Consider the following 56,210-nt stretch of genomic DNA (forward strand, 5'->3'; position numbering starts at 1 on the left):
CCCGCCGCCGGCCGCCCCGGGCCTGGCTCGGCGCGCTCCCGCTGCTCGTCTTCGCCGGGCTCTGCTTCGGACTGCCCGCCGGGGCCCTGTTGTACGGGGCGCTCACTCGCACCGACCCGGTCGCCGGGACCACCGAGATCACCGGCGAGCACCTGGCGCGCTCGCTCCAGGGGCCCTACCTCACCTCGCTCACCGGCAGCGTCCAGCTGTCCGCGCTGACCGCCGCGCTCGCCACCGTGCTCGGGGTGCTGATCGCCCAGGCCGTCGTCACCTCCCGGCGCGGCGCGCTGCGCGGCGCGGTGCTCACCGCCTCCGGGGTGCTCGCCAACTTCGGCGGGATCCCGCTCGCCTTCGCCTTCGTCGCGACCCTCGGCATCTCCGGGGTCGTCACGGAGATCGGGCACCTGGACGCCCTCGGCTGGAACCTCTACTCCTTCACCGGGCTCACCGTCATCTACCTCTACTTCCTCGTCCCGCTCATGGTGCTCGTCGTCGTCCCCGCACTGGACGGGCTGCGCCCGCAGTGGCGGGAGGCCGCGCTCAACACCGGGGCCTCCACCTGGCAGTTCTGGCGCCATGTCGGCCTGCCGGTCCTCGCGCCCTCGCTGCTCGGCGGCTTCGTCCTGCTCTTCGGCAGCGCCTTCGCCGCGCATGCCACGGCCGCCGCCCTGGTCGGCGGCTCCGTCCCGCTGGTCACCCTGAAGATCGCCGACGCGCTCTCGGGCAACGTGCTGGTCGGCCAGGAGAACGTCGCCCTGGCGCTGAGCCTCGACATGATCGTGATCGCCGGACTGGTGATGGCGGTCTACCTGCCCCTCCAGCGACGGAGTTCCCGATGGCTGCGCTGACCCCGGTATCCCCTGTTACCCCGGCTCCCGTCGCCGCCCCGGCGAAGACGGCCCGGCGCCGCCCGCGCTACTGGCGCGGGGCCGTGCTCACCGTCGCCGGGCTGTACTTCCTCACCCCGCTGGTCTCCTCGTTCGTCTTCACCGTCCAGGTGCCGAACCAGGGCGTCACCTTCGCCGCGTACAGCGGGATCCTGTCGGCCGACGGCTTCACCGAGAGCCTGTTCCTCTCGCTCTCCCTCGCCGCCGCCACGATCGCGCTGGCCCTGCTGCTCGTCGTGCCCGCCCTGGTCGCGGTCCGGCTCGGGCCGCCCCGGCTGCGCGCCGTCGTCGAGATCGTCTGCATGCTGCCGCTGGTGGTGCCGCCGATCGCGCTGGTCACCGGGATCGCCACGGTGCTGCGCTGGGGGCCCGACCACTTCTCCCGCACCCCGCTCTACCAGACCTTCCTCGCCGTGCAGAACGAGTCGTTCCCGGTGGTGCTGGTCCTCGCCTACACCGTGCTGGCGCTGCCCTTCGTGCACCGCTCGCTGGACGCCGGACTGCGCGCGGTCGACGTGCCCACGCTGGTGGAGGCGGCCCGGAACTGCGGGGCCGGGCGGCTGTACGTGATCCTCCGCGTCATCCTGCCCAATCTGCGGTCCTCGCTCGCCGGGGCCTCCTTCCTCACCCTGGCGCTGGTGCTCGGCGAGTACACCGTCGCCTCGCTGCTGGGCTTCCGGCCCTTCGCGGTGTGGATCGTCTCCGTCTCCGGCGCCGAGGCCCGGATGTCCGTCGCGGTGTCCCTGCTCAGCCTGCTGATCACCTGGGCCCTGCTGCTCGTCCTCTCCCGCGCCGGAACCGGCTCGTCCGCCGCCGTCCCCGCCGCCGCCCCCACCCCCGTACCCGGCAAGGAGTAGCACCCATGTCAGCCCTGCCAGCCCTGCCCGCCCCGTCCACCGCCGCCGCCCGACGCCCCGATCCGGCGCGGGCCGCCTCGGCCGCCGACGGGCGCGCCGTTACCGGAGCCCGGGTGGAGTTCCGCTCGCTGCGCCGGGCGTTCGGCCCGACCGTGGCCCTCGACGGACTCGACCTCACCGCCGAACCCGGCGAACTGCTCGCCCTCCTCGGCCCCTCCGGCTGCGGCAAGACCACCGCGCTGCGGGTGCTCGCCGGCTTCGAGCAGCCGGACTCCGGCGAGGTCCTGGTCGACGGCGAGGACATCCTCGGCATCCCCGCCAACCGGCGTGACGCCGGCATGGTCTTCCAGTCCTACAGCCTCTTCCCGCATCTGAACGCTCGCGACAACGTGGCCTTCGGCCTGCGCGTACGGAAGGTGTCCACCACCGAGCGGCACGCCACCGCCGCCGAACTCCTCGACCTGGTCGGGCTGCCCGACCACGGCGGACGCTTCCCGCACCAGATGTCCGGCGGACAGCAGCAGCGGGTCGCCCTGGCCCGCGCGCTCGCGCTGCGGCCCCGGGTGCTGCTGCTGGACGAACCGCTCTCGGCACTCGATGCCAAGGTGCGGCTTTCGCTCCGCGAGGAGATCCGCCGCCTTCAGCTGTCGCTCGGGATCACCACCATCTTCGTCACCCATGACCAGGAGGAGGCCCTCTCCATGGCCGACCGGGTCGCCGTCCTCAACGCGGGCCGCCTGGAACAGTGCGCGCCCCCGGCCGAGCTGTACGAGCGCCCCGCCACCGCGTTCGTCGCCGAGTTCGTCGGCACCATGAACCGGCTGCCGGGCCGGCTGACCGGGACCGGATCGGTCGAGGTCGCGGGCGCCACCCTGCCGGTCGACGGCGAGGCCCCGGCGGGCGGCGGGCCCGTCGACGTGCTGATCCGGCCCGAGGGCATCCGCGTCGAGGCCGACCCCGAGGGCACGGCCACCGTCGTCTCCGCGTCGTTCCTCGGCTCGGTCACCCGGGTCCTGCTCGACCTCCCGGACGGCGTCGCGCTCAAGGCCGACCTCTCCTCCCGCGACGCCGCCGACCTGCTGCCCGGCGTACGGGCCCGGGTCACGCCCGTACCGCGTCCGGTGCTCGTCGTCCCCGCCACCCCCGCCGTCCCCGTAACGGGTGAGCGGACCGGGAAGGCGGCGGCATGACGACGCCCGCCGCCGTCCTCTTCGACATGGACGGCACCCTCGTCGACACCGAGGTGCTGTGGTGGGAGACGGCCGACGAGGTCGCCGCCGGACTCGGCCACCGGCTGTCCGCCGCGGACGCGCCGGAGGTCGTCGGCCGGGCCGTCGCGGACACCGCCGCTCATCTGATCGGCGTCACGGGCACGGCGGCCGACGCGCTGGACGGCGTGGCCGCCGAGCTGACCGCGTCCTTCTTCCGCAAGGTCGACGCGGGCGCCCCGCTGCGCCCCGGGGCCGCCGCGCTGCTCACCGCCCTGGAGCGGTCCCGGGTGCCGTTCGCCCTGGTCAGCGCCTCGCCCCGGAGCGTGGTGGACGCGGTGGTGGCGGGGTCGCTGGCGGGGGCGCCCTTCGCCTTCACGCTGTCGGCCGACGACACCGTACGGACCAAGCCGCACCCGGACCCGTACATGGCGGCGGCGACCCGGTTCGGCGTCCCGGCCTCGGCCTGTGTCGCCGTCGAGGACTCCCCGGACGGCACCGCATCCGCTCACGCCGCCGGGTGCGCGGTGCTGGTGGTGCCCTCGCTGCTGCCGGTGGAGCCCGCGCGGGGTCGGACCTTCGCCCGTAGCCTGGAAGAGGTCGACCTCGGGGTGCTCAGTGACTGCCTGAGGCGTCCGGATCCTGAAATCCTGGGTCCGAAACCGGCGTGATTCGCGCCACCCTTGATCAGGGTTGCGCTCAGATGAGCGAAATCAACATGGCTGCACTTCTGGAAGACGTGGCACTCAGTGCCACCTTGCTGGCTTCGAGAAGTGGACTCACCTGGTGAGCAAGGCGCTCACCTGAGCGGTAATGGTCAAGTTTCGGCCATGCTGCCTTCAGGAGGTGAAGGCAAGAGTTCAGGTGCTTCGGCCGGGCGGCCCTTTCGATCTGCTGGCGGACGGGTGGTTGCGGCCGTATGACGACCACGTGGACGTACCCATACACCTTCGATCTGGGTATGTTCCTCGCCGTCAGGGCAGCCACCGCGTCCTCGAGGAGTCGAGACCCGTGTCGGAAAACAAAGATCCCCAGAAGTTCGTCTACGACTTCACCGAGGGCAACAAGGATCTGAAGGATCTTCTGGGCGGCAAGGGCGCCAACCTCGCCGAGATGACCAACCTCGGGTTGCCCGTCCCTCCGGGCTTCACGATCACCACCGAGGCCTGCAAGGTCTACCTGGAGAGCGGCGACGCGCCGACCGCGCTGCGCGACGAGGTGAGTGCGCACCTCACGGCGCTGGAAGAGCGCATGGGCAAGCGGCTCGGCCAGGCCGACGACCCGCTGCTGGTCTCCGTCCGCTCCGGCGCCAAGTTCTCCATGCCCGGCATGATGGACACGGTCCTGAACATCGGCCTCTCCGACGCCTCGGTGGCCGGTCTCGCCACCCAGTCCGGCGACGAGCGCTTCGCCTGGGACTCCTACCGCCGCCTCATCCAGATGTTCGGCAAGACAGTCCTCGGCGTCGACGGCGACCTCTTCGAGGAGGCCCTGGAGGCGGCCAAGCACGCCAAGAAGGTCAGCATCGACACCGACCTCGCCGCGGCCGACCTCAAGAAGCTCGTCAAGCAGTTCAAGAAGATCGTCGAAACCCAGGCCGGACGCGAGTTCCCGCAGGACGCGCGGGAGCAGATGGACCTGGCCATAAACGCGGTCTTCGACTCGTGGAACACCGACCGGGCCAAGCTCTACCGCCGCCAGGAGCGCATCCCCGGCGACCTCGGCACGGCCGTCAACGTCTGCTCGATGGTCTTCGGCAACCTGGGCCCCGACTCCGGTACGGGCGTCGCCTTCACCCGCGACCCGGCCAGCGGCCACCAGGGCGTCTACGGCGACTACCTCCAGAACGCGCAGGGCGAGGACGTCGTCGCCGGTATCCGCAACACGGTGCCGCTCGCCGACCTGGAGTCGATCGACAAGAAGTCGTACGACCAGCTCATGCAGATCATGGAGACCCTGGAGAACCACTACAAGGATCTCTGCGACATCGAGTTCACCATCGAGCGCGGTCAGCTCTGGATGCTCCAGACCCGGGTCGGCAAGCGCACCGCCGGCGCCGCCTTCCGCATCGCCACCCAGCTCGTCGACCAGGGCCTGATCGACGAGGCCGAGGCCCTCCAGCGGGTCAACGGCGCCCAGCTCGCCCAGCTGATGTTCCCGCGCTTCGACGACGAAGCGAAGACCGAGCTGCTCGGCCGGGGCATCGCCGCCTCGCCCGGCGCCGCCGTCGGCAAGGCCGTCTTCGACTCGTACACCGCGATCAAGTGGTCCCGCTCCGGCGAGAAGGTCATTCTGATCCGCCGCGAGACCAACCCCGACGACCTCGAAGGCATGATCGCCGCCGAGGGCATCCTGACCTCGCGCGGCGGCAAGACCTCGCACGCGGCGGTCGTGGCGCGCGGCATGGGCAAGACCTGTGTCTGCGGCGCCGAGGACCTGGAGGTCGACACCAAGCGCCGCCGGATGACGGTCGGCGGCACGGTGATCGAGGAGGGCGACCTCGTCTCCATCGACGGCTCCACCGGCAAGGTCTACCTCGGCGAGGTACCCGTCGTACCGTCGCCGGTCGTCGAGTACTTCGAGGGCCGGATGCACGCCGGGGCCGACGACGCCGACGAGCTGGTCGCCGCCGTGCACCGGATCATGGCGTACGCGGACCGGGTGCGCCGGCTGCGCGTGCGGGCCAACGCCGACAACGCCGAGGACGCGCTGCGCGCCCGCCGCTTCGGCGCCCAGGGCATCGGCCTGTGCCGCACCGAGCACATGTTCCTCGGCGAGCGCCGCGAGATGGTCGAGAAGCTGATCCTCGCGGACACCGACGACGAGCGCGAAAGCGCGCTGGCGGCTCTGCTCCCGCTCCAGAAGGCCGACTTCATCGAGCTGTTCGAGTCGATGGACGGACTGCCCGTCACCGTACGGCTGCTCGACCCGCCGCTGCACGAGTTCCTGCCCGACATCACCGAGCTGTCCGTGCGCGTCGCGCTCGCCGAGTCCCGCAAGGACGCCAACGAGAACGACCTGCGCCTCCTCCAGGCGGTGCACAAGCTGCACGAGCAGAACCCGATGCTGGGTCTGCGCGGTGTGCGCCTGGGCCTGGTCATCCCCGGCCTGTTCGCCATGCAGGTCCGCGCGATCGCCGAGGCCGCCGCCCAGCGCAAGAACGCCAAGGGCGACCCGCGCGCCGAGATCATGATTCCGCTCGTCGGCACGGTCCAGGAGCTGGAGATCGTCCGCGAGGAGGCCGACCGGGTCATCGCCGAGGTCCAGGCGGCCACCGGCACCGACCTGAAGCTGACCATCGGCACCATGATCGAGCTGCCGCGCGCCGCGCTGACGGCGGGCCAGATCGCCGAGGCCGCGCAGTTCTTCTCGTTCGGCACGAACGACCTGACCCAGACCGTGTGGGGCTTCTCCCGCGACGACGTGGAGGCCTCGTTCTTCACCGCGTACCTGGAGAAGGGCATCTTCGGGGTCTCCCCGTTCGAGACCATCGACAAGGACGGCGTCGGTGCGCTGGTCCGCAGCGCCGTCGAGGCCGGCCGGGCCACCCGCCCGGACCTCAAGCTCGGCGTCTGCGGCGAGCACGGCGGCGACCCCGAGTCGGTGCACTTCTTCCACGAGGTGGGCCTGGACTACGTGTCCTGCTCGCCCTTCCGCATCCCGGTCGCCCGCCTTGAGGCAGGCCGGGCCGCAGCCGAGTCCCGGGGCAGTGACAGCCGCTGACCCGGACTCACCGGTCCGGGGTGCACGAACACCCCGGATCTCCTGGGCAGGGCTGCACGAACAGCCCTGCCCACCGACCAAGGGCCGCGAAGGCCCCGCCGAGAAGCGGCGGCACCCTGTGCGGGGGTGCCGCCGCTTCGCCTTGTCCTGACGTGTGACGGCGCTGGGGCGGACCTGAAGGCCGCGCCTGCGCCGACCGGAAGTGACCGGCGGTAAAGGGCCGGGTGTGCCGGGAAGTGACCGGCGGTACGGGAGTGGCGTGCGCGGAAATGACCGGCGGTACGGGGAAGCCGTCAGGAGTGCGCACCGAATGCCGCGCGAGGAATGTGGCGCAGAGCACATTGCTTCGTTTAATGCGCAAAGAAATTCGGGTGACGACCGGGGGACCGGGGTGCGGTCCATGGATCCCCACCCATGAACCGCACCCGGCTTACCCCCGTCGGGTACGGAGCCGCACCGTCGCCCACCGCCGCCGAACACACAAAGCCCCCCACGGCCTTCACGTGCTCATCCGGTGGGCACCGGATGCGTACCCGACGTCGTACAGCCTCATCGGTGAAGCGGAACGGGGCGACACCTTTCACTTCTGGCCGAAACCCCGTGGTGACCTCCTGTGACGGTCCGCATACCCTTCGGTGGGGGCAATTGCGGATGCAACAGAATGCAACAGGTGGGGGAGTAGTGCTGCGTATCCATGTGTCCAGGCTGGACCTTTCACGGGTGCGGATGGCCACGAGGCCGGACGCGCTGTGGGAAACCATTCTCAGTTTTCACCGGCTCAGGGACCGGCGCGCTTCGACGGTGTTCGGGAAATGGCGTACGGAATCCCGGGCGCGGTTGAATGGTGAAGCACAGCTGCTGGCGGCGGTCGTTCCGCCCCGCGGCTATTTCCCGGATTTCCTGACGCCCTCTCAGGAAGGCGCCGAGCCTTTCGGGCTCGACGTCGGAATGGAGGCACTGCGCGACACCCCCGCCGACCGCGTCCACGCGGAGCTGGAACTGCTGGCCGCCGGGCGCGTACGGCAGCGGGCAGACCGGTCGGTCGGTCAGCGGGCCGCCGGTTCGGGCAGGGCGGGCGCGGGGCTGCCCGCCGCGCTCATGGAGGGCCGCGCCGAGCCGCTCGCCCGGCTCATCGGAGCCCTCCGCAGCTACCACCACGCGGCCGTCGAGCCCTACTGGCCGCACATCAGGGCCAGCATCGAGGCGGACCGCGCCGTGCGCGGCCGGGCCCTGCTGGACGGCGGCGCCGACGGGCTCCTGGGCACCCTGCCGCCGATGATCCGGTGGCGCTCGCCCGTGCTGGAGGCGGACTACCCGGTCGACCGCGATCTGCACCTGGACGGGCGCGGGCTGCTGCTCCAGCCGTCCTTCTTCTGCCGGGGCACCCCGGTCGTCTACCGCGACCCCTCGCTCCCGCCGGTGCTCGTCTACCCGGTCACCAACCCCGGCGCCCCGGTCTTCGCCGAGCCGGGCCCCTGGCTCGGCCGGCTCGTCGGCCACACCCGCTCGGCCGTCCTCTCCTCCATAGGCAGCGGCTGCACCACCAGCGAACTCGCCCGCCGCGCCGGGGTGTCGCTGGCCTCCGCGAGCCAGCACGCCTCCGTGCTGCGCGAGGCCGGCCTGGTCCTGACGCTGCGCCACGGCAGCTCGGTCCTGCACACGCTGACCCCGCTCGGCGGCTCCCTGCTGCGCGGCGGCGCCCCGCTCGCCCTGCCCTGAGCGGCGCTCCGAAGCCCGGTCGTGAAATCCGTCCGCCGATCGGCGATGAGTTCCGCACGGCCCCGCCGTCTAACCATCGAAAGCGCCGGACGGACCACCGCGGGCGCCACAGGACAGAGGAAGAGGAAACGACCATGGCTCAGATGATCTTCGTGAACCTGCCGGTGAAGGACCTGGAGACCACCGTGGGCTTCTTCGGCAAGCTCGGCTTCACGACCAACCCGCAGTTCACCGACGACAAAACCGCGTGTCTGGTCATCAGCGACACGATCTTCGCCATGCTGATGACGGAGCCGCGCTTCAAGGAGTTCACCAAGAAGGACGTCGTCGACGCCTCGCGGGCGACCGAGGTCATCCTCGCGCTCAGCGCCGACAACCGCGAGAAGGTCGACGAGATCGCCGACGCGGCGCTGGCCTCCGGCGGGTCCCCGGCCGGCGAGACGCAGGACCTGGGCTTCATGTACGGCCGCTCGTTCCAGGACCCCGACCACCACATCTGGGAGGTCATCTGGATGGACCCGGCCGCCGTCGAGGGTCAGGCCTGAGCCGCGGGGCGTGCGCCGGAGCCGTCGAGGAGCACCGGCGCACGCGGGGTGTCCGCGTCAGCTGCGGAACGGCCCCTTCACCTCGTACGTGATGCCGCCGGAGGAGCTTCCGCTGGTCCCGCGCTGCGAGGAGAAGTAGAGGCGGGTGCCGTCCGGCGAGAACGCGGGCCCGGTGATCTCCGAACCGGACTGGCCGGTGATCCGCAGGAACGGGGCCACCGTGTCGTCCGGCGTGATCAGGCAGATCTCCATGTTCCCGCCGTCCTCCGCGATGTACAGGTCCCCGGATCCGGACCGGGTGACGTTGTCCACGCCGGTCAGCGGGGCGGAGCCGCCCGTCACCAGCGAATCGTCGTAGGCGAGCGAGATCGACGAGGCGTTCGCGTCGTACGCCCACACCCGGTTGTCGCCCTTGGTGGTGAACCAGCAGGTGCCCGCAGCGTAGAAGCAGCCCTCACCGCCGTTGAACACCTTCGCCCCGGACACCTGGTGCCGGGTCTGGGTGGAGGAGGCGGCCGGGTCCGGAACGTTCGCCCAGCTCACCGGACCGGAGGTGGCCGTGCCCGCCACCAGCACCTGAAGCGTGCCGCTCGACAGATTCCCCCAGGTCGTGGGCCGGAAGCGGTAGAAGCGGCCGTCGCTCTCGTCCTCGGTGAGATAGACGTAGCCGTGGTCCGGATCGGCGGCGGCGGCCTCGTGCTTGAAGCGGCCCATCGCCGGCCGCCGCACCGCCGCGTTCACCCCCCACGGGTCGGTCTCGTACACATAGCCCCGGGTGACCTCCTCGCAGGACAGCCAGGTCTTCCAGGGGGTGGCGCCGCCCGCGCAGTTGTTGTTCGTGTCGCCCAGGATCCGGTACGCGGAAGTCACCGTCCCCGACGAGTTGAACTTCACCGCGCTCGCCCCGCCCCCGCTGCCCGGGGACACCTCGGCGTTGGAGACGTAGATCCAGCCCGAGCCGTCGGCGTACGTCGCGCCCCCGTCGGGCGCGCTGTGCCAGCGGTAGGAGGTGCCGGGCACGGTCTGCCCGGAGCGGGCGATCACGCGGCTGGTGAAGCCGCTCGGCAACTGGATGCCGTCGCCGTTGGCCGCCTGGAGGGCGCCGTACGGGCCGGGGGCCGGCTGGGCCGGGTCGGCGAAGGCGGCGCCCCGCCACAGCGTGCCGCCGAAGGCCGCCGCCGAGCTGCCGATCACCGCGGTGCGCAAGAAGGTCCGACGTTCCACGATCACTCCACGCATGAGTGTGGCCCGCCGCTCCGGACGGACCGGCGGGTCGCGCGTGAGGACTGTAGGAGTACGGAGTTGACGGAGCATCAAGGGCAGATGAACGGGCGGCGGATGGCATGCGCAGGCCATCCGCCGCTTTCGGGGGGTGTCAGTCCGCCCGTACGGTGAACACCGGCACCGCCGCCTCCTCGTCGTCCAGGCACGCGCCCGTCGCCAGGTCGAAACGCTGCTTCAGCAGCGGCGAGGCCACGAACGGCCGCCCGCCCGCGGAGCCGAGCAGCCCGCGCGAGAGGACGTACGCCCCGGTGAACGGGTCCCGGTTGCCGATCGCGTACACCCGGCCGGCCCGGTCCATGAAGACGGCCGCCTGGTCCCCGTCCGGCAGCAGTACCGCCACCCCGCGCCCGGGGGTCAGCAGCTCCCGTTCGCAGACCGTCAGCCAGTCCTTCCCGTGGGCGAGCCGGACGACTCCGGCGCCCCGCGCTGTCGTGATCGTCGCAGCAGCCATCAGGATGCGGTCCCTTCGAGGGTGCGGACGGCGAGCACGGGTCCGGCGAGCAGCTCCAGATCTGGCTTGATCTGATCCCTCTCCGGAACGAACCTCACCGAGGGATCGGGGGCGTCGGGCGCGTTGACGAAGGTGACGAAGCGGCGCAGCCGCTCCGGGTCCTCGATGGTCGCGGCCCATTCGTCGCGATAGCCCGCGACATGGTCGGCCATCAGCCGCTCCAGCTCCGCGCAGAGCCCCAGCGAGTCGTGGACGACCACGTCCCGGACGTGGTCCAGGCCGCCGTCGATCCGCTCCAGCCAGGCCGAGGTGCGCTCCAGACGGTCGGCGGTACGGATGTAGAACATCAGGAACCGGTCGATCAGCCGCACCAGTTCGGCGTCCGAGAGATCCTGCGCCAGCAGGTCCGCGTGGCGCGGAGTGGCCCCGCCGTTGCCGCCGACGTACAGATTCCAGCCCTGGGCGGTGGCGATGATCCCGAAGTCCTTGCCCCGGGCCTCCGCGCACTCGCGGGCACAGCCGGAGACCGCCGACTTCAGCTTGTGCGGGGAGCGCAGGCCCCGGTAGCGCAGCTCCAGATCGATCGCCATCCGCACCGAGTCCTGCACGCCGTAGCGGCACCAGGTCTGCCCCACACAGGACTTCACCGTGCGCAGCGACTTCCCGTACGCGTGCCCGGACTCGAAGCCCGCGTCCACCAGCCGGGTCCAGATCAGCGGCAGTTGGTCGACCCGGGCGCCGAAGAGGTCGATGCGCTGACCGCCGGTGATCTTCGTGTAGAGGCCGAAGTCGCGGGCCACCTCGCCGATGACGATGAGCTTCTCCGGGGTGATCTCGCCGCCCGGGATGCGCGGCACGATCGAGTACGACCCGTTGCGCTGGAGGTTGGCGAGGAAGTGGTCGTTGGTGTCCTGGAGCGCCGCCTGCTCGCCGTCCAGCACATAGCCGCTCGCGCCGACCGTGGGCGCCAGCGAGGCGATGACCGAGCCGACCGTCGGCTTGCAGACCTCGCAGCCGTCGCCGCCCCGCGCCTCCTCGCGGCCGTGCGAGTCGAGCAGGGCGGCGAAGGAGGTGACCTCCAGGGTGCGGACGATCTCGTACAGCTCGCTGCGGCTGTACGGGAAGCAGCCGCACAGCCCCGCCTCCTCCGGCGGCGGCATCAGCTGCCCGATCACCTTGAGGCAACTGCCACAGCCTGTACCGGCCTTGGTGCACTTCTTCACCTCGGGCAGGGTGGTGTGCTCGCAGATCGCGCCCTTGGTCACGTTGTGGCAGGAGCAGATCACCGCCTCGTCCGGCAGCGCGGCGGCGCCGAGCGCCACCGGTCCGCCCGCCCCGGCCGGCAGCACCAGCTGCTCGGGGGCGACCGGCGGCACCGTGCCCGTCATCGGCCGCAACATGCCGTACTGTTCCGCGTCCCCGACCAGCACCCCGCCCAGCAGCGTCCCGTCCGGGCCCATCACCAGCTTCTTGTAGACCCCCGACCGGGCGTCGGAGTAGACGACGTCGAGCGACCCCTCGGCGCTCCCGTGCGCGTCGCCGAACGAGGCCACGTCCACGCCGAGCAGCTTCAGCTTCGTCGACAGGTCCGCCCCGGTGAACGCGGACCGCCCGCCCGCGATCACCTCGGCCGCCGTCCGGGCCATCTCGTAGCCCGGCGCGACCAGCCCGTACACCCGGCTGTCGGCGGCCAGCGCGCACTCGCCGATCGCGAACACCGCCGGGTCGGAGGTCCGGCACGCCTCGTCCACCACGATCCCGCCGCGCTCCCCGACCGCCAGACCGCACTCCCGGGCCAGCTGATCGCGGGGCCGTACGCCCGCCGAGAAGACGACGAGATCGACGTCGAGCGAAGAGCCGTCGGAGAGGGCCATCCCGCTCACCGCGCCGTCCGCGCCCGCCAGGACCTCCTGCGTACCGACCCCCGTGTGCACGGCGAGCCCCATGTCCTCGATGGTGCGGAGCAGCGCCGCGCCGCCGCCCTCGTCCACCTGGACCGGCATCAGCCGGGGCGCGAACTCCACCACGTGGGTGGCGAGTCCGAGCCCCTTCAGCGCCCCGGCCGCCTCCAGGCCGAGCAGCCCGCCGCCCACCACCGCACCGGTCGCCGCGCCCTTCGCGTACTCCTCGATCGCGAGCAGGTCCTCGATCGTCCGGTACACGAAACAGCCCCGGGCCTCCTTCCCCGGCACCGGCGGCAGATACGGGTACGAGCCCGTCGCCAGCACCAGCGTGTCGTACGGGAACACCGCCCCGGACCGCGCGGTCACCGTCCGTCCCGCCCGGTCGACGCCCGTCGCCGGGTCGCCGACGTACAGCTCGATGCCGTGCCGGTCCATGAAGTCCGGCTCCACCAGCGAGAGCTCCTCGGGGCTGCGCCCGTCGAAGTACGAGGTGAGCCGCACCCGGTCGTAGGCGGGCCGGGGCTCCTCGCAGAGCACGACGACCCGGGCGCCGCCGGCCGCCGGGGTCAGCCCGCGGTCGGCGAGGGCCTCCAGGAACCGCTGTCCGACCATGCCGTGCCCGACGACCACGATCGTCGGAACGACGCTGTGCGCCGGGGCGTTCGGGGTGCTGTCCGAGGCGGCGGCGGTGGTGCGCGGCTCGAAGGTGGGCTCCGGCATCTCAGTGGCCTCCGTCGGTTGTCCTCATGCCCCGAGCCTGGGCGGGAGGTGTTACCCGGCCGCATCCCGGCTGTTTCCCGGGCGGAACCTTGCGCTCAGCGGCCGGGCAGGGGCCCTGTGAGGGACCGGGTGAGGAGGCATGGGCGACAGGCGTCTAGTGTCGGTTCGTGCCTGACATAACCCTGACGACCCTGATCCTTCTCTGCCTCGCCGCGGCCGCCGCGGGCTGGATCGACGCGGTGGTGGGCGGCGGCGGGCTGCTGCTCCTGCCCGCGCTGCTGCTCGGCCTGCCGCACGTCCCGGCCGCCCATGTCCTCGGCACCAACAAGGCCGTCGCGATCGTGGGCACCTCGGGCGCGGCCGTCACCTTCCTGCGCAAGGCGCCGGTACGGGTGGGGCTTGCGGTGCGGGTCGGGCTGATGGCCCTCGCCGGGTCGATGACCGGGGCGTTCTTCGCCGCCGGGATCAGCAGCGAGCTGCTCCGCCCGGTGATCATGGTCGTGCTGCTGGGGGTCGCGGCCTTCGTGATGCTGCGCCCGTCCTTCGGTACGGCGGCGGCGGGCGACGGCACGGACCGGCCGGTCACCCGGGCCCGGATCGTCACCGCGATCGTGCTGGTCGGCGGCGGCATCGGCTTCTACGACGGGCTGTTCGGGCCGGGCACCGGTACCTTCCTGGTCCTGGCCCTGACCGCCGTGCTCCACCTGGACCTGGTGACCGCCTCGGCCACCGCGAAGATCGTCAACGTGTGCACCAACGCGGGCGCGCTGGCGATGTTCGCGTACCAGGGCACGGTGCTGTGGCAGCTCGCGGCCGTGATGGCGGTCTTCAACCTGGCGGGCGGGATGATCGGGGCGAAGATGGCGCTGAGCCGGGGGAGCGGCTTCGTCCGGGCGGTGCTGCTGACGGTGGTGTTCTCGCTGGTCGCCAAGCTGGGCTTCGACCAGTGGAACGCGTGAGAACGGCAGGACTTCTCAGCGCACGTCCGTCAGGTGCGCGTACGCCACCACGTTGCCCTGGTAGCCGGTCTCCTTGGAGAAGCCGCCGCCGCAGGTGATCAGCCGGAGCGAGGCGTGCGGCGAGTCGCCGTAGACGCGCTGGTCGGGGAAGTCGTCGTTGTCGTAGACCTCGATGGCGTCGATCGAGAACACGGCCGTACGCCCGTCCTTGCGGACCACCTCGACGGCGGTGCCCTTGGTCAGGGCCCCCAGGGCGTAGAAGACGGACGGGCCGTCCGCGTTGTCCACATGCCCCGCGACGATCGCGGTGCCCCGCGCGCCGGGCGGGACGCCGTCCGCGTACCAGCCCGCGAGGTTGCGGTCCTCGTCCGGCGGTACGTCGAGGCTGCCGTCGGCGGCCAGCCCCAGCCGGGTCATCGGCGCGTCCACCTCGATGCTCGGGATGCGGATACGGACCGGCTCGGAGCGGTCCAGCGGCTCGGCGACCGGGGAGCCGGGCTGGAGCTGGGGCCCGGCGGCGAAGGCCTGGGCGCTGGAGGGCTGCGGCGGGATCAGCTGGCCGCCGGGGCCGTTCTGGATGAGCCAGATGCCGCACAGCACGGCGATGCCCACCAGCCAGCCCTTGGCCTTCTGCGCGCTCGGTGACACGGCGTCGTCCTCGGTCGGTGGTCCGGGGCGGGCGGGGCGCGCTCGGGGACGCGCCCCGCCCGGTCAGGGGGGAAGCGGTGGTTCAGCTTCCTTCGGCGCCCTCGGAGCGGCGGCGCAGCAGCCACAGCCCGCCGACGGCCGCGAGGCCGATCACGCCGACGCCGAGGGCGACCTGCGTGGAGTTCGGTTCGACGCTGCCGCCGACCCCGGTCCGCACATGGCCGGACGGGCGGTCGTGGATGGGCTTCTCGTGCTTGCCGCCGCCGATCACCTCGAGGTCACCGACCGCGTCCTTGCCGTTGTCGCAGGAGACGATGATCTCGTAGGTGCCGGGCCGGGTGTCGTGCGGCACGGTGAACTGGCCGACCACGACCTCCTTGTGGGTGCCGGGGCGCACCTCGAAGTCCCCGGCGTCCAGGGAGTTCGCGTCGCCGATGCCGGAGCCCTTCTTGCCGCAGGCGGTGGTGTTCACGGTGACGGTGGCGCCGGGGGCCGCGGTCGCCGGGGTGATCTCCAGACGGCCGAAGTCGCCCGCGTACGCGGACGGAGCGGCGGCGGTGAGACCGAACGCGATGACGGTGAACGCGGCACCGACGGTGCCGGTCACGAGGCGGGCGGGACTGCGCATGGGGATCCTCCGGGCAGACGGCGCGAGCGGGTGTGTCCTGACCCGAGCCAACGGGGACGGGGCCCACCACGCCTTCTGACGTCAGGTCAGCTTTCACCCGTACGGACCGGCGCGGCACCCTTGCCGGAATGGATCACCGCAGGTCGCGGCGGTGCGACTGGGCCGTTCGGTCCGTGCTGCCGCGCCGGGTGCCGATCGGGTGAGGCGCGTACGGTAAGTGTGACGCACGTCACATGAATGACCTCGCGGGCCCCGGGCACACGCAAGACACCCCCCACGGGACGGATCCCCGCCCCCCACGGCACCCGCCCCCACCGGTCCACTCCCCCTGGACCGGTGGGGGCGGTGTCGGATCCGCCTCCGGCCCCCGCTCACCCCTCGTCGGTGGCGGCGGCGCTCCAGACGATCTGCGGCGGACGCACCCGGGCGCACAGCGGCTGACCCTTCGCGTCGGTGAGCCCGAGCCGACCGGTGAGACGCCCGGAGCGCGCGGCGGCTTCGAGAACGTCCGGGTCGATGTCGCTGAACATCAGTTTGGCGCGCCGGAACATGGTGAAGACCCCGGCGTCGTCCACCGTGCCCCAGGACAGATAGACGAACCGCCCGCCCAGCCGGTTCTGGACGTACGGCCCCGACACCTCGATCCCGTCCGCCGTCGCGGTGGCCGTGCAGTCGAGCACCCACGAGGCGGCGGAGGCGTCCCCGGGGTGCAGACCGAGCAGCTCGCCCGGCCGGTCCTTGCGCTGGACGCCGACGTGGATGTTCTCGTACCCGGGGAAGTCGCTGTCCGGGCCGCAGCTGCGACCGGGAAGGGCTGAGGCCTCGATATGGATCTGCATGCCCCCATGGTCCGGCACGGCCGAACCGCCGGCCCCCGCCTTTCCGGGCGGGCGGTCTCAGACGGCGTCCTCCGGAGCGCTGTCGTACACCGCGCGCAGGTCCTTCATCAGCTCCTCGTCGACCGTGAAGTCGACGCCGTCGATCCGCCGCACCGGCGCGATGCCCTGCGAGTTGCAGACGAAGGCGGACCGGTAGCGGGCCACCCCGTCCGGGCCCTCCAGCGTCACCGGGCGGCGCACCGACGGCCGTCCGGCCCGGGTCAGCTCCCGCTCCAGCAGCGCCATCGTGATGCCGGTGAGCGCCGGGGCGCCGGGCCACACCACCGAGGCCCCGTCCCAGAAGCCGATGTTGGTGACCGCCCCCTCGGTCACCACCCCGCCCGGCGCGGTCAGCAGCGCCTCGTCGAACCCCGCCCGCCCGGCCAGCACCCCGTAGTACGTCTGCCCGAACTCGCCCGGCCGCTTGAGGTGCGGAGCCGTGCGCGCGTACGGCACCGACATCAGGCTCCGCGCCCCGGACGGCATCGCGGCGGGCTCGCGGACCGCCACCATCAGGGTCGTGCGCGTCGCGCCGGGCGGCAGGTAGCCGTGCACCCGCACCGAGGCGTCCCGCCGCCCCGCACCGTCCAGGGCGTGCCGGATCAGCTCCCGCACCCGGTCGCCGTCCAGCGGCAGTTCGAACAGTTCCCGGTTCGCGGCGTCCAGCCGGGCGAGGTGCAGCGCGAGCCCGCGCGCCTTCCCGTCCCGCACCTGGAGGGCGGTGAAGTGGCCGAAGCCGTACAGCGCGGGGATCCGCAGGGTCTCCTCGGTGGCCGGGCGGCCGTCGAACTCGATGTGGGGCGTGGGCGGGGGCGTCGTCATGCGGCCACCGTAGGCGTGCTGGTCCGGGCCCGGGCCGCCGGGGCTTGACCTCAACCACGGTTGAGGCTGAAAGCTCGACGCCATGGACACCACAGCCGCATCCACGCCTTCCGCTCCGACCGCCCCCCTCAAGGTGGCCGTCATCCTCGGCAGCAACCGCGACGGCCGCTTCGGTCCCGTCATCGCCGACTGGTTCCTGACCCGCGCGGCCCGCCACCCCGGCGTCGAGACCGAACTGATCGACGTCGTCGAGGCCGACCTCCCCACCGCCATCACCTTCACCCCCGGGCCCGAGGAGACGGCACGGATCGGCGCGGTCTCCGCCCGGCTCGCGGCGGCCGACGCCTTCGTCGTGCTCACGCCCGAGTACAACCACTCGTTCCCCGCACCGCTGAAGTCCCTCATCGACTGGCACCGCGACGAATGGCAGGCCAAGCCCGTCGCCTTCGTCAGCTACGGCGGTATCTCCGGCGGACTGCGGGCCGTCGAACACCTCCGGCAGGTCTTCGCCGAACTGCACACCGTCACCGTCCGCGACACCGTGTCCTTCCACAACGCCGGCGTCCTCTTCGACGACGAGGGGCGCCATCTGGACCCGGAGCCCGCCGACGCGGCGGCCAAGACGCTGCTGGACCAGCTGGTGTGGTGGGGCGCCGCGCTGCGCGACGCCCGGAATCTCCGTCCGTACGGCGCCTGACGCCCCGTGGGCCGACAATCGCATCGAAGGCCCACGGGCAGGGAGCCCGCCGTAATCCGAGGAGATCGACGATGACAGCGCCGCCGGCATGGCTGACCGTACTGACCACGACCGACAGCGAGGACAAGGCCCAGGCCCTGGCCCGGTCGGCGGTGGAGGCCAGGCTGGCGGCCTGCGCGCAGATCTCCGCCCCCGTCACCTCCGTCTACCGGTGGCAGAACGCCATCGAGACGACCGAGGAGTGGCAGGTGCTCTTCAAGACGACGTCGGAGCGCTACGGCGAGCTGGAAGAGCACATCCAGCAGGAGCACGACTACGACACGCCGGAGATCATCGCCCTGCCGGTGGTCCGGGGCAGCGCCCGCTACCTCGGCTGGGTGACGGCGGAGACGGCGCCCCCGGCAGCCCTGTGACGGCGACCATGTCCACGACCGTTCCCGGCGGACCCGTCGCCGCCGAGCTGCCCTTCTTCGTGTACGGGACGCTGCTGCCGGGCGAACCCAACCACGACCTGTTCCTCCGGGGCCGTACGGCGGGGGAGCGGCCGGCCGTGCTGCCCCGGGCCCTGCTCTACGACGGCCCCGGCTACCCGTACGCGATCGAGGGCCACGGCCGCGTCCACGGCACGCTCCTCGTCGCCGCGCCCGGGGTGTACGGGGAGCTGCTCGGGCTGCTGGACCACCTGGAGGAGTTCCTCGGCCCGGGCCACCCGCGCAACCTGTACGAACGGGTCGTCCGCGAGGTCGAGCTGCCGGGCCCCGGCGACGGGGCGGGCGAGTCCGTGCGGGCCTGGGTCTACCTCGCCGCGGCCGCGGTCACCCGCTCGCTGCGGACCGGCGGCGTCCTCATCCCCGAGGGGCGATGGGGCACCGGCCGTACGCCGGACACGCCCTAGACCCGACCTCAGGGTTCACCCGCCCGGAGCAAGCGGTCGACGCCGCGCTCCGGGCGGGCCCGTCAGCGTGCCCCGGCGGCCAGCGCCTCCGTCACGCCCGGCTCCCGCGGCCCCAGGAAGCGCGGGTCGGGCCGGAACAGGGCGTCCAGGGCCGCCTTGCCCGAGGCCGCCAGCTCCCGGGCGCCGCCGTAGTACCAGACCGAATCCCGTGGTTCGTCGACCCCGACGCCGTACGCGTCGATCCCGGCGGACCGGCACAGCGTGACCGCCCGGTGAATGTGGAAGCCCTGGCTCACCAGCACCGCCCGGTCGACGCCGAAGATCTTCTTGGCCCGGACGCAGGAGTCCCAGGAGTCGAATCCGGCGTAGTCGCTCACGATCCGTTCGTCGGGCACCCCGCGCCCGGTGAGATACGTGCGCATCGCGTCCGGCTCGTCGTACTCCACCCGGCTGTTGTCCCCGGTGACCAGGACGACCTTCACCTTCCCGGTGCGGTACAGCTCGGCCGCCGCGTCCAGCCGGTGCGCGAGGTACGGGGTCGGCCGGCCGTTCCACAGCCCGGCGCCGAACACCACGGCGACCTCCCGCGCCGGGGCGTCGGCCGTCGTGCCCACCCGGTCGCCGGCCTCCAGACGCATCCAGGTCGCGGGCACCAGGGCCAGCACACAGGCGGCCATCAGCCCCTGCACCAGCCGCCGTTGGACCCGCCGGGTGCGCGGCAGCCGCAGGACGGGCCGGGCCGGCCACCGGACCTCCTTCAGCCGCCGCCCGAGTCGCTCGACCAGCCCCAGCCGCCCGACCAGCCCGAGTCGCTCGAACAGCCGGAGCCGCCCGACCAGCCCGAGCCGCCCGAGCGCCTTGCGTCTCTCGCCGGTCTCCCCGGCTTCCCCGGTCCTCCCGGCTTTCCCGGCCTTCCCGCGCACCAGAACCCCCACCCGTCAACCCCCACCAGTCCGTCGTCCGGCGCACCCGTGTCCGTGTGCGCCCTGCGCCCCCACCTCATCTGACGCCCGGAATGCCGCAAAGGTTCGCCCGCCGCCCCGGTTGTGGCATCCGACACCGGCGTACGCACACCGCGCCCGGCCCCGCCGTGAGGCGGCGGAAAACCCCCGTGACCCTCGCGCAACGGCCCGGCAACCTCCGCCCGGCACCATCGGTCCATGACGGAGCAGGCCCCGGAACAGCCTCATCAGTCGCCCCCGCTGCCCGACAGCACCGCGCAACTCCTCACCCGTATCACCGACCGGCTCGGCGCCCAGCTCAGCCTCGTCTCCCGGAACGGAACCCGCAGGCCCATGCACCGCACCCGGCAGCACGACCGCCCCGCCCCGGACCCCGGCGGCGCGCCCGCCCCGTCCCTGGTCGCCGTGGCGCACGGCAGCCGCGCCCCGGAGGCCCTGGGCACCGTGCTGGCCCTCCTGGACCGGGTGCGCGAGCTGCGCCCCGGCCTCGACGTCCGGCTCGGCCACATCGAGTTGAACCGGCCGCTGCTCCCGGACACCCTGGACGGCCTGCGCGGGGCCGACGCCGTCCTCGTACCGCTGCTCCTGGGACGCGGCCAGCACGTCAAGCGCGACCTGCCCGCCAGGGCGGCCGCCGCCCCCGCCGTACGGACCCGGATCGCCGCGCCCCTCGGCCCGCACCCCCTGCTCGTCGAAGCGCTGTACGGGCGGCTCGTCGAAGCCGGCTGGGACTCCGCCGACCAGGGCGGGCGGGGCGCCGCCGTGGTCCTCGCCGCCGCCGGATCCCGCGACCCCGACTCCGCCCAGGACACCCGGCGCACCGCCCGACTGCTGGCGATGCGCCTCGGCGCGCCCGTCGTCCCCGCGTACGCCTCCGCCACCACGCCCACCGTCCCCGCCGCCCTGCGCGCGCTGGCCGCCCGAGGACGCCACCGGGCCTTCGTCGCCTCGTACTTCACCGCCCCCGGCCGCTTCGCGAGCGCCTGCGCCCAGGCCGCCCCGCACCGGGCCGCCGCCCCGCTCGGCGCCCACCCGGCGATGGCCCGCCTCCTGCTGCACCGCTACGACCAGGCGGTGCGGACCCCGGGAGACGTCCGGGCCGACGCGGTGAGCCTGCTCGCTTCCGCCTGACGTCCCGGGCCCGCTCGCGTCCGGTTGTCCGTCCCGGTCGCTAATGTCGGAACCATGGACGGCACACAGGGCGCACCCGGGGCAGAACCGGCACACGGCACACAAGGCACACAGAGCGCACAGAGGGCCGCGGGGTCGAGCCCCTACGGCTCCGCCGACACCGAGCGCTTCGACACCGAGGAGGACAAGCGGCCCGGCCGCACCGCCTTCCAGCGCGACCGCGCCCGGGTCCTGCACTCCGCGGCCCTGCGCCGGCTCGCCGGAAAGACCCAGGTGGTCACGCCCGGCACCCGCTCGCTCGTCTGGGACGCCAGCCCCCGCACCCGCCTCACCCACTCCCTGGAGTGCGCCCAGGTCGGCCGCGAGCTCGGCGCGGTCCTCGGCTGCGACCCGGACCTGGTGGAGACGGCCTGCCTCGCCCACGACATGGGCCACCCGCCGTTCGGCCACAACGGCGAACAGGCGCTCAACGACTTCGCATCCGACTGCGGCGGCTTCGAGGGCAACGCCCAGTCGCTGCGCCTGCTGACCCGCCTGGAGCCCAAGCGCTTCGTCCGCGACCCGCGCACCGGCGACCTGGTCAGCGTCGGCCTCAACCTCACCCGGGCCGCCCTGGACGCCGCCACCAAGTACCCCTGGCCGCGCGGCGCGCACCCCACCGACCCGCACTCGGTCAAGTTCGGGGTGTACGCCGACGACCTCCCGGTCTTCGCCTGGGCCCGCAAGGGCGCCCCCGAGGACCGCACCTGCTTCGAGGCACAGGTGATGGACTGGTCCGACGACGTGGCGTACAGCGTGCACGACTTCGAGGACGGGCTGCACGCCGGGCACATCGACCCCAACTGCCTCTACGCCGAGCCGGAGCGCGAGGAGATCTGGGCCGTCGCCATCGGCCGGTACGTCCCGGCCGGCACCGACCCGCAGGAGCTGTCCGAGGCCCTGGACCGGCTGATCGACCAGGACTGGTGGCCGCACGGCTACGACGGCTCCGCCGTGGCCCAGGCCCGGCTGAAGGACGCCACCAGCCAGCTCATCGGCCGCTTCTGCACCGAGGCCGAGACCGCGACGCGCGCGGTGTACGGCCCCGGCCGCCTCGGCCGGTACGGCGCCGAGCTGGTCGTCCCGCGCGCCGTGCGCCACGAGTGCGCGGTGCTCAAGGCGGTCGCCGACCGGTACGTCATGCAGCGCGCCGAGCAGGAGACCCTCCGCGCCGACCAGCGCATCGTGATCGCCGAGCTGGCCGCCGCCCTCACCTCCCGCGCCCCCGAAGGCCTGGAACCGCACTTCCGCGCCCTGTTCGACCAGGCGCCCGACGACCACGCCCGCAAGCGCGTCCTCGTCGACCAGATCGCCGCCCTCACCGACGCCTCCGCACGATCCCTGCACGCCGCGCTCACCGCCCGTCGCGGCTGACCGGCAGACTGGAAGGGGCCGGACATCTGACCACTGGGTGTGACCTGTCCGGGGCACACCCTCTTTCGCCATCACGCTGCGTGCGGGACGCTCGCAGCTGGGGGCGCCGCGCAGCACAGCACTGAGGAGGCATCAAGTGGTCGACGCACACCAGACGTTCGTCATCGTCGGAGCAGGACTCGCAGGGGCGAAGGCGGCCGAAACACTGCGCGCCGAAGGGTTCACCGGCCGGGTGATCCTCATCGGCGACGAGCGCGACCACCCCTACGAACGACCGCCGCTCTCCAAGGGCTACCTGGACGGCAAGGCCGAACGCGACAGCGTCTTCACCCACGAACGCCCCTGGTACGCGGGCGCCGACATCGAACTGCACCTCGGCCAGCCGGTCACCGCGCTCGACCGGTACGCCAGGACCGTGCAGCTCGGCGACAACACCGTCATCCACTACGACAAGCTGCTGCTGGCCACCGGCTCCGAACCCCGCCGCCTGGACATCCCCGGCACCGACCTGGCCGGCGTCCACCACCTGCGCCGCCTCGCCCACGCCGACCGGCTGCGCAACGTGCTCGCCGCCCTCGGCCGCGACAACGGCCACCTGGTCATCGCCGGAGCCGGCTGGATCGGCCTGGAGGTCGCCGCCGCCGCCCGGGGCTACGGTGCCGAGGTCACCGTCGTCGAGGCCGAGCCCACCCCGCTGCACCAGGTCATCGGCCCCGAGCTGGGCCAGATCTTCACCGAACTGCACAGCGCGCACGGCGTCCGCTTCCACTTCGGCGCCCGGCTCACCGAGATCACTGGCCAGGACGGCATGGTCTTCGCCGTCCGCACCGACGACGGCGAGGAGCACCTCGCCCACGACGTCCTCGCCGCGATCGGCGCCGCCCCGCGCTCCGCCCTCGCCGAGGCCGCCGGACTGGAGATGGCCGAGCGGGCGCACGGCGGCGGCATCGCCGTGGACGCCTCGCTGCGCACCTCCGACCCGCACATCTACGCCGCCGGGGACGTCGCCGCCGCCGTCCACCCGCTGCTGGGCGCCCGGCTGCGCGTCGAGCACTGGGCCAACGCCCTGAACGGCGGACCCGCCGCCGCCCGCGCCATGCTCGGCCAGGAGGTGACGTACGACCGCGTCCCGTACTTCTTCTCCGACCAGTACGACCTGGGCCTCGAATACTCCGGCTGGGCCCCGCCCGGCTCCTACGACGAGGTGATCATCCGGGGCGACGCCGGGAAGCGGGAGTTCATCGCGTTCTGGCTGAAGGACCGCCGCGTCCTGGCCGGGATGAACGTCAACGTGTGGGATGTCACCGAGACGGTCCAGGAACTGATCCGGGCCCGTCAGCAGCACGACCCGGAGGCCCTCGCCGACCCGTCGGTCCCGCTCGACTCCCTGCTCTGAGGCGTACGGCCGGGGCGCGGGCGGCCGAGGCCCGCGCCCCGGTCCGCAGCCCGCCGCGGGTCCGACTGTCCGAGCCCACCCGTAGACTTCATGCGTGGCTGGCAGGATCAATGACGACGACGTGAAGGCGGTACGGGACGCGGTCCCGATCGACTCCGTCGTGTCCGAATACCTCCAGCTGCGCAACGCGGGCGGCGGAAACCTCAAAGGCCTCTGCCCCTTCCACGACGAGAAGTCCCCCTCCTTCCAGGTCAGCCCCGGCAAGGGCCTGTTCCACTGCTTCGGCTGCCAGGAGGGCGGCGACACGATCGCCTTCGTGATGAAGATCGATCACCTCTCCTTCTCGGAGACGGTCGAGCGCCTCGCCGCCAAGGCGGGCATCACCCTGCGGTACGAGGAGGGCGGCTACAACCCCTCCCACCAGCGCGGCGAACGCATCCGGCTGATCGAGGCCCACCAGGCGGCCGCCGAGTTCTACGTCCGCGCGCTGGAGAGCCCCGAGGCCGAGATCGGCCGGAAGTTCCTCGCCGAGCGCGGCTTCGACCAGGACGCCGCCGCCCACTTCCGCGTCGGCTACAGCCCGGCCGGCTGGGACCACCTCACCCGCTATCTGCGCGGCAAGGGCTTCAGCGACAAGGAGCTGATCACCTCCGGGCTCTCCCAGGACGGCCGCCGCGGTCCCATCGACCGCTTCCGCGGCCGGCTGATGTGGCCGATCAGCGACACCGCCGGGGAGATCGTCGGCTTCGGCGCCCGCAAGCTCCGCGACGACGACAACGGCCCGAAGTACCTGAACACCCCCGAGACCCCGATCTACAAGAAGTCCCAGGTGCTGTACGGCATCGACCTGGCCAAGAAGGACATCGCCAAGGCCAGCCGCGCCGTCGTCGTCGAGGGCTACACCGACGTCATGGCCTGCCACCTCGCCGGGGTCACCACCGCCATCGCCACCTGCGGCACCGCCTTCGGCAACGACCACATCAAGATCCTGCGCCGCCTCCTCATGGACAACGGCAGCGCCCGCGTGATCTTCACCTTCGACGGCGACTCGGCCGGCCAGAAGGCCGCCCTGCGCGCCTTCGAGGACGACCAGAAGTTCGCCGCCGAGACCTATATCGCCATCGCGCCGGACGGCATGGACCCCTGCGACCTGCGGCTCGCCAAGGGCGACGACGCCGTCCGCGACCTGGTCGAGCCGCGCACCCCGCTCTTCGAGTTCGCGCTGCGCCAGCTCGTCGGCCGGTACGACCTGGAGACCCCGGCCGGGCGCGCCGCGGCGCTCGACGAGGCCGCCGCCGTCGTCGCCAAGATCAAGACGAGCAGCGTGCAGCGCGAGGTCGCCGTCCAGCTCGCCGGGTTCGTCGGCATCCTGGACCAGGAGTTCGTCGTCCGCCGCGTCGCCCAGCTCGCCCGCTGGGCCCGCGACAAGGGCGGCGACGGGGAGCGCGGCGGACCCCAGGGCGCCCGCGGCGGACCCCGGGCCACCCGCGGCGGCGCCCCGCAGCAGGCCGCCCCCGCCCCCGGCTTCTCCGGCCCCGCGCTCAACCTCCGCAGCCCCGCCCACCGCACCGAGCGCGAGCTGCTCAAGCTCGCCCTTCAGAAGCCCGCCCTGGTCTCGCCGGCCTTCGACGCCTACGGCGTGGACGAGTTCACCGCCCCGCCCTACGCCGCCGTGCGCCGGTGCATCGAGGAGGCGGGCGGCGCAGAGAAGGGCCTCGCCGACAACCGCGAATATCTCGTCGCCGTCATGGACGCGGCCCCCGACAACACCGTCCGCAGTCTCGTCACCGAGCTCGCCGTCGAGGTCTTCATCGGCAAGACCATCGACGAGACCTACGCGGGCATGCAGCTCGTCCACGTCCGGCTGCGCGCCGTGGACCGCCGCATCAACGACGTACAGGGCAGCCTCGCCCGCCTCGGCAGCAACGTCGCCCCCCAGGACCTGGCCGCCGCGCAGAACGAGGTCTGGGTGCTCCAGCAGTACGCCCAGTCCCTCCGCGCCCACGGCGCCGCCGCGCTCTGAGACGGCCATGGGCCCGGCCTGGCCGGTAACCACCCGGTGACGGACCGGAATCAGAAAGTCCTCGCACGCCCCTCGTGACAGTCGTGTGTCGTACCCCACACTGGGGAATGTCTGAGTCATCGGAGCACGCCGGTTCGCGGGGAACACCCGGGGCCGGGCAGACCTCCACCCCGTCATCCGGCAGCGATCACCTGGAGGTCGCCCCCGTGCAGACCCGGACCGTGACGACCACGACCGAGCCCATCGCGGCCATCCCGGCGCAGAACAGGGCCCTGCACCACCCGGAGACCACAGCCGGCCCGCCCGGACACGCACCCGAGGCAGTCATGGTGGAAGCGACGCATCTCCCCGACCCCCCGGAGCCGCGGAACCGGGGGGTCGGGGACCCCACCTCCGACCTGTTCCGGCAGTATCTGCGCGAGATCGGCCGCGTACCGCTGCTCACCGCCGCCGAGGAGGTCGAGCTCGCCCGCCGCGTCGAGGCCGGCCTCTTCGCCGAGGAACGCCTCGCGGGCACCCCCGACCTCGACTCCCGCCTCGCCGGGGACCTGGACCGCCTGGTGGTGATGGGCCGCACGGCCAAACGCCGCCTCATCGAGGCCAACCTCCGCCTCGTCGTCTCCGTCGCCAAGCGCTATGTGGGCCGCGGGCTGACCATGCTCGACCTGGTCCAGGAGGGGAACCTCGGACTGATCCGGGCCGTGGAGAAGTTCGACTACGCCCGGGGCTACAAGTTCTCCACCTACGCCACCTGGTGGATCCGCCAGGCCATGTCCCGCGCGCTGGCCGACCAGGCCCGCACCATCCGCGTCCCGGTCCATGTCGTGGAACTGATCAACCGCGTCGTGCGGGTCCAGCGCCGGCTCCTCCAGGAACGCGGCATCGAGCCGACCGCCGAGGACATCGCCGTCGAGCTGGACCTGACCCCCGAGCGGGTCACCGAAGTCCTCCGCCTGGCCCAGGAGCCGGTCTCCCTGCACGCCCCCGTGGGCGAGGAGGACGACGTCTCCTTCGGCGATCTCATCGAGGACGGCGACGCCACCTCACCCGTCGAGTCCGCCGCCTTCCTGCTGCTGCGCGAACACCTGGAGGCGGTGCTCTCCACCCTCGGCGAACGCGAACGCAAGGTCGTACAGCTGCGGTACGGCCTGGAGGACGGGCGGCCCCGCACCCTGGAGGAGATCGGCCGGATCTTCGGCGTGACACGCGAACGCATCCGCCAGATCGAGTCCAAGACCCTCAGCAGGCTGCGGGACCACGCCTTCGCCGACCAGCTCCGCGGCTACCTCGACTGATCCACCCGGCCGGAACGCTCAGTCCACCTCGGCCAGCGCCTCCGCGAACTGGGCGGCGTACAACCGGGCATAAGCGCCCCCGGCCGCCAACAGCTCCTCGTGCGTGCCCTGTTCGACGATCGAGCCGCTCTCCATCACCAGGATCACGTCCGCGTCCCGGATCGTGGAGAGCCGGTGCGCGATCACGAACGACGTACGCCCGTGGGCGAGGCGCGCCATCGCCTTCTGGATCAGCACCTCGGTCCGGGTGTCCACCGAACTCGTCGCCTCGTCGAGGACCAGGATCACCGGGTCGGACAGGAACGCCCGCGCGATGGTGATCAGCTGCTTCTCGCCCGCGCTGACCCCGGAGCCCTCGTCGTCGATCACCGAGTCGTACCCGTCGGGCAGCGTCCGGATGAACCGGTCGGCATGCGCCGCCCGGGCCGCCTCCTCGATCTCCTCCCGGGTGACCTCGCGCGAAGCGCCGTACGCGATGTTCTCGGCTATAGAGCCGCCGAACAGCCAGGTGTCCTGGAGCACCATGCCGATGGAGGACCGCAGATCGTCCCGGGACATCTTCGCCACATCGACCCCGTCGAGCGCGATCCGCCCGCCGGTCACCTCGTAGAACCGCATCAGCAGGTTGACCAGCGTCGTCTTGCCCGCCCCGGTCGGACCGACGATCGCGACGGTCTGCCCCGGCTCCACGCTCAGCGACAGATCCTCGATCAGCGGCTTCTCCGGCTCGTAGCGGAAGGACACCTTCTCCAGCGAGACCCGGCCGGCCGGCCGCTCCGGGCGCTCACCGTGCTCCGGGTCCGCGTCCTGCTCCTCGGCGTCCAGCAGCTCGAAGACCCGCTCCGCCGACGCGATGCCGGACTGGACGAGGTTGGCCATCGAGGCGACTTGCGTCAGTGGCATCGAGAACTGCCGCGAGTACTGGATGAACGCCTGGACGTCACCGATCGACAGCGCGCCCGAGGCGACCCGGAGCCCGCCGACCACCGCGACCAGCACGTAGTTGAGGTTGGAGATGAAGAACATCAGCGGCTGCATGAGCCCGCTGGCGAACTGGGCCTTGAAGCCCGCCTCGTACAGCGCCTCGTTCTGCTCCGCGAAGTCCCGCGCGGACTCCCGCTGCCGGCCGAAGACCTTCACCAGGTTGTGCCCGGTGTACATCTCCTCGATATGGGCGTTGAGCGTGCCCGTCACCCGCCACTGCCGCACGAACTGCGGCTGCGACCGCTTGCCGACCTGCGTCGCCACGACCACCGACAGCGGGACCGTCACCAGCGCGACCAGCGCCAGCAGCGGCGAGATCCAGAACATCACGATCAGCACGCCGACGATGGTCAGCAGCGAGTTGATGAGCTGGCCCATCGTCTGCTGGAGCGTCTGCGAGATGTTGTCGATGTCGTTCGTCGCCCGGCTCAGCACCTCACCGCGCTTGGCTCGGTCGAAGTACGACAACGGCAGCCGTGCCAGCTTCGTCTGGAGGTCCTCACGCAACTGGAACACGATCCGGTTGATCACCCGGATCGACAGCCGCGTCGCCACCAGCATCAGCAGCCCGGCCCCGACATAGACCGCCAGGGCCAGCAGCAGGACGTTCCCCACCGCCCCGAAGTCGATGCCCTCGCCCGGGGTGAAGCCCACCGCCGAGAGCATGTCGGCCATGGAGCCGCGGCCCTCCTCGCGCAGCCCCTCGATCGCCTGCGCCTTCGTCGTGCCCTCGGGCATGCCGCGCCCGATCACACCGGCGAAGATCAGGTCGGTCGCCTTGCCGAGGATCTTCGGCCCGGCCACCGAGAGACCGACGCTCACCGCCACCGCGGCCAGCATCAGCCACAGCGAGGACTTCTCCCGGCCGAACCGCTTCAGCAGCCGCTTGCTCGACCCCTTGAAATCCATCGACCGGTCGGTGGGCGCGCCCCCGGCCATCATCCGTCCGCCCGGACCGGCCATTAGGCGGCCTCCGCTTCCGTCAGCTGGGAGAGCACGATCTCCCGGTACGTTTCATTGCCGTCCATCAGCTCGTGATGGGTTCCGGACCCCACGAGCCGGCCCTCGTCCAGCACCAGGATCCGGTCCGCGTCACGGATGGTGGACACCCGCTGCGCCACGATCACCACGGTCGCCCCGGCCGTCTCCCGCCCCAGCGCCGCCCGCAGCGCCGCGTCGGTCGCGTAGTCCAGCGCCGAGAACGAGTCGTCGAACAGATAGATCTCCGGGCGCTGCACCAGCGTCCGCGCGATCGCCAGCCGCTGCCGCTGACCGCCCGACACATTGGTGCCGCCCTGCGCGATCGGCGCGTCCAGCCCGTGCTCCAGCGCCTCCACGAACTCCTTCGCCTGCGCCACCTCCAGCGCGTGCCACAGCTCCTCGTCCGTGGCGTCCGGATTCCCGTACCGCAGGTTCGTCGCGACCGTCCCCGAGAAGAGGTACGGCTTCTGCGGCACCAGGGACACCGTCTTGGACAGCAGCACCGGATCCAGCGTCCGCACATCCTCGCCGTCGACCAGCACCACGCCGTCCGTCACATCGAACAGCCGGGGTACGAGCCCGAGCAGCGTGGACTTCCCGCTGCCCGTGGACCCGATGACCGCGGTGGTCTCCCCGGGCCGCGCCACCAGATCGACCGCCCGCAGCACCGGCTCCTCCGCACCCGGGTAGCGGAACTCCGCGCCGCGCACCTCCAGATGCCCGTGCCGCCGCAGCTCGGTGACCGGCGAGAGGGGCGGCACGACGCTCGACTCGGTCCCGAGGACCTCCTCGATGCGCTCGGCGCACACCTCGGCGCGCGGCACCATCATGAACATGAAGGTGGCCATCATCACGGCCATCACGATCTGCATCAGATAGGCGAGGAACGCGGTCAGCGCACCGATCTGCATCCCGCCGCTGTCGATCCGGTGCGCGCCGAACCACACCACCGCGACCGACGACAGGTTGACCACCGTCATCACGGTCGGGAACATCAGCGCCATCAGCCGCCCGGTCGCCACCGACACATCGGTCAGCTCGGTGTTCGCACCCCGGAACCGCTTCTCCTCGTACCCGTCCCGGACGAAGGCGCGGATGACCCGGTTGCCGGTGATCTGCTCGCGCAGCACCCGGTTCACGCTGTCCAGCCGCTCCTGCATGGTGCGGAACAGCGGCCCCATCTTCCGCACGATGAGGCCGACCGAGACCCCGAGCACCGGCACGACCGCCAGCAGCACGGCGGAGAGCGGCACATCCAGGCCGAGCGCCATGATGATGCCGCCGACGCACATGATCGGGGCCGACACCATCAGCGTGAACGCCAGCAGCACCACCATCTGGACCTGCTGGACGTCGTTGGTGGTCCGGGTGATCAGCGAGGGAGCCCCGAAGCGGCCCAGCTCACGGGCGGAGAAGGACTGCACCCGGTCGAAGACGGCGGCCCGCACATCACGCCCGAGAGCGGAGGCGGTGCGCGCCCCGTAATAGACGGCCCCCACATTGCAGAGGACCTGCAGAACGCTGACGGCGATCATGAGACCGCCGAACTCCAGGATGTAGCCGGTGTCGCCGGTGACGACACCGTTGTCGATGATGTCGGCGTTCAGGCTGGGCAGATACAGGGTGGCGCAGGTCTGGAGCAGCTGGAGACAGACCAGCAGCACGATGGGTTTCTTGTACGGGCCCAGATGGGCCCGCAGGAGTTTTATGAGCACGCGGGTCTCTCGGAATCGGCGGAAGGCAGAGGCCGACCCAGTTTCGCGTACGCCGTACTCCGAGAGCGAACCTTTTTCGCCAAGCCCGGGTCAAACCTGGAGCGCGCGGGAAAACCTGCGCGCTCCAGGGGGCGCGGCGGCGCGCTCGGGTGTCACGGACGCACGCCGACGCCCGCGCTCACTCCGGGTGGACGCCCCGGAAGGCCCCGGGGTGGATCTGGTCCCGGGTCGCCGCGTACTGCTGACGCACCGCACCGCCGACCGCCAGCTCGTCGCCGGGCTCCAGCACCTGGGCCGCCGCGCCCTGCCAGGCCGGGGGAGTGCGCGGGTCGAGGGAGCCCTGCGAGACCCCGAGCGCCCAGGCCGCCTGCCGGGCCGCGCCGATCGCCGCGTACTGGGCGGGCTGCGGCACCACGACCTGGGTGCCGAACACCGCCGGAGCCAGCGCCTGCACGGCGGGCAGCTCGGCTGCGGCGCCGAGCAGAAAGACGCGCCGCACCTCGACACCCCGCCCGCGCAGTACGTCGAGGGCGTCGGCCAGCGAGCACAGCATCCCCTCGAACGAGGCCCGCGCCAGATGCTCGGGCTTCATCGACTCACGCCGCAGCCCGCTCAGGGTGCCGGCGGTGTGCGGAAGCTGCGGGGTGCGCTCGCCTTCCAGGTAGGGGAGCAGCACGAGCCCCGAAGCGCCGGGCGTCGACTTCAAGGCGAGCGCGGACAACTCCTCAAGACCGTCCACGCCCAGCATCTCGGCGGTCCCCCGCAGCGCACGCACGGCGTTGGAGAGGTGGACGACCGGCAGATGCATCCCGGTGGCATCGGCGAACGAGGTGATCATGCCGCTCTGGTCGGCGAGCGCCTCGTGGTGCACCGCCATCACGGACCCGGAGGCCCCCAGCGACACCACCGCGTCGCCCACCGCGACCCCGAGCCCGAAGGCCGCAGCCATGGTCTCGCCGGTGCCCGCGGAGATCAGCAGCCCTTCCGGGGTCATCCCGGCGGAGTCGGAGGGCCCGAGCACCTCGGGCAGCGCGGCGGAGCGCCCGAGGGCGATCTCCACCAGGTCGGGCCGGTAGGAGGCGGACCCGGCCGACCAGTAGCCGGTGCCCGAGGCCGCGCCCCGGTCCGTGGTCCGCCGGGCGGGCCGGCCCAGCAACTGCCACACGAGCCAGTCGTGCGGCTGGAGCACGGCGGCCACCCGCTGGGCGTTCTCCGGTTCGGTCCGCGCCAGCCAGCGCAGCTTCGCCACCGGCTGCGCGGCGCTCGGCACGGCCCCGACGGCTTCCGCCCAGGCCTGCCGCCCGCCCAGCGCGTCGACGAGATCGGCCGCGGCGACCTGCGCCCGCCGGTCGTTGCCGAGCAGCGCGGGACGCACGAGATTGCCCTGCTGGTCCAGCGGCACGAGCCCGTGCTGCTGCGCGGAGACCCCGATGGCCTGCACGCCTTCGAGCAGCCCGCCGGAGGCCGCCTCGCCGAGCGAGAGCAGCCAGGCCTGCGGATCGACCTCGGTGGCCTTGGCCTCGACCGGGTGGGCGGCGTACCCCTCCCGGAGCACGGCGCCCGACTCCGTGTCGCAGACGACGATGTGAGTGAAGGCGGAAGAACTGTCCAACCCCGCGACTATGCCCATACGGAGATTCTGCCGCACCCCGCGACTTTCCCGTAACCGCCGCCGTGGGCCGCGGGACCCCGGGCTCTAGGTATTGGTGGTCCCCCAGTCGTCCTCGACGCCGCCGTTGTGGCTGCTGCGCTCGCGCAGCGACCGGACCCGCTCGGCGACGGACGCCGGCACCTTGTCCCCGACCTTGTCGCTGACCGAGTGGTACGCCTTGCCCGCGATGTCCCGCCCGCTGTGCGCGGCACTCTCGGCGGCGTTGCGCACGGCGGGGTTCTCCGCGAACTGCCGGGCCGACTTCTTCAACTGCTCGTAACGCTCGCGCCCGGCTCGCGTGCCGAGCACGTAACCGAGGGCCACTCCGGCGATGAACGTGAGCCGGTACCGCATGGCTGCCACCCTTCCTACGCTTGGTGCGACGTGTGCAGCCCGCCTACCCGCGAGCACCCGAGATCACCCCGGGCGATACCGATTGGCGGAGCACCCCCCTGCTTGCGCTAATGTATGTGTCGCAGCGAACGCGCGCCGCCCGGCAGCCGCCAGGCAGGTACGATTTCGAAGCAACGCAGCAATCCCCTGTAGCTCAATTGGCAGAGCAGCCGGCTGTTAACCGGCAGGTTACTGGTTCGAGTCCAGTCGGGGGAGCGCGATCCCCTGTAGCTCAATTGGCAGAGCATTCGGCTGTTAACCGGAGGGTTACTGGTTCGAGTCCAGTCGGGGGAGCGGAACGGAAGAGGACCCCTCGGGGTCCTCTTTCGCGTGTGGGCCAGGTGCGCACCGCGTGCCTTCCCGGGCCGCCCGAGGGGCTCCGGAGCCACTCTTTCGGGTCGCGTCGATCTCTCCTGCAACCGGGCAGCACGCAGCGCCGTCCTCAAGATCAGGCGAAGTCGACCATCCGAAGCGAGAGATCGTATGACCGGCTATGCTGCGGCAGACGGTGCGCACACTTGTACGCGCCACGCCGAAACGGGGCGGTAGCTCAGCCGGTTAGAGCAGCGGACTCATAATCCGTCGGCCGTGGGTTCGAGTCCCACCCGCCCCACTCTTCGGATCTCGTAGAGAACCGTTTCTACCTGCGGGAACGTAAAGCGGGGGCCACCACTCCAGAGTGGTGGCCCCCGTTCATTCGTTCGGACCAGGACGCCCGTCGCGTCGTCCCGGCCGAGGGCGGCCGCCTTGATCCGTCCGAGCGGACGGTCGTTGTGCCGAGCGCCCCGACTGGTCCCCCGGGGCGGTGGCCAGTTCCCTCACCCGACTCCTCCGTCACTCCGTCACCGGTCGGCGCGCTGCTCGGCCAGGAACGGGACCATCACCGCGGCCATCTCCTCCGGTACTTCCTCCGCCAGGTCGTGGCCGGCGTCGAAGACGTGTCCGGTGACATCGTGGGCCATGGAGCGCATCTGGGACTCGTTGCGCTCGCCGATGAACGCCGAGCCGCCGAGCGCCAGCACGGGGATTTCGAGGGGGTGCTGCGCGGCGCGACGGTTCTGCTCGGCGTCGACGAGCATCGCCCGGTAGATCGACAGCATCGCGCGGATGCCGCCGGGCATGGTGTAGCAGCGGACGTACTCCTCGACCGCGTCGGTGGTGGCGGTGTCGGGGTGGGTGCGCTCGCTCTTGATCATGTACGTGATCAGCTCGCGTTCATGTCCGGAGATCAGCATCTCGGGCACGTCGGGCTGGAAGTAGAAGCCGAGGTGCCACAGGTGCATCCCGCTGTCGACGTTCTCGGGGGTGAGGGCGGTGTGGTCCTCGAAACCGAATCCGGGGAAGAGCGCCTCGGCGAAGACGAGGGCGCGGACCCGGTCACGGTGACGGGCCGCGACCTGATAGCCGATCACCGCTCCCCAGTCCTCGCCCGCCACGGCGTACGTCTCATGGCCGAGGCGGGCCATCAGCTCGGCGATGTCGTCGCTCATCGTCGCGGAGTCGTAGCCGTCCGCGGGCCGGGCCGAGTCGCCCAGGCCACGCAGGTCCGGCACGACGACTGTGTGGTGGGGCGTCAGCTTCGGGACGAGGTGACGCCAGTGGTAGCCGGTCTTGGGCACCCCGTGCAGGAGCACCACCGCCGGGCCGGACCCGGCGGTGCGGTAGTGCAGGCTCGTTCCGTTGACGGACGCCCGCCCCGTACGCAGGGGCGCTCCCTCGTGGTCGAACATCATGTCTGTTCCAGCCTTCCTGGTGCGCTTCGCGTCACCCTGTCGTCCAGCTTTACTGGATCAGTTGATCCACTTTTTGGGCAGAAAGAAGCAGGCGTTCCGGATGGGGCGGGGCGGGTCAGTCGAGAGTGGACAACGCGACGTCCACGAGGGGTTCGAGCGCCCGGACGTCCGGCGTGATCTTCGAAGACACGAGCAGGCCATTGAGGAAGGTGACGAGGAACGCGGCGAGCGTGCGCGGGTCGTGCCGTGTCCCGATCTCACCCCGCTCCGCGCCGGCTCGCAGGGCTTCGATGAGCGCATCCTGGGTGGCGTCCTGTACGTCACGCACGATACGGCGCACGGGTGGCGCATCCGGCAGACGCTCGCAGGCGGCGTTCACGATCAGGCAGCCCCTGCCGTCATGCTCGACCGCGATACGGACCCTCTCCATCAGCAGCCCGCGAATCGCCGAGCGGGCGCCGTCCCCCTCCTTCAGGTCGCGCAGGGCGGCCGCCGCGAGAGTGGTCCGGTAGTGCTCCAGCGCGACCCGGTACAGACCTTCCTTGTCGCCGAACGCCGCGTACAGCGACCCCTGCCCGATACCCAGGTGCCGTGTCAGATCCCGCAGGGAAGTCCCTTCGTAGCCGTGGCTCCAGAACAGCTCCATGGCGCGGCTCGCCGCCGCCTCGGTGTCGAACTCCCGGGTTCTTCCCATATCAGCACCCTACCCCGATCTGGATCGACCGATCAAGAAAATGGATGCTGCGGGTCAGGCAGGCCCGAGAGGGCCTACGCGTCCAGGTTGCGCGCGGTCCAACCTGGCGAGTCGGGCCTGATCACGCCCTTCCCGACGAAGGGGCGAAGCGTCTCCTCAAGAGCGGACAGTGCTGCCGCACCCACCTGTTCCTCCCACTGCTCGCGCAGCTTGTTGAAGATGACTTGGCCCTCCTGCAGCATCGCGAGTCCGTGCTCGGTGACGTGAAGCCGGGTTCGCCGACGGTCGACCGGGTCGGGTTCGCGCTTCAGGAAGTCGCGTTCCTCCAGTACGGCGATCGTCTTCGCGGCCGCTTGCCTGGTCACCGACATCCTGCGGGCGAGTTCGGAAACGCTGTCCGCACCGGACAGGATCGAATGGAGGGCGAAGTCGTGCACCGGCCGTACGTCCTCGTATCCGAGTTCGGCGAGTTCGGCGGTGGCTCGGTCTGCGAAAGCGCGGAAGCCGGCGAGCAGGAGCAGGGCGAGGTCGGCACCTGATCTGGACATGCCGTCAGCATACGACCCTCTTGACATGCGCAACCTGGTTGCCTATCGTATGGGCAACCAGGTTGCCTATTTGGGAGCTTCTCATGACGACCATCACGCCCCCCGGGGCGACCCTCCCCGGCGTCACGCACCACCTCGCGGACGTCAATGGAACGCGACTCCACTATGTCTCCGCCGGGGCCACCGGCTCCCCGATCCTGCTGGTGCACGGCTGGCCGGAGACGTGGTGGGCGTTCCGCAAGCTGATTCCGCTGCTCGCCGAGACGCATCAGGTCTTCGCCCCGGACCTCCGAGGGTTCGGCGACTCGAGCAACGCCGACACCGAATACGGCGAGGGGGTCACGGCGGAGGACCTGCACCGTCTCGTCGAGCACATCGGCGCCGGCCCGGTCCACCTCCTGTGCCAGGACATCAGCGGCGGAGCGGCCTTCCGCTTCGCCGCACTGCATCCCGAGGACGTCATCAGCTTCACCGGGGTCGAGACGACCCTGGCCGGCTTCGGACTCGAAGCTCTTGCCGACGTGAACAACTTCGGCTCCTGGCACGTCGGCTTCCTCGGCGCTCCCGGCATCCCCGGGATGCTCCTCCAGGGCCATGAACGTGAATTCCTGGCCGACTGGGCGATTCCTCTGATGCACGGGACGGACGGTTCCATTACGGAGGGCGACATCGACGAATTCGTCCGCACCTATGCGCGCCCCAACGGCTGGCGCGGCACAGAGGGTCTCTACCAAGCACTCTTCGCCGACCAAGGGGCGACCAGGGCCTTGGCCGAATCGCATCCGATCGCCGTGCCGGTGCTCACGGTCGACGGGGCCAATCACCCCTTCACCGAGAACACCTTCCGCCAGGTGGTCACCGGCGAGATCACCGCGGTGCATCTCGACGGAGTGGGCCACTCCGTCGCACAGGAAGCCCCCGAGGCGCTCGCGGCCACGATCATGGACTTCACCAGGCGAATCGACGACAAGTAGCTCTACCCCCCTTGCGGTTGATGATCTCCGGCAGGTGGACCGGGACGCGGATGGTCCGGCTCTGGTCGGCAAGGGCCCGGGTGACGGCTTGTTCGATCCACCAGGCGGCGTAGCTGGAGAACGTGAAGCCTTGGCGCAAAGGAAGGTGTGCGGTGATCACCGCACCACCGTCCGATCGAGCGGGTTCAGGCAGGATGAAGCGAGAGGGAAACGGGCTTCATTCGTTCAGCCGACGTCACGAAGACGCGTCGAGGGATGCGAGCAGAGCCAGAGCATCGGCCGAGCTGGTGCCGGGCTCCGCGTGCAGGAGCATCATCTCCAGCCCGCCGGCCCCGACCACCTGGAACTTCTCGACCAGCAACTCCAGGGGACCGACCTGCGGATGCTGTATCCGGAACATGGCCTCGGCCGCGGAACGCACATCGTGGCGCGCCCACAGCTGACGGAACCGGTCGCTCTTCAGGGACATCTCCCCGATCAGAGCCTGCAGGCGCTCGTCGTCGGTCTGTGTGCCGACCGTGGCGCGCAGGTGGGCCACGGCGACGGCCGTGTAGTGCTCCCAGTCGGCGTGGTATTCCTGGAGCGCCTCGTCGGTGAAGAGGGCGCGCAGCCGGTTCGTCCCGGGCGCCAGCTCCGGTGACAGCGCCCGGGCCAGTCGGTTGGCGGCCAGGACGTCGCTGTACCGGTTGAAGACGAACGCGGGCACGTTGAGGGTCCGCAGGAGCATGTCGAGCCCCGAAGGCAGGCGCTCGTCGGGAAGGGCGGGGCCGCGGCGCGGTTTCGGGGCGGCGAGGGACAGCAGGTAGGCCGTGCCCTCCGTGTCCAGCTGGAGGACCTGGGCGAGCGCTTCGAGTACCTGGGCCGAGGGGTTGCGGTCGCGGCCCTGCTCCAGGCGCAGGTAGTACTCGGCGCTGATCCCGGCCAGCATGGCGACCTCCTCGCGGCGCAACCCGTTCACCCGGCGCAGCCCGTGCCCGGGTGACAGGCCCGCATCGGTGGGGGTGACCTGTTCGCGTCGTGCACGCAGGAAATCTCCGAGGGCATTGTCCACGATCGCAGGCTATGCGGTCGCCATCGATTCCGGGTGTCCCTGTCACTACCAGGAACACGGGGGCACTGGCAGCGCTGCTCGACGCCGGTGAAGCTCATCGACATGACGATGCGGACGTGGTTCATCACCGGTGTCAACGGCGGGTTCGGGCGTGAGCTGGCCGAGCAGCTCCTCTCTCGCGGCGACCGGGTCGCCGGAACGGTCCGGCGGGAGGGCTCGGTCGACGATCTGCGCGCCGAGTACGGCGACCGCTTCTGGGTCGGTCACCTCGACGTCACCGACCTGCTGCGGGTCCGCGCGGTCATGGACGCGGCCTTCGGAGACCTCGGCCGGATCGATGTCGTCGTGATCAACGCGGGTTACGGTCTGTTCGGCGCCGCCGAGGAGTTCACCGACGAGCAGGTCGTCCACCAGATCACCACCAACCTGCTCGGCTCGATCCAGACGGCGCGGGCCGCGCTGCCGCACCTGCGCGCCCAGGGCGGCGGCCGGGTGATCCAGATCTCCTCGGTCGCCGGGCTCGCCGCCCACGCCGGCGCCTCGCTCTACCACGCGAGCAAATGGGGTGTGGAGGGCTTCACGGAAGCACTCGCCCAGGAGGTCGCACCGTTCGGCATCGAGGTCACCCTCGTCGAGCCCGGAGGAGCGCGTACCTCCTTCAGCGGCAGCAGCCTCCAGCTGAGTGAACCCTTGGCCGCTTACGACGGGACGCCGGCCGCGATGGTGCGCGCCTTCCGGCACACCCGGATTCCGGTCCCCGGCGACCCGGTGAAGGTCGCGGCGAAGGTCATCGACAGCGCCGAGCAGAAGCCGGCCCCGATGAGGCTCGTGCTGGGCAGCGACTCCTACCAGGCAGGCACCGCCGCGCTGCGCAACCGGCTCGCCCAGGTCGAGCCCCAGCGGGCGAGCGCGGCCGAGACCGACGCCGACACCTGAGCGCAGCAGCGGCACGACCGCGTCGCGCGCGGCGGGACACCTCCTACCGAGTGGAGCCAACAGCATGGACACGATCGACGCCGAGACGACCGCGGGGACGGTCGGAGGAGAGCTGCGTGACGGGATCGCCGCGTTCAAGGGCATCCCCTACGCGGAGCCGCCGTTCGGCGCCAACGCGTTCAAGCCGCCCGTGCCGCGCGCTTCCTGGGAGGGCGTACGCGACTGCACCGCCTACGGGCCGGGCTGCCCCCAGCCGTCGTCGCCCATTTTCGGGGGCTTGAGCACCGGCGAGGACTTCCTGTCGGTCAACGTATGGGCGCCGGAGGGTGCGACCGGCCTGCCGGTGTTGTTCTGGATCCACGGCGGCGGCTTCCTCATGGGCTCGAACGCCGGCTCCGGCTCGGACGGGAGCACCTTCGCCCGCGACGGAGTGGTGCTCGTCAGCTGCAACTACCGGCTCGGCGCTTTCGGATTCCTGCACGCCGGGTACCTGGACGACGCCTACGCCGAGGGATCGGGGGCCTACGGGGTGGCCGACCAGATCGCCGCCCTGCGATGGACCCGCGAGAACATCGCGGCCTTCGGCGGCGACCCGGACAACATCACCGTCTTCGGCTCCTCGGCGGGCGGCACGTTCGTCGGCGAACTCCTCGGCTGCCCCTCCGCGCAGGGACTGTTCCAGCAGGCCGTCTGCCAAAGCGCCGCAGCAGCACCGCTGTTCGGCTTCCCCGCCCGTTACGCCGAGGCGACCGCCGAGGCCATGCTCGACAAACTCGGCGTACCCGCCCGTGACCTGCACACCGTCGACCCGGCAGGCATCCTGCGGGCGCAGACCGAGTTCATGGTCGAGAAGCAGCGCGGCGAACACCCCGCGTGCGGGCGCATGATCCCCTTCGTCCCGCTCACCGGCGGCGACCTGCTTCCACAGTCCCCGTACCAGGCCATCGCCGACGGCGTCGGGACGGACGTCGACCTGATGATCGGAACCAACCGCGACGAGTGCACCCTGTACGCGCTGATGGAGGAGATGGGCGCTGCTGAGACAGGCATGTCTCCCAGCGGCTGGGACGCCGGCCCGGCAGTGCGGCAGGCCATCCTCGACGTCTACGAACGGAGCCAGGAGCCGGGTTCCGCGATCACACCGCAGGTCTCGATGGACACCGACCGCGCCTTCCGTGTCCCCTCACTGCGTATCGCCGACGCCCACCACCGAGCAGGCGGAGCGACCCGCGTCTACCGGTTCGCATGGCGCAGCCCCGCCTTCGACGGACGCGTAGGAGCATCCCACGGCATGGAGGGCCCGTTCGTGTTCGACGACTTCTCCCTGCCGATCACCAGGACGCTGATCGGTGACGAGATGCCCCAGGACCTGCTCACCGCCGTGCACGGCTCCTGGGTCTCCTTCGCGACCACCGGCGACCCCGCCGCCACCGGTGTCATTCCTCTCTGGCCGACCCACGACCCGGACACGCGCCCCACGATGGTGTTCGACACCAGGACCACCGTCGCCGAAGACCCCGACGGTGAGCGCCGCGCCTGCTGGGACGGAATCGACCTGAGTCTCTGATCGCGATCCGGGGGCCGGACCGGCCGGTACGGCCGTGTCTGTGTGTCAGGGCCTGCATACCCGTTCGATCAAGTCCTGCCAGGCCGAGCCCAAGCTCTCCTCGATCTGAGGGCCGTTGGTCAAGGCATCGGCGGAAAGGTACAGCAGGAGCGGGCCGTCGAGCGCCGCGGTGAGCTGGATCGCGAGCAGGTCGAGGTCCGCACCGTCCAGGCTCAACTGGCGCAGGAGCATGCGGATGTGCATCTGTGACGCCGGTGTCCGGGGATTGCTCGGAAGAGGCTGCCGACCGTCGAGCGCGAATCTGGCGATCTCGGTGTTCTCGATCAGCAGGCGCACCCGTGCACGGCCGAAAGCAACCAGCCGTTCGACCGGCGGCGCACCGGGGCCGAGCGGCGGCGGCCCGGACATCACCCGCTCCTGCAAACCTCGCTCGATCTCGTCGAGCAGCGCCTGGAAGATGCCCGCCCGGGTGCCGAAACGCCGGAACACGGTGCCCTTGCCCAGGCCCGACCGCTCGGCCAACGCATCCATGGTCAGCTGATCGGGGCCGGACTCGGCCAGCATCTGGCGGGCAGTGGCCAGGAGGTGGACGCGATTGCGGGCCGCGTCCGCCCGTTCCGGCCGCGGCGCTCCCCAGCCCACCTGTAGCCCGTCCATGGCGGTGATCCTAACAGTCATCCCAGCATGCGGGGTATAGTCCGTTTTCCTCCTGGGTGTTCGCCGGTGTCGACACGGGCACCGATCCCGGTCGGCCGCCGATCGCGCCGCCGTCGATCGCCGCCGCCTTGTCGATCACCCAGGGCCGCGCTGAATGCCCTGGTCGGGACCCCTGAGTCGCCGAGCATGCGTGACGCGCGGCGCGTTCCCCCGCGCTGGGCGTCGACCCTCAGCCATTGCCCGTCCCTGCTAAGTGGGGTAAAGTCCGTTTACATCGACCGGATGGTTCCACGACTGTCGGCCGACGGGCAGAACCGTGTGTCGCGGCTCTGTCGAGCCCCACTTCACAAGGGAGAAACCCATGACCGCGATCGACGGCGAGGCGCGTTTCACGACGCTGCCGGATGAGCAGACCCTTACCGCGACAGTGGCCGCGCTCGAGGAGCACGGCTTCGGAGTGGAGGTCGTCGATGACTTCGAGTCCGCCCGGCAGAGCGTGCTGAAGCGGATCCCGCACGGCTCGCCGGTGATGACCAACACCTCGGCCACGCTGGCGGAGTCCGGCATCGAAGCGGCGATCAACGACCCGGACGGCCCGTACGTGTCGGCCCGCAACAAGATGATGACGCTGGACTTCCGGACCCAGCAGCAGGAGATGAAGGCCATCGCCGGGCAGGCCGAGTACGCCCTCGGCAGCGTCCACGCCATCACCGCCGACGGCGCCGTGGTCATCGCGTCGGCCACCGGCAGCCAGCTCGCCGCGTACGTCTGGGACGCCCCGAACGTCATCCTGGTGGCCGGCACGCAGAAGCTCGTCCCCAGCCTGGAGGCCGCTCGCGAGCGGGTCGTCGAGCACAGCCTCAAGCTCGAGGACGTCCGGGCGCAGGCCGCGTACGGGCAGCGCAGCTACATCGGCAAGCTCCTGGAGATCCGCCAGGAGCAGCCCGGCCGCATCCACCTGGTGCTGATCCGCCAGAACGTCGGCTTCTGAGACCCCGCAGGAAACGCTCACCCGGGCGACGCCGCTCAGCGTGACCATCCGTCCGGTCCTGGACGCTCGCCCACCCCAAGTGAAGCTCTTCAACCGTTGTGGAGAGGAACCTCGTGAGACGTCATCGACTGATCGCGACCGCTGGTGCCGCCGTGTTCGCCGCAAGCCTGGCAACCGCCTCGCCGGCCATCGCCGCGCAGACAACCACCGTGCCGACGGCCGCAGCGGCTGCCGACTGCACGGACTACGCGTTCACCATGTCCGGCCGAGTGGTTGAGGGCAGTACCGCCATCCCGTGGAACTACTTCATCGCCGCCCAGGCAGGCACGATCAGCACATGTCTGGACGGGCCCGACGGCGCGGACTTCGATCTCGTGCTCAGGCACTTCGGAACCGACGGACTCAAGACCGTCGCGACCTCCTCGGGTGAGGAAGACATCAAGACGCTCTCCTACGAGGTCGGCGACCCCGGCGCCTACCGGATCGAGGTCGTGGCGACCAAGGGCAGCGGCGACTACACGGTCGGCCTGACCATCCCCTGAGTCGGTGGCGCTGACCCACCACCTGCGGCTGTGCGGCCGGCCGACGCTCGGAGTGAACGGCCGGCCGCACCTGGGTACGACCGGGTGCCCAGTTCGCGCAACGTGAAGTCATCCAATTTCGATCATCAACTCAGCCCGTATTCATCAAGGAGAATCCCATGACCGCCACTGTGGAAACCGGCCTGTGGCAGCTCGACGCCACGCGCTCCGTCGTCGCCGTCAGTCACGTGACGATGTGGGGCATGGTCACGGTGAAGGGCGCGTTCGGCAGTGTCACCGGTGAGGGCGAGGTCCGCTCCGACGGCACCGTCAGCGGTGCCGTGACCCTGGAAGCCGCCTCCCTGGACACCAAGCACAAGAAGCGCGACGAGCACCTGCGCAGCGCCGACTTCTTCGACGCCGAGCGCTACCCCACCCTCGTCTTCGCGGTCCGTGACGCCGCGTTCCGCCAGGGCGGCGTCGTCGAGGTCGAAGGCCGGCTGACCGTCCGCGGTGTCAGCCGCCCGCAGACCGCCACCGTGAACGTCACCGAGTCGAACGCGGACGCGGTCACGCTCACCACCGAGTTCACCGTCGACCGGGAGCAGTTCGGCATGGGCTGGAACCGGCTGGGCATGATGCGCGGCCTGACGACGGTGACGTCGACGCTCCGGTTCACGCGTACGTCCGCCTAGGGCAGCGCACACCACAGGGCAGGAGCACCCCCGTATGAGTAAACGCATCACAGGCCGCGTCAGCCTCGGCAAGGTGCTGATCTCGGTGCCGGCTGTGGTCGCGGGAGTGGGTCCGTACATCGCGGACTGGAACGAGACCCACATCCACAATCCGAACTGGCCACCGCACGCCAAATTCCACAACGCCCAAACCATGAGCCTGGGCGCGGGACTGGCCGGAGCCGCTCTGCTGCAGCTGTGGCGTCCGGCCGATTCCAGGGCAGGCGCCAGGGCGGCGCTGGACGGCGGGGCCGTGTCCGCCGCGCTGTACTGGGTCACGCAGATCTCCGCACTGGCGTACCCCGGCTCCCGCGCCGTGGACCCGCCCGGCAGGCAGGTCTTCCCGCAGGCCGTTGTCGCCCTTCCCTCGCTGGCGCTCGTGGGACTGGGGTACGCCTTGGAGCGGCGACGGCTGCATCACCATGACCAAGATGCCCGAGGGTGAGCGACGTCGGCATGGCCGCAATCCGGGTCATCTCGGCCGGTCGCGTCACCGCCGACGCCGCCGCCTCGGTGGCGAATCAGTGCCGGTCGGCGGGTGATGTGCTCGGCGGCCCGGCGGTGACGTTGCGGGCGTTCGGCGGCTCGTACGGGTCGGTGTCCAGGCCCCAGGCGAGTACGCGGGCGGGATGGATGCGGATCAGCGCGGCGTCGAAACCCGGCTGGAGCGGCTCGGCGGCGAGGAGCTCGGCCGTGCCGCGGATCTCGATGCCACGCGGACTCCAGGGCGTGGTCGAGGCCAGGTCGTCGACGACGAGGGAGACGCGCGGGTCGGCCTGGAGGTTGCGGTACTTCCGGCTGGCGACGAGGTTGTGGCCGCCGATGTCGATCGTGTCGAACTCACGGTTGTGGACGAAGGCGACCGGCCTGACCTGAGGCGCTCCGTCGGGAGCGAGGGTTGCCAGACGGCCGAGGAACTGACTTTCGAGGTAGGTCCGCTCGTTGGCGGTGAAGACGTTCATGGATCCCCTTGATCAGGCGAGTGCCGGTAGAGGGGCGATGCGTGGGCCCGTCCTTGAGCCGACCGGTGCGCATCACCCATGAAACATAAGCGGACTATACCCCGCCTAGCTGGAGCGGGCGCAAGGACCATCGCCATCAGCGGGCCGCCTGCGGCTCTCCGGCCTGCCGGAGTCGCGCCCATCGCTCGGACCGCCGGTCGTCCCCATCACGGAGGTAGGAAAATGGAGTTCGGGATATCGAGCATCGGCGACATCACGCGAGACCCCGTCAGCGGTGTGCTCGTCTCCGAGCATGAGCGGATCCATGCGCTCACGCGGATCGCCGTCCACGCCGAGGAGGCCGGCTTCGACGTCTTCGCGGTCGGCGAGCATCACAACCCGCCCTACTTCTCCAGCTCCGACACGACGCTCCTGGCCTACATCGCGGCGCAGACGAAGCGGTTGACGCTGTCGACGTCGACGACGCTCATCACCACCAACGACCCCGTGAAGATCGCCGAGGAGTTCGCGACGCTCCAGCACCTCGCGAGCGGCCGGGTCGACCTGATGCTCGGCCGCGGGAACACCCCGGCCGTCTATCCCTGGTTCGGCCAGAACATCGAGGACAGCCTTGCGCTCACCGTCGAGAACTACGCACTGCTCCGCCGACTGTGGCGCGAGGAGAACGTGAACTGGTCCGGGCGCTACCGTGCGCCGCTGGCGGGCTTCACATCGGTGCCCCGACCGCTGAACGGCGTCCCGCCGTTCGTCTGGCACGGCTCCATCCGCACCCCCGAGATCGCCGAACAGGCGGCGCGGTACGGCGACGGCTTCTTCGTCAACAACATGTTCGCGCCGATGGAGCACTACGCCCGCTCCGTCGCGCTGTACCGCCAACGTTTCGCCCACCATGGCCACGGCGGAACTAAGGACGGCATCGTCGGCGCAGGATCAGGGATCTGGGTGCATGCGAACGCGCAGGACGCCGTGCGGGAGTACCGCCCCTACTACGCCGCGCACCCCATCCACTCCCGCTCCGGCGTCTCCATGGAGGAGGCGGTGGCGGCCACCGGCCTGACGGTCGGCAGCCCTGCTCAGGTGGTCGAGAAGGTGCTGAGGTTCCCGGAGCACTTCGGTACGCTGCGCCGGATTCTGTTCGGCTTCGACTTCGGCGGCATGCCCGAGTCCAAGATCCACCATGTCATCGATCTCGTCGGCGGCGAGGTGCTGCCCGTGTTGAGGAAAGAGCTCGCCGAACCTGCCTGAGGGCTCGCGAGTCGGTCGCGGGAGGTCAAGCGCCGACGACTCCTCGTACGACACCGAGGTCCGTCAAGTCCTGTGGCCTGAGCCGCAGCTCGTCCGCCGTCGCCCGTACGTCGGAGGCCGGGCGTTTGAGGATCGCGGCGGCGAGCTCGGGTGCGATGACGGAGAAGTAGCTGGATGGGATGGCCCAGGTGTTGTCGGGTGCCGCGAGTGCGAGGGCGCCGCCCGAGCCGCCCTCGCCGATCAGCAGCGTGGTCACCGGGATGCGGGCCGTGGCGAGAGCTGTGAAGAGTTCGGCGATGGCGGGGCCCGCACCGGCCGCCTCCGCCGCCGCGTCGTTGGCGGCGCCCGGGGTGTCCACCAGGGTCAGGACCGGAATGCCGAGCCGGTCGGCGAGGCGGATGAGACGGGCGGCGGTGCGGTAGCCGGAGGGGCGGGTCGCGGTGCCGCACTGGGCGGCGTACGCGATCGTGCGCCCGTCGTGCAGCCCGAAGCCGCACAGCATGCCCGGGTCGCGGCCGCCGCAGCGGTCGCCCGAGACGGTGGTGCGCTCGGTGAAGTACGCGTCCAAGTAGGCCAGCGCCCGCGGGCGTCCGCGGTCGCGGGCCGCCTCGACCGCGTCCCAGCCGGACTCCGGGAGCGTTGTGTCGCCCTGCGCGGCCGGTACGGGGGCGGGCGGGGCGGATCCGGCCGAGGTCAGCAACCGCAGTCGCAGCGAGACGTCCGCGCGCAGGTCCTCGGCCCGTACCACCGCGTCCACCTGCCCGGACGCGCACTGCGCCTCGGCCGTGTACGCGGCCGGATCCGCGTCGGCCGGCCGCACCCGCGACCCGGCGAACCCGACCTGGGCGCCGGGCAGCGCCACGATCATGTCGGCTCCGGCGCCGAGGGTCGCCCAGCCGCCGCCCGTCGTCGGATCCCGCAGGACGGCCAGCTGCGGCAGGCCCGCGGAGGCCGTAAGAGCCGACTGCTGTGCCACGCGCTGGAGTTGGGTGAGCGCGAGCATCCCCTCCTGCATCCGGCTGCCACCGGTCGCGATCAGGGCGACCACGGGGAGGCGGTGGGAGCGGGCGTACGCATGGGCCGCCTCGATGAGGTCACCGGTGCGGGTGCCGAGCGAGCCGCCGAGGAAGCCGAACTCGAACGAGATGACCACCGCCGGGGTCCCGCCGAGCACGGCCCGTCCGCAGACCACGGACTCCTGCTCGCCGGTGCGTTCGACGGCGCGGGCGACTGAAGCGCCGTAGCCCTGCCAGTTGAGAGGTCCGTCACTCTCGTACTCGCCATCAGGTGTGGGGAGTTCGGTGAAGTCGGTGGTGAGGAGCGCGATGGCTTGGCGGGCGGTGAGGCGGGGGCTGGACGGCGTGGGGGAAGCGGAGGGCCGGCGGGGCCCAGGGCTGGGCTCAGGCATGGAGGGCCCTCTTCATGAGCTTGCCCATGTCGTTGCGCGGCAGCTCGGCGAGGTAGTGGACGACGCGCGGGCGCTTGTGCGGGGCGAGCTGAGCCGCCACGTGGTCCGCCAACTCCTGCTTCGTAGGCGGCTGTTCAGCATCGCCGGGCACGATCCACGCCACGATTCGCTCGCCCAGGTCGGGGTCGGGCTCACCCGTCACCGCGGCATCACGTACGGCCGGGTGCTCCATGAGGACGTTCTCGATCTCTCCCGCGCCGATCTTGTAGCCGCCGCTCTTGATGAGGTCGGTGGCCTTGCGGCCCACGATCCGTACGTAGCCGTCCGGGTCCCGTACCGCCATGTCGCCCGTACGGAAGAAGCCGTCGTCGGTGAAGGCGGCGGCGGTGGCGTCCGGCCGGTTGAGGTATTCGAGGAAGAGGTTCGGGCCCCGTACCTGGATCTCACCCACCTGATCGGGCCCGTCCGGGAGTTCGCGGCTGTTCTCGTCGACCAGGCGCAGGTCGACGCCGCGCAGCGGTACGCCGACCGTGGCCGCCCGGGGTTCGCCGTCCGCGCGGACGCTGGTGTTCATCAGCGTTTCCGTCATTCCGTACCGCTCGATCACCGCCCGCCCGGTCGCGGTCCGGATCCGTTCGTGGTCGCGGGCCTGTAGCGCGGCGGACCCCGATACGAGCAGCCGCGCTCCCGCCAGCGCCTTGGCCAGTGCGGGGTCTTCGTGCAGTCGCTCGGCGATCCGGTGGTACATCGTCGGTACGCCGAAGAGCATCGTGGCCCCGGCGCTCAGCTCCTCGGTCACCCCGTCCGTGCTGAACCGGCCCAGGTGGCGCACCGATCCGCCGCGCCGCAGCGGGCCGAGGATGCCGAGGATCAGCCCGTGGACGTGGAAGAGGGGCAGTCCGTGGACGAGGACGTCCTGCGAGGTCCACTGCCAGGCGTCCTCCAGGGCGTCCAGGGTGCTGGACAGAGCGCGACGAGGCAGGACGGCGCCCTTGGGCGGTCCGGTGGTGCCGGAGGTGTAGACGATCAGGGCCGGATGGTCGGGTGCGGGTTCGGGCCAGGTGCGCTCGTAGCCCGTGGTGGCTGTGGCCTTGATGTCGATTCGTACCAACTCGGCCAGCGCGGGCGGCAGTTCGTCGCCCTGGCCGGCCAGGACCAGCGTCGGCTCGCTGTCGCTGACGATATGGGCGAGCTCCCGCTCGCCGACCTTGGGGTTGAGCGGAACGGCAGGGATGCCGGCGAGCAGTGCCGCCACCACGCCGACCGCCGTCTCCAGGGTCGGTGTCGCCCAGACGGCGACTCGGGGAGCCTGGCCGAGCAGTGAGGCCAGAGAGCCGGCCGACTCGGCCAGTTCCTTGTACGAGAGCGTGCGCTCGCCGAAGGTCAGGGCCGGCCGGGACGAACCTTCGGCCAGGGCGGGGAACAGGGGCGTGGTCCGGTGACTCACGTGTCGTACTCCGATTCATGGATCTCAGGCGCGCGGAGCGCCCGCCGGTCGTCGGTCGGCGGGCGGCTCCATACGCCGTGGGCAGGGCTTCCTGGGGCGTGTCACCCGAATCCGGGGACCACCAGGACCAGCCAGACGATGGCGGGGACCGCGGCGACGATGACACCGCCGTAGATCATGAGCTGCCGGAAGAACCGCTCGCGGTCGACATCCGGCGCGGCCGCCAGCACGAGGGCGCCGTTCGTGGAGAAGGGGCTGACGTCCACGACCGTCGCCGACACGGCCAGCGCGGCGATCATTCCGACGGCGCCGATCTCGCCCTGCGCGAGGAACGGGACGGCCAGCGGGATCAGGGCGCCCATGATCCCGACGGATGAGGCGAAGGCCGAGACGATGGCGCCGACGTAGCAGAGCAGGAGCGCCGCGAGCAGCGGTATGCCGATGTCGCCGACGCCCTCGCCCGCCCACGTGATGGTGCCCATCTCTTCCATGACGCCCACGTAGGTGATGACACCGCAGATGAGGAGCACCGTCGGCCAGGCGATCTCGCTGACGGCCTTGCGGCTGGTCGCCGGCCAGACGGCGCTGAGTGCGACGGCGAGGGTGACGGCGGTGAGACCGGCGTCGAGGTCGAAGCCGAGCACGGCGACGACCAGGGCGACGAGGGCGATGAGGGTGGCGATCCGGGGCGGGGTGAGGCGGGTCTCCTCGTCGGACTCCGAAGCTGCGCCGGACTCCGAGGTCGCGCCCTTGTCGCCGTCCTCGCCGGTGCTGTCGGCGTCGGCACGGTGGCGGGCCAGCTTCAGTCCGCCGAACAGGACGAAGACGACGGCCGCGATGATCAGGTTCGCCACCAAAGAGGCGAGGAACAGGGCGACTTCATTGCCCGGGAGGTTCTCGCGCTCGACGATTCCGTTGACGATCGAGCCGTAGATGCTGATGGGCGAGAACCCGCCGCCCTGCGCGCCGTGGACCACCATCGCACCCATGAGGAGCGGGCTGATGCCGTGGCGCGCGGCGAAGCTGAGCGCGATCGGCGCGACGATCGCGACCGCGGCCGGGCTGACGGCGCCGATCGCCGTGAGGACTCCGGTGATCACGAACATCACCCAGGGGATCAGCGCGATTCTCCCGCCGACCAGGCGGATGGAGGCATGCACCAGCCAGTCGGTGGTGCCGTTGGCTCGGGCGATGGCGAAGAGATACGTGATGCCGACCAGGACGACGAAGAGGTCGCCCGGGAATCCGGCGAAGATGCCGTCCGCGTCGAGGTCGGCGACGAGTTCACCGACGCCGAACGCCGCGGCGAAAGCCAGCGCCCCCATGTTGATCGAGCGGGTGGTGGCGATCACGAAGACCACCACGAGGACAAGGATCGAGATCAGTTCCGCGGACATCGGGGGCTCCCCGGGTGCAGGATTGGCCAAGTGGCTGAGCCACTTGGTCGATTGGGTGTCCCACAGAGTCGGGGGCGCACTCGTCCGCGTCAAGGGGGTGCGCGCAAATTGGCTCAGCCACTTGTCCAACCCCGCTGCTACGCTGCGGATATCCACGGGAGGGGGTGGGCCATGTCCGAAGCACTGCGACCCATGGGGCGCACGCGCCTGTACGAGCAGGTCATCGAACGCCTGCGCACCTACGCCGCCGAGTCCGGCCTCAAGTCCGGCGACCGTCTCCCGCCCGAGCGTGAACTCGCCCAGCGCCTCGGTATCTCCCGCGCCTCGGTCAAGCAGGGCATCGTCGTCCTCGAAGTCCAAGGGCTCGTCGAAGTGCGCCACGGCGGCGGCACCTACCTCGTCGGCGACAGCCTCGACGTCGCCGAACCCGTGGAGCAGCTCGTGGAACGCCGGCGCCGGCTCCCCGACGTACTCGAAGCGCGCGAAGCCATGGAGACCAAGCTCGCCGAACTCGCCGCGGAACGCCGCACGGACCAGGACCTCGCCGCGATCCGCGACGCCCTCGACTTCATGGCGCAGGAGATCGAGCGAGGCGAGCACGGCGTCGAAGGCGACCGCCGCTTCCACGCCGCCGTGACGGCGGCAGCCCACAGCACGCTCCTCGCGGACTTCATGCGCTCCATCGCCGAGCAGATCACGGAGTCCCGCCACGAGTCACTGCGCCAACGGGGCCGCCCCGCCAAGTCGTTCGCGCAGCACAAGGCCATCTTCGAGAAGATCGAAGCAGGCAACGGCCGGGCAGCCGCCGCGGCGATGCGCCGCCATGTACGGACGGTCGCGAAGGTCCGGCTCCTCGACTGGGACCCGGAGAGCGAAGAAGGCTGACACGGCCCGCCCCGGCAACCGGGCCCGCCCACCACGGTTCGGTGGGGCGGGCCGGGGCCGCTCGCTCCTCGGGAACGAACTCAGGACGCCTTCGGCTGCTGGATGCCACGCAGGAGCAGATCGATCAGGCGACGCGGGTCGTAGCGGGGGTCATCGGGCGCGATGCAGAGGTTGCCGATACCACGCATGAGCTCGTAAGGCTGGATTCCGCTCCGGATCTCTCCGGCGTCGGCCGCGGCACCGAGCAGTTCCTCGGCCACGGGCAGTAGACGGTCGAGAAAGTACGTGTGCAGTGCGCCGAAGCCGCTGCTGTCGGGCTGCTCGGTATGGGCCAGCCCGTGCTTGGTGACGAGGAAGTCGACGAAGATGTCGATCCACTGCCGCAGCGCTTCCATGGGGGAGTCGTTGTCCGCGAGCAACCGCGGGCCCGCCTCGGCGCACTCCTCGACCTGGTGGCGAAAGACGGCGACGACGAGGTCCGGCCGGGTGGGGAAGTGGCGGTAGAGGGTGCCCATGCCGACGCCTGCTCTGGCCGCGACCTCACGGACCGGCGCGTCGACGCCGGATTCGACGAACACCTCCGCGGCGGCCGCAAGCAGCTTCTGCCGACTGCGCACCGCATCCGCCCGCGTGCTCTGAGCCGCATCCGACCGGGGCTTGCCCGTAGGGGTCACCGCATTGTCCTTCCGTGCGCGCCGCTCTCCGCTTGCGATACGGAGCGGCGCTCCGTATCGTGAAATGGAGCAAGGTTCCGCTTCGGTCTCAGCTTAGCCGACCTGGACACCCCTGAGTGCTTGCGTGCCGCATACCGATCTATATGCGGCGAATCTCCGAAGGGAGCATGCGCCATGCCTGAGTGGACTTCCATCGCCGACACCTACCTCCACCCGACCGCTCCGCCCGTGCTGTCGGTCAGCCCCATCACGCTGACCGTGCCCGGGCGCCCCCTGGACCTCGAAGTCCGTGTCTCCGCGCCCCTGACCGGTGCCGACCTGCCGGTCATCCTGCTGTCGCACGGCCACGGCGGGGCCTACGGCCTGTCCTCGCTCGACGGCTATCTCCCCCTCGCCAAGGTCTGGGCGGCCCGCGGCTTCGTCGTGATCCAGCCCAACCACCTCAGCGCCCCCAGGCTGAGCCGCCTGGTCGGCGACAGGCCCGAAGCGCCGCTGTTCTGGCGCTCGCGCGCCGAGGACATGAGCCACATCCTCGACCGGCTCGACGAGATCGAGCGGGCCGTGCCGCAGCTCGCCGGGCGCATCGACCGCGGCAAGGTCGCGGTGGCCGGTCACTCGCTCGGCGGCTTCACCGCCGAACTCCTCCTCGGCGCCCGGGTCACCGACCTCGACACGGACGAAGAGGTGAACCTCCTGGAGCCCCGGATCACGCAGGGCGTGCTGATCGGCGCGACCGGCCGGGGCGGCGACGCCTTCGACGGGTTCGCGGCCGACCGGGTGCCGGTCTTCCGCAGCATGAACCTCACCACGATGACCACGCCCGCACTCGTCGTCGCCGGCGACAAGGACGACTCCCAGCACTGGACGACCATGGGCCCGGACTGGCACGCCGACCCCTACCACCTGGCTCCCGGGCCCAAGACCCTGCTGACCGTCTTCGACGGTGAGCACCTCTTCGGCGGGATCCAGGGCCACGACAGCGTCGAGACCTCGGACGAGAGCCCCGACCGGGTCGCCGCGGTCGCCGAGCTGACCGCCGCGTACCTGCGTACCGCGTTCGGCTCCGACGACACCGCCTGGCAGACGGCGCGGGACGCACTCGCCACAGGCCCCGACGCCTTCGGCCGCGTCGAATCCAAGTAGTCGCCGAGCCCCCCCACCCCGAGGGCTGGACAACCAGCCCGCCGAGAGGAGCACATCCCATGCAGAACACTCCCGTAGCCCTGGTCACCGGTGCGAACGCAGGTATCGGCCGGCAGGTGGCGAAGGAACTCGCCGGACACGGGTACACCGTGCTCGTCGGCTCCCGGGACCTGGGCCGCGGCGAAGCCGCTGCGACCGAGATCGACGGGGACGCCCACGCGGTGCAGCTCGACGTCACCGACGAGGCGTCGATCGCGGCCGCCGCACAGCGGATCCGAAACGAGTTCGGCCGCCTCGACGTCCTGGTCAACAACGCCGGCATCTCGTTCGTCGGTGATGCCGACACCCCACTGGAGGAGCGTGCCCGCCAGGGCCTGCTCACCGAGGTGACACCCGACGTCGTCCGCCAGTTCTTCGAGACGAACGTCATCGGACCGATCGCACTGACGCAGGCGCTGCTTCCCTTGCTCCGCGAGGCCCCGGCGGCGCGGATCGTCAACGTGGGAAGCTCCGGCAGCTCACTCACGCTGAACGCCGACGAGAGCAACCCGCAGCGTTCCATGTTCGGTATCTATCCGACCTCGAAGTCCGCGCTGCACGCCGCCACGCTCGGATTCGCCACCGCCCTGGAGCCGACCGGCATCAAGGTCAACGTCGCGGACCCCGGTTTCACGGCGACCGCCCTCAACAACTTCCAGGGCACCAAGACCGTGGAAGAGGGCGCCCGGCACATCGTCCGGATGGCGCTCATCGGACCCGACGGTCCGACGGGCACGTTCTCCGGCGACGACGGCCCGCTCCCCTGGTAGCAGACCCAAGACCCAGACCCCGTACCCGTACCCGTACCCGTACCCGTACCGAAGGATTTCCATGAATCACCCCATGATCGCCCTGCTCACCGGCGGCAACAAAGGCATCGGCCGCGAGATCGCGGCCCAGCTCGCCGAACTCGGCCACACCGTCGTGATCGGTGCACGAAGCATCGAGCGCGGTGAGGAGACCGCCGCGGAACTGCGCGCGGCAGGCGGCGACGTCACCGCCGTCGCCCTCGACGTCACCGACCCCGCCTCGGCGTCCGCCGCTGCCGAGACGGTCCGGTCCCGCTTCGGCCGCCTCGACGCACTGATCAACAACGCCGGTATCAGCCACCGGCCCGGCGCCGACTTCGCGGGACAGCTGCCCCGCTCGGCCGACGTCGACCACGTCCGCTACGTGTTCGAGACGAACGTGTTCGGTGTCATCACCGTCAGCAGCGCGTTCCTGCCGCTGCTGCGCGACTCCGACAGCCCGCGGATCGTCAACGTGTCCAGCAGCGCCGGCTCCCTCGCGGCGATCTCCGACTTCGCCAACACCGATCCCATCGCACTGGGCTACGTCCCCTCCAAGACCGCGCTGACCGCGGTGACCATGATGTACGCCCGTGACCTCGCCTCCGAGAAGATCCTCGTCAACGCGGTCTGCCCCGGGTTCGTCGCCACCGACCTCAACAACCACCACGGCACCGGGACTCCGCAGGAGGGTGCTCGCCAGGCGGTCGCCATGGCCACCATCGGCGCCGATGGCCCCACCGGGACCTTCACCGATGTCAACGGTCCCGTCGCCTGGTGACCGCGAACCCATCGGCCGGATTTTCAACCACTGCGAGGCACACCATGAATCTTCTTGTCACCGGGGCCACCGGATGGATCGGCTCGGCTCTCGTCCCCCAACTCATCGCCGCAGGCCATCAAGTCACCGCAGCCACGCGGTCCGACACCGCCGCGGACAAGGTGCGAGCACTCGGTGCCGAGCCCGTCCGGGCAGACCTCGAGGACCCCGACTCGCTGCGCCGTGCCGCTGAAGCAAGCGGCGGGGTGATCCACCTCGCGTACCGCCACGACGTCGCGTTCACCACGGACCCGGCGGGTGCGGCCGAGACGGAATACAAGGCCGTCACAGCCATGGGTGAAGCCCTCGCCGGGACCCAGCGGCCTTTCGTCATGGCCGTCGGCCTCGCGGGTCTCCCCGAGGGGCAGGTCGCAGCGGAAACCGACCAAGCAGTCGCGCACGGGCCTGCGGGCAAGCGCATCGAGGCCGTCGAACACATCCTCGGTCTCGCCGAGCACGGGGTACGGTCGTCCGTTGTCCGCCTTCCCCCGACGGTCCACGGCACAGGCGACACCGGGTTCATTCCCCAGCTCATCACCCTCGCCCGTGAAACCGGACTGTCGGCCTATGTGGGTACGGGGGACAACCGCTGGCCCGCGGTGCACCGCGAGGACGCCGCGACCCTCTTCCGGCTCGCGGCCGAAGAAGCAACCGCCGGCACGGTCCTGCACGGAGTCGCCGAAGAAGGCGTCGCCTTCCGCGACATCGCCGAAGCAATCGCCACCACCCTCGGCATCCCCACGAAGTCACTGGACGCGGACGCGGCAGCCGAACACTTCGGCTTCTTCGCACGACTCACCGGCGGAGACTTCCCGGCATCCAGCGCGCTCACGCGTGAGCGCCTCGGCTGGGCCCCGTCCGAACCGGGCCTGCTCGCCGAACTCGCCTTGAACGGCGGGTGACGACCGGCCACGCCTCTATTCGGCCGGTTCCTGTCGTACCGCGGCCACCAGGCACGCACTTCCGGGCTACTCGCCTGCAACTCGTCGATCTGCTCGGTGTATCGGACATCGCCGGGATGGCGTCCGGCCAGCGTCCGCAGCCGGGCGAGCAAGCCGCGAGCCTCAGGCTCCCAGTCGACCAGCACCACCCTGGACGACGCCCGACCGGCTGGCGGACGCCGGGGCCGGAGCTCTGGTCGCACCGTGACGGCGGCTCGCCGGGGCGCTGTCGGAGACCCGGGCCCTGTTCCTGCTGACCCCGTTCCACCCCCGGCAGGACCTGCTCCAGCGGACCGTCATCGAAGCGGCGGCGGCCGCCAGGATCGCCCACGCCATCGCTCCTCCGCCCGTCCGTGTCGCCGGTCCGCCGGTGGTCATGGCGACGCACCGTCGCTTCCTGTCCGTCGCCGTCCGGCGACCCGGTCACGGTCAGGCGGTGTAGCCACCGTCGACCGCCAGTGAGGTGCCGGTGATCCACTGGGCGTCCGGGCCGGCGAGGAAGGCCACGGCTTTCGCGGTGTCGGCCCCCGCGCCCAGCACCTTCGCCGCGGTCCTCAGGCGCTCCTCCTCGGCCTCGTCCGTGCCGTCCGGGTTCATGTCGGTGACGGTGGGGCCGGGGTCCACGATGTTCGCGGTGATCCCCTTGGACGCCACGTCGTGGGCCAGCCCCTTGGTGAAGCCGATCAGCGCCGACTTGCTCATGGCGTACAGCGTCACGTCCGGCACCGGCACCCGGGTGGCCCAGCAACTGCCGATGCTGATGATGCGTCCGCCGTGTCCCAGGTGCGGGATGGCGGCCTGGGTGGCCAGGAAGACGGCCCGCACATGGACGGCCAGCGTGCGGTCGATCTCCTCCAGGGTCACGCCCTCGATCGGCCCGTAGGGGAAGATCCCGGCGTTGTTCACCAGGATGTCGAGCCGGCCGAGCTCGGCCGCGGTCCGCTCGACGGACCGGACGACGGCCGCCGGGTCCGCGCTGTCGGCCTGGATGGCCAGGCCCTTGCGGCCGAGCGCCTCGATCGACTTCACGACCTCCTGGGCCTTGTCGGCCGCGCTCACATACGTCAGGGCGACGTCCGCGCCCTCCTCCGCCAGTCGGAGGGCGGTCGCGGCACCGATTCCGCGGCTTCCTCCGGTCACCAGTGCCACCTTGCCCGCAAGCTGAGGCATCTCGCTCCATTCACGCTGAGGTATATATTTAGGTCGGACGATCCAGAAATACTAAACAGGCAGGATGTCCGGGGGGCAACCCTTCCCCGAGGAGGCACAGGAGGAGGTACAGATGG

At 71.1% G+C, this 56,210-nt stretch carries 53 protein-coding genes, 3 tRNA genes and 2 pseudogenes (1 of these 58 running past the window's edge); 33 read left to right on the forward strand and 25 right to left on the reverse strand.

Annotation, left to right across the window (positions count from 1 at the left end; translation table 11 throughout):
- The 7 genes from G3I54_RS05865 to G3I54_RS05895 all read left to right on the forward strand — a co-directional run.
- A partial coding sequence (locus G3I54_RS05865; RefSeq protein ID WP_164611830.1) for an ABC transporter permease subunit occupies positions 1-848 on the forward strand: 848 nt, incomplete at its 5' end.
- The gene (locus G3I54_RS05870) at positions 836-1,744 is read left to right on the forward strand and encodes an ABC transporter permease subunit (RefSeq protein WP_203685566.1); all 909 of its coding nucleotides are present in this window, start codon (positions 836-838) and stop codon (positions 1,742-1,744) included. The genes G3I54_RS05865 and G3I54_RS05870, both read left to right, overlap by 13 nt.
- Before the next feature lie 14 nt (positions 1,745-1,758).
- Complete coding sequence (locus tag G3I54_RS05875) at positions 1,759-2,934, forward strand: ABC transporter ATP-binding protein (protein ID WP_239144253.1); 1,176 nt, start codon at positions 1,759-1,761, stop codon at positions 2,932-2,934.
- On the forward strand, positions 2,931-3,623 hold the full coding sequence (locus G3I54_RS05880) for an HAD family phosphatase (RefSeq protein ID WP_164611832.1): 693 nt from the start codon (positions 2,931-2,933) through the stop codon (positions 3,621-3,623). Before G3I54_RS05875 ends, G3I54_RS05880 begins: the two co-directional genes overlap by 4 nt.
- 340 nt (positions 3,624-3,963) lie before the next feature.
- Entirely contained in the window at positions 3,964-6,675 is a 2,712-nt protein-coding gene (ppdK, locus tag G3I54_RS05885; protein WP_164611834.1) for a pyruvate, phosphate dikinase, read from the forward strand.
- A 681-nt stretch (positions 6,676-7,356) separates the two neighbouring features.
- The gene (locus G3I54_RS05890) at positions 7,357-8,394 is read left to right on the forward strand and encodes a helix-turn-helix domain-containing protein (protein WP_164611836.1); all 1,038 of its coding nucleotides are present in this window, start codon (positions 7,357-7,359) and stop codon (positions 8,392-8,394) included.
- Between the two features lie 134 nt (positions 8,395-8,528).
- On the forward strand, positions 8,529-8,939 hold the full coding sequence (locus tag G3I54_RS05895) for a VOC family protein (protein WP_164611837.1): 411 nt from the start codon (positions 8,529-8,531) through the stop codon (positions 8,937-8,939).
- Between the two features lie 57 nt (positions 8,940-8,996).
- Here G3I54_RS05895 and G3I54_RS05900 read toward each other — a convergent pair whose 3' ends face one another.
- The 3 genes from G3I54_RS05900 to nirB all read right to left on the reverse strand — a co-directional run bounded on the left by G3I54_RS05900 (position 8,997) and on the right by nirB (position 13,298).
- On the reverse strand, positions 8,997-10,163 hold the full coding sequence (locus G3I54_RS05900; protein WP_164611838.1) for an alkaline phosphatase PhoX: 1,167 nt from the start codon (positions 10,161-10,163) through the stop codon (positions 8,997-8,999).
- A gap of 151 nt (positions 10,164-10,314) precedes the next feature.
- Positions 10,315-10,674, reverse strand: a complete 360-nt coding sequence (gene nirD, locus G3I54_RS05905; protein ID WP_164611839.1) for a nitrite reductase small subunit NirD — start codon at positions 10,672-10,674, stop codon at positions 10,315-10,317.
- The gene (gene nirB / locus G3I54_RS05910; protein WP_164611840.1) at positions 10,674-13,298 is read right to left on the reverse strand and encodes a nitrite reductase large subunit NirB; all 2,625 of its coding nucleotides are present in this window, start codon (positions 13,296-13,298) and stop codon (positions 10,674-10,676) included. The genes nirD and nirB overlap by 1 nt, the downstream gene beginning before the upstream one ends.
- Before the next feature lie 167 nt (positions 13,299-13,465).
- Here nirB and G3I54_RS05915 point away from each other — a divergent pair, with 167 nt between their 5' ends.
- Positions 13,466-14,257, forward strand: coding sequence for a TSUP family transporter (locus G3I54_RS05915; protein WP_164611841.1), 792 nt, complete (start codon positions 13,466-13,468; stop codon positions 14,255-14,257).
- Positions 14,258-14,272: 15 nt separating this feature from the next.
- Here G3I54_RS05915 and G3I54_RS05920 read toward each other — a convergent pair whose 3' ends face one another.
- The 4 genes from G3I54_RS05920 to G3I54_RS05935 form a co-directional block, all read right to left on the reverse strand.
- Entirely contained in the window at positions 14,273-14,905 is a 633-nt protein-coding gene (locus tag G3I54_RS05920) for a class F sortase (RefSeq protein WP_164611842.1), read from the reverse strand.
- Positions 14,906-14,987: 82 nt separating this feature from the next.
- Positions 14,988-15,533 carry a hypothetical protein gene (locus G3I54_RS05925; RefSeq protein ID WP_164611843.1) on the reverse strand — a complete coding sequence of 182 codons (546 nt, stop codon included), beginning with the start codon at positions 15,531-15,533 and terminating at the stop codon, positions 14,988-14,990.
- 371 nt (positions 15,534-15,904) lie between these two features.
- Complete coding sequence (locus tag G3I54_RS05930) at positions 15,905-16,372, reverse strand: DUF5990 family protein (RefSeq protein WP_164611845.1); 468 nt, start codon at positions 16,370-16,372, stop codon at positions 15,905-15,907.
- Positions 16,373-16,429: 57 nt separating this feature from the next.
- Positions 16,430-17,233, reverse strand: a complete 804-nt coding sequence (locus tag G3I54_RS05935; protein ID WP_164611847.1) for an aminotransferase class IV family protein — start codon at positions 17,231-17,233, stop codon at positions 16,430-16,432.
- Positions 17,234-17,315: 82 nt separating this feature from the next.
- On the opposite strand from G3I54_RS05935, the gene G3I54_RS05940 reads away from it, so the two are divergent.
- The 3 genes from G3I54_RS05940 (at position 17,316) to G3I54_RS05950 (ending at position 18,825) form a co-directional block, all read left to right on the forward strand.
- Positions 17,316-17,930 (forward strand): NAD(P)H-dependent oxidoreductase, encoded by a 615-nt coding sequence (locus G3I54_RS05940; protein WP_164611850.1) that lies wholly within the window; start codon positions 17,316-17,318, stop codon positions 17,928-17,930.
- 71 nt (positions 17,931-18,001) lie between these two features.
- The gene (cutA, locus tag G3I54_RS05945; RefSeq protein ID WP_164611852.1) at positions 18,002-18,343 is read left to right on the forward strand and encodes a divalent-cation tolerance protein CutA; all 342 of its coding nucleotides are present in this window, start codon (positions 18,002-18,004) and stop codon (positions 18,341-18,343) included.
- Between the two features lie 8 nt (positions 18,344-18,351).
- A complete protein-coding gene (locus tag G3I54_RS05950; RefSeq protein WP_164611854.1) occupies positions 18,352-18,825 on the forward strand; it encodes a gamma-glutamylcyclotransferase family protein in 474 nt (157 codons plus the stop codon).
- 62 nt (positions 18,826-18,887) lie between these two features.
- On the opposite strand, the gene G3I54_RS05955 is transcribed toward G3I54_RS05950, so the two are convergent.
- On the reverse strand, positions 18,888-19,610 hold the full coding sequence (locus G3I54_RS05955; RefSeq protein ID WP_164611922.1) for an ElyC/SanA/YdcF family protein: 723 nt from the start codon (positions 19,608-19,610) through the stop codon (positions 18,888-18,890).
- Positions 19,611-19,985: 375 nt separating this feature from the next.
- Here G3I54_RS05955 and G3I54_RS05960 point away from each other — a divergent pair, with 375 nt between their 5' ends.
- The 5 genes from G3I54_RS05960 (at position 19,986) to G3I54_RS05980 (ending at position 27,045) form a co-directional block, all read left to right on the forward strand.
- Entirely contained in the window at positions 19,986-20,918 is a 933-nt protein-coding gene (locus G3I54_RS05960; RefSeq protein WP_164611856.1) for a sirohydrochlorin chelatase, read from the forward strand.
- A 54-nt stretch (positions 20,919-20,972) separates the two neighbouring features.
- Entirely contained in the window at positions 20,973-22,331 is a 1,359-nt protein-coding gene (locus G3I54_RS05965) for a deoxyguanosinetriphosphate triphosphohydrolase (protein ID WP_164611858.1), read from the forward strand.
- A 136-nt stretch (positions 22,332-22,467) separates the two neighbouring features.
- Complete coding sequence (locus G3I54_RS05970) at positions 22,468-23,727, forward strand: FAD-dependent oxidoreductase (protein ID WP_164611860.1); 1,260 nt, start codon at positions 22,468-22,470, stop codon at positions 23,725-23,727.
- Between the two features lie 94 nt (positions 23,728-23,821).
- Positions 23,822-25,750 carry a DNA primase gene (gene dnaG / locus G3I54_RS05975; RefSeq protein WP_164611862.1) on the forward strand — a complete coding sequence of 643 codons (1,929 nt, stop codon included), beginning with the start codon at positions 23,822-23,824 and terminating at the stop codon, positions 25,748-25,750.
- A 206-nt stretch (positions 25,751-25,956) separates the two neighbouring features.
- Entirely contained in the window at positions 25,957-27,045 is a 1,089-nt protein-coding gene (locus G3I54_RS05980; protein WP_164611924.1) for an RNA polymerase sigma factor, read from the forward strand.
- An 18-nt stretch (positions 27,046-27,063) separates the two neighbouring features.
- On the opposite strand, the gene G3I54_RS05985 is transcribed toward G3I54_RS05980, so the two are convergent.
- The 4 genes from G3I54_RS05985 to G3I54_RS06000 form a co-directional block, all read right to left on the reverse strand.
- A complete protein-coding gene (locus tag G3I54_RS05985; protein ID WP_164611864.1) occupies positions 27,064-28,992 on the reverse strand; it encodes an ABC transporter ATP-binding protein in 1,929 nt (642 codons plus the stop codon).
- Positions 28,992-30,725: an ABC transporter ATP-binding protein gene (locus G3I54_RS05990; protein WP_164611866.1), complete on the reverse strand. Its 1,734-nt coding sequence runs from the start codon at positions 30,723-30,725 to the stop codon at positions 28,992-28,994. The genes G3I54_RS05985 and G3I54_RS05990 overlap by 1 nt, the downstream gene beginning before the upstream one ends.
- Positions 30,726-30,903: 178 nt before the next feature.
- On the reverse strand, positions 30,904-32,355 hold the full coding sequence (locus G3I54_RS05995; protein WP_164611867.1) for an FGGY family carbohydrate kinase: 1,452 nt from the start codon (positions 32,353-32,355) through the stop codon (positions 30,904-30,906).
- A gap of 66 nt (positions 32,356-32,421) precedes the next feature.
- The gene (locus G3I54_RS06000; protein WP_030078067.1) at positions 32,422-32,730 is read right to left on the reverse strand and encodes a hypothetical protein; all 309 of its coding nucleotides are present in this window, start codon (positions 32,728-32,730) and stop codon (positions 32,422-32,424) included.
- 182 nt (positions 32,731-32,912) lie between these two features.
- Here G3I54_RS06000 and G3I54_RS06005 point away from each other — a divergent pair.
- The 3 genes from G3I54_RS06005 (at position 32,913) to G3I54_RS06015 (ending at position 33,382) form a co-directional block, all read left to right on the forward strand.
- Positions 32,913-32,985: transfer RNA gene (locus G3I54_RS06005), tRNA-Asn, on the forward strand.
- A gap of 5 nt (positions 32,986-32,990) precedes the next feature.
- Positions 32,991-33,063: transfer RNA gene (locus G3I54_RS06010), tRNA-Asn, on the forward strand.
- 245 nt (positions 33,064-33,308) lie between these two features.
- Positions 33,309-33,382: transfer RNA gene (locus G3I54_RS06015), tRNA-Ile, on the forward strand.
- A 229-nt stretch (positions 33,383-33,611) separates the two neighbouring features.
- Here G3I54_RS06015 and G3I54_RS06020 read toward each other — a convergent pair.
- The 3 genes from G3I54_RS06020 to G3I54_RS06030 form a co-directional block, all read right to left on the reverse strand.
- The gene (locus G3I54_RS06020; protein WP_164611869.1) at positions 33,612-34,502 is read right to left on the reverse strand and encodes an alpha/beta fold hydrolase; all 891 of its coding nucleotides are present in this window, start codon (positions 34,500-34,502) and stop codon (positions 33,612-33,614) included.
- A 115-nt stretch (positions 34,503-34,617) separates the two neighbouring features.
- The gene (locus G3I54_RS06025; RefSeq protein WP_164611872.1) at positions 34,618-35,196 is read right to left on the reverse strand and encodes a TetR/AcrR family transcriptional regulator; all 579 of its coding nucleotides are present in this window, start codon (positions 35,194-35,196) and stop codon (positions 34,618-34,620) included.
- Positions 35,197-35,270: 74 nt separating this feature from the next.
- A complete protein-coding gene (locus G3I54_RS06030) occupies positions 35,271-35,744 on the reverse strand; it encodes a MarR family transcriptional regulator (RefSeq protein ID WP_164611874.1) in 474 nt (157 codons plus the stop codon).
- A gap of 83 nt (positions 35,745-35,827) precedes the next feature.
- On the opposite strand from G3I54_RS06030, the gene G3I54_RS06035 reads away from it, so the two are divergent.
- Positions 35,828-36,718 (forward strand): alpha/beta hydrolase, encoded by an 891-nt coding sequence (locus G3I54_RS06035; protein WP_164611876.1) that lies wholly within the window; start codon positions 35,828-35,830, stop codon positions 36,716-36,718.
- A gap of 13 nt (positions 36,719-36,731) precedes the next feature.
- Here the strand turns inward: G3I54_RS06035 and G3I54_RS39315 are convergent.
- A pseudogene (locus G3I54_RS39315) lies at positions 36,732-36,851 on the reverse strand (RNA polymerase subunit sigma-70); the annotation flags it as partial.
- Positions 36,852-36,953: 102 nt separating this feature from the next.
- Entirely contained in the window at positions 36,954-37,769 is an 816-nt protein-coding gene (locus G3I54_RS06040; protein ID WP_164611878.1) for a helix-turn-helix transcriptional regulator, read from the reverse strand.
- A gap of 102 nt (positions 37,770-37,871) precedes the next feature.
- Here G3I54_RS06040 and G3I54_RS06045 point away from each other — a divergent pair, with 102 nt between their 5' ends.
- Complete coding sequence (locus G3I54_RS06045; RefSeq protein WP_203685570.1) at positions 37,872-38,705, forward strand: SDR family oxidoreductase; 834 nt, start codon at positions 37,872-37,874, stop codon at positions 38,703-38,705.
- Between the two features lie 64 nt (positions 38,706-38,769).
- Positions 38,770-40,272: a carboxylesterase family protein gene (locus G3I54_RS06050; protein ID WP_164611880.1), complete on the forward strand. Its 1,503-nt coding sequence runs from the start codon at positions 38,770-38,772 to the stop codon at positions 40,270-40,272.
- Between the two features lie 45 nt (positions 40,273-40,317).
- On the opposite strand, the gene G3I54_RS06055 is transcribed toward G3I54_RS06050, so the two are convergent.
- Complete coding sequence (locus G3I54_RS06055) at positions 40,318-40,929, reverse strand: TetR/AcrR family transcriptional regulator (RefSeq protein WP_164611882.1); 612 nt, start codon at positions 40,927-40,929, stop codon at positions 40,318-40,320.
- Positions 40,930-41,290: 361 nt separating this feature from the next.
- Between G3I54_RS06055 and G3I54_RS06060 the strand changes: the two genes are divergently transcribed.
- The 4 genes from G3I54_RS06060 (at position 41,291) to G3I54_RS06075 (ending at position 43,620) form a co-directional block, all read left to right on the forward strand.
- On the forward strand, positions 41,291-41,920 hold the full coding sequence (locus G3I54_RS06060; protein ID WP_164611884.1) for an LUD domain-containing protein: 630 nt from the start codon (positions 41,291-41,293) through the stop codon (positions 41,918-41,920).
- A gap of 113 nt (positions 41,921-42,033) precedes the next feature.
- A complete protein-coding gene (locus G3I54_RS06065) occupies positions 42,034-42,462 on the forward strand; it encodes a hypothetical protein (RefSeq protein ID WP_164611886.1) in 429 nt (142 codons plus the stop codon).
- A 158-nt stretch (positions 42,463-42,620) separates the two neighbouring features.
- A complete protein-coding gene (locus tag G3I54_RS06070; protein WP_164611888.1) occupies positions 42,621-43,136 on the forward strand; it encodes a YceI family protein in 516 nt (171 codons plus the stop codon).
- A gap of 34 nt (positions 43,137-43,170) precedes the next feature.
- Positions 43,171-43,620 carry a DUF6640 family protein gene (locus tag G3I54_RS06075; protein WP_203685571.1) on the forward strand — a complete coding sequence of 150 codons (450 nt, stop codon included), beginning with the start codon at positions 43,171-43,173 and terminating at the stop codon, positions 43,618-43,620.
- Positions 43,621-43,696: 76 nt separating this feature from the next.
- On the opposite strand, the gene G3I54_RS06080 is transcribed toward G3I54_RS06075, so the two are convergent.
- Entirely contained in the window at positions 43,697-44,137 is a 441-nt protein-coding gene (locus G3I54_RS06080) for a PPOX class F420-dependent oxidoreductase (RefSeq protein ID WP_164611890.1), read from the reverse strand.
- A gap of 222 nt (positions 44,138-44,359) precedes the next feature.
- On the opposite strand from G3I54_RS06080, the gene G3I54_RS06085 reads away from it, so the two are divergent.
- Positions 44,360-45,382, forward strand: a complete 1,023-nt coding sequence (locus G3I54_RS06085) for a CE1758 family FMN-dependent luciferase-like monooxygenase (RefSeq protein ID WP_164611892.1) — start codon at positions 44,360-44,362, stop codon at positions 45,380-45,382.
- A 25-nt stretch (positions 45,383-45,407) separates the two neighbouring features.
- On the opposite strand, the gene G3I54_RS06090 is transcribed toward G3I54_RS06085, so the two are convergent.
- The 3 genes from G3I54_RS06090 to G3I54_RS06100 all read right to left on the reverse strand — a co-directional run bounded on the left by G3I54_RS06090 (position 45,408) and on the right by G3I54_RS06100 (position 49,634).
- Positions 45,408-46,790 carry a carboxyl transferase domain-containing protein gene (locus G3I54_RS06090; protein WP_164611894.1) on the reverse strand — a complete coding sequence of 461 codons (1,383 nt, stop codon included), beginning with the start codon at positions 46,788-46,790 and terminating at the stop codon, positions 45,408-45,410.
- Positions 46,783-48,237, reverse strand: coding sequence for an acyl-CoA synthetase (locus tag G3I54_RS06095; protein WP_164611896.1), 1,455 nt, complete (start codon positions 48,235-48,237; stop codon positions 46,783-46,785). Before G3I54_RS06095 ends, G3I54_RS06090 begins: the two co-directional genes overlap by 8 nt.
- Positions 48,238-48,338: 101 nt before the next feature.
- Positions 48,339-49,634, reverse strand: a complete 1,296-nt coding sequence (locus tag G3I54_RS06100) for an SLC13 family permease (protein ID WP_164611898.1) — start codon at positions 49,632-49,634, stop codon at positions 48,339-48,341.
- Between the two features lie 171 nt (positions 49,635-49,805).
- On the opposite strand from G3I54_RS06100, the gene G3I54_RS06105 reads away from it, so the two are divergent.
- Positions 49,806-50,519 carry a FadR/GntR family transcriptional regulator gene (locus G3I54_RS06105; protein ID WP_164611900.1) on the forward strand — a complete coding sequence of 238 codons (714 nt, stop codon included), beginning with the start codon at positions 49,806-49,808 and terminating at the stop codon, positions 50,517-50,519.
- 80 nt (positions 50,520-50,599) lie between these two features.
- Here the strand turns inward: G3I54_RS06105 and G3I54_RS06110 are convergent, their stop codons facing one another.
- Entirely contained in the window at positions 50,600-51,193 is a 594-nt protein-coding gene (locus G3I54_RS06110; protein WP_164611902.1) for a TetR/AcrR family transcriptional regulator, read from the reverse strand.
- Positions 51,194-51,367: 174 nt separating this feature from the next.
- Here G3I54_RS06110 and G3I54_RS06115 point away from each other — a divergent pair, with 174 nt between their 5' ends.
- The 4 genes from G3I54_RS06115 to G3I54_RS06130 all read left to right on the forward strand — a co-directional run bounded on the left by G3I54_RS06115 (position 51,368) and on the right by G3I54_RS06130 (position 54,885).
- Complete coding sequence (locus G3I54_RS06115) at positions 51,368-52,336, forward strand: chlorophyllase (RefSeq protein ID WP_164611904.1); 969 nt, start codon at positions 51,368-51,370, stop codon at positions 52,334-52,336.
- 59 nt (positions 52,337-52,395) lie between these two features.
- Complete coding sequence (locus G3I54_RS06120) at positions 52,396-53,145, forward strand: SDR family NAD(P)-dependent oxidoreductase (protein ID WP_164611906.1); 750 nt, start codon at positions 52,396-52,398, stop codon at positions 53,143-53,145.
- A 61-nt stretch (positions 53,146-53,206) separates the two neighbouring features.
- The gene (locus tag G3I54_RS06125) at positions 53,207-53,944 is read left to right on the forward strand and encodes an SDR family oxidoreductase (RefSeq protein WP_164611908.1); all 738 of its coding nucleotides are present in this window, start codon (positions 53,207-53,209) and stop codon (positions 53,942-53,944) included.
- Positions 53,945-53,988: 44 nt separating this feature from the next.
- Positions 53,989-54,885 carry an SDR family oxidoreductase gene (locus G3I54_RS06130; protein WP_164611910.1) on the forward strand — a complete coding sequence of 299 codons (897 nt, stop codon included), beginning with the start codon at positions 53,989-53,991 and terminating at the stop codon, positions 54,883-54,885.
- 20 nt (positions 54,886-54,905) lie between these two features.
- On the opposite strand, the pseudogene G3I54_RS06135 reads toward G3I54_RS06130, so the two are convergent.
- Together G3I54_RS06135 and G3I54_RS06140 are read right to left on the reverse strand one after the other, a co-directional pair.
- Positions 54,906-55,082: pseudogene (locus G3I54_RS06135) on the reverse strand (transcriptional regulator); the annotation flags it as partial.
- A gap of 271 nt (positions 55,083-55,353) precedes the next feature.
- Complete coding sequence (locus tag G3I54_RS06140; protein ID WP_164611912.1) at positions 55,354-56,094, reverse strand: 3-oxoacyl-ACP reductase family protein; 741 nt, start codon at positions 56,092-56,094, stop codon at positions 55,354-55,356.
- Between the two features lie 112 nt (positions 56,095-56,206).
- Here G3I54_RS06140 and G3I54_RS06145 point away from each other — a divergent pair, with 112 nt between their 5' ends.
- Positions 56,207-56,210, forward strand: the beginning of a protein-coding gene (locus G3I54_RS06145) for a TetR/AcrR family transcriptional regulator (protein WP_164611914.1). Its footprint extends 611 nt past the window's final position; 4 of the gene's 615 nt are visible here — the first part of the coding sequence; it begins with the start codon at positions 56,207-56,209; its stop codon lies beyond the right edge, outside the window.

It is taken from the genome of Streptomyces sp. SID14515 (assembly GCF_010548505.1).
GTDB classification, from domain to species: domain Bacteria; phylum Actinomycetota; class Actinomycetes; order Streptomycetales; family Streptomycetaceae; genus Streptomyces; species Streptomyces caviscabies.

Excerpts from the sequence above, each read along its gene's own strand:
- nirD (WP_164611839.1), bottom strand. The coding sequence starts at position 10,674 with ATGGCTGCTGCGACGATCACGACAGCGCGGGGCGCCGGAGTCGTCCGG.
- G3I54_RS06115 (WP_164611904.1), top strand. The coding sequence starts at position 51,368 with ATGCCTGAGTGGACTTCCATCGCCGACACCTACCTCCACCCGACCGCT.
- G3I54_RS06125 (WP_164611908.1), top strand. The coding sequence starts at position 53,207 with ATGAATCACCCCATGATCGCCCTGCTCACCGGCGGCAACAAAGGCATC.
- nirB (WP_164611840.1), bottom strand. The coding sequence starts at position 13,298 with ATGCCGGAGCCCACCTTCGAGCCGCGCACCACCGCCGCCGCCTCGGAC.
- G3I54_RS05960 (WP_164611856.1), top strand. The coding sequence starts at position 19,986 with ATGACGGAGCAGGCCCCGGAACAGCCTCATCAGTCGCCCCCGCTGCCC.
- G3I54_RS06060 (WP_164611884.1), top strand. The coding sequence starts at position 41,291 with ATGACCGCGATCGACGGCGAGGCGCGTTTCACGACGCTGCCGGATGAG.
- G3I54_RS06120 (WP_164611906.1), top strand. The coding sequence starts at position 52,396 with ATGCAGAACACTCCCGTAGCCCTGGTCACCGGTGCGAACGCAGGTATC.
- G3I54_RS06130 (WP_164611910.1), top strand. The coding sequence starts at position 53,989 with ATGAATCTTCTTGTCACCGGGGCCACCGGATGGATCGGCTCGGCTCTC.
- G3I54_RS06080 (WP_164611890.1), bottom strand. The coding sequence starts at position 44,137 with ATGAACGTCTTCACCGCCAACGAGCGGACCTACCTCGAAAGTCAGTTC.
- G3I54_RS05895 (WP_164611837.1), top strand. The coding sequence starts at position 8,529 with ATGGCTCAGATGATCTTCGTGAACCTGCCGGTGAAGGACCTGGAGACC.
- G3I54_RS06030 (WP_164611874.1), bottom strand. The coding sequence starts at position 35,744 with ATGTCCAGATCAGGTGCCGACCTCGCCCTGCTCCTGCTCGCCGGCTTC.
- G3I54_RS05935 (WP_164611847.1), bottom strand. The coding sequence starts at position 17,233 with ATGACGACGCCCCCGCCCACGCCCCACATCGAGTTCGACGGCCGCCCG.
- G3I54_RS06090 (WP_164611894.1), bottom strand. The coding sequence starts at position 46,790 with ATGCCTGAGCCCAGCCCTGGGCCCCGCCGGCCCTCCGCTTCCCCCACG.
- G3I54_RS06070 (WP_164611888.1), top strand. The coding sequence starts at position 42,621 with ATGACCGCCACTGTGGAAACCGGCCTGTGGCAGCTCGACGCCACGCGC.
- G3I54_RS06025 (WP_164611872.1), bottom strand. The coding sequence starts at position 35,196 with ATGGGAAGAACCCGGGAGTTCGACACCGAGGCGGCGGCGAGCCGCGCC.
- G3I54_RS05925 (WP_164611843.1), bottom strand. The coding sequence starts at position 15,533 with ATGCGCAGTCCCGCCCGCCTCGTGACCGGCACCGTCGGTGCCGCGTTC.
- cutA (WP_164611852.1), top strand. The coding sequence starts at position 18,002 with ATGACAGCGCCGCCGGCATGGCTGACCGTACTGACCACGACCGACAGC.
- G3I54_RS05995 (WP_164611867.1), bottom strand. The coding sequence starts at position 32,355 with ATGGGCATAGTCGCGGGGTTGGACAGTTCTTCCGCCTTCACTCACATC.
- G3I54_RS05940 (WP_164611850.1), top strand. The coding sequence starts at position 17,316 with ATGGACACCACAGCCGCATCCACGCCTTCCGCTCCGACCGCCCCCCTC.
- G3I54_RS06045 (WP_203685570.1), top strand. The coding sequence starts at position 37,872 with ATGACGATGCGGACGTGGTTCATCACCGGTGTCAACGGCGGGTTCGGG.
- G3I54_RS05930 (WP_164611845.1), bottom strand. The coding sequence starts at position 16,372 with ATGCAGATCCATATCGAGGCCTCAGCCCTTCCCGGTCGCAGCTGCGGC.
- G3I54_RS05880 (WP_164611832.1), top strand. The coding sequence starts at position 2,931 with ATGACGACGCCCGCCGCCGTCCTCTTCGACATGGACGGCACCCTCGTC.
- G3I54_RS06050 (WP_164611880.1), top strand. The coding sequence starts at position 38,770 with ATGGACACGATCGACGCCGAGACGACCGCGGGGACGGTCGGAGGAGAG.
- G3I54_RS06000 (WP_030078067.1), bottom strand. The coding sequence starts at position 32,730 with ATGCGGTACCGGCTCACGTTCATCGCCGGAGTGGCCCTCGGTTACGTG.
- G3I54_RS06020 (WP_164611869.1), bottom strand. The coding sequence starts at position 34,502 with ATGATGTTCGACCACGAGGGAGCGCCCCTGCGTACGGGGCGGGCGTCC.
- G3I54_RS06100 (WP_164611898.1), bottom strand. The coding sequence starts at position 49,634 with ATGTCCGCGGAACTGATCTCGATCCTTGTCCTCGTGGTGGTCTTCGTG.
- G3I54_RS06075 (WP_203685571.1), top strand. The coding sequence starts at position 43,171 with ATGAGTAAACGCATCACAGGCCGCGTCAGCCTCGGCAAGGTGCTGATC.
- G3I54_RS06035 (WP_164611876.1), top strand. The coding sequence starts at position 35,828 with ATGACGACCATCACGCCCCCCGGGGCGACCCTCCCCGGCGTCACGCAC.
- G3I54_RS05965 (WP_164611858.1), top strand. The coding sequence starts at position 20,973 with ATGGACGGCACACAGGGCGCACCCGGGGCAGAACCGGCACACGGCACA.
- G3I54_RS06085 (WP_164611892.1), top strand. The coding sequence starts at position 44,360 with ATGGAGTTCGGGATATCGAGCATCGGCGACATCACGCGAGACCCCGTC.
- G3I54_RS05950 (WP_164611854.1), top strand. The coding sequence starts at position 18,352 with ATGTCCACGACCGTTCCCGGCGGACCCGTCGCCGCCGAGCTGCCCTTC.
- G3I54_RS05985 (WP_164611864.1), bottom strand. The coding sequence starts at position 28,992 with ATGGCCGGTCCGGGCGGACGGATGATGGCCGGGGGCGCGCCCACCGAC.
- G3I54_RS06105 (WP_164611900.1), top strand. The coding sequence starts at position 49,806 with ATGTCCGAAGCACTGCGACCCATGGGGCGCACGCGCCTGTACGAGCAG.
- G3I54_RS06140 (WP_164611912.1), bottom strand. The coding sequence starts at position 56,094 with ATGCCTCAGCTTGCGGGCAAGGTGGCACTGGTGACCGGAGGAAGCCGC.
- G3I54_RS05870 (WP_203685566.1), top strand. The coding sequence starts at position 836 with ATGGCTGCGCTGACCCCGGTATCCCCTGTTACCCCGGCTCCCGTCGCC.
- G3I54_RS06055 (WP_164611882.1), bottom strand. The coding sequence starts at position 40,929 with ATGGACGGGCTACAGGTGGGCTGGGGAGCGCCGCGGCCGGAACGGGCG.